This window comes from Ectothiorhodospira lacustris (assembly GCF_022227785.1).
Lineage (GTDB): Bacteria > Pseudomonadota > Gammaproteobacteria > Ectothiorhodospirales > Ectothiorhodospiraceae > Ectothiorhodospira > Ectothiorhodospira lacustris.
Genome location: NZ_JAJNQM010000019.1, coordinates 1 through 41613 on the forward strand (window position 1 = coordinate 1; position 41613 = coordinate 41613).

General features: G+C 64.0%; 39 protein-coding genes, 1 tRNA gene and 1 pseudogene. 16 read left to right on the forward strand and 25 right to left on the reverse strand.

Annotation, left to right across the window (positions count from 1 at the left end; translation table 11 throughout):
• From LQ952_RS05510 to LQ952_RS05550, 9 genes are all read right to left on the reverse strand, one after another.
• A partial coding sequence (locus tag LQ952_RS05510) for an aminotransferase class V-fold PLP-dependent enzyme (RefSeq protein WP_238621659.1) occupies window positions 1–943 on the reverse strand: 943 nt, incomplete at its 3' end.
• Window positions 918–1847, reverse strand: a complete 930-nt coding sequence (locus tag LQ952_RS05515) for a family 2A encapsulin nanocompartment shell protein (protein WP_238621660.1) — start codon at window positions 1845–1847, stop codon at window positions 918–920. The genes LQ952_RS05515 and LQ952_RS05510, both read right to left, overlap by 26 nt.
• A gap of 30 nt (window positions 1848–1877) precedes the next feature.
• A complete protein-coding gene (epsC, locus tag LQ952_RS05520) occupies window positions 1878–2822 on the reverse strand; it encodes a serine O-acetyltransferase EpsC (RefSeq protein WP_238621661.1) in 945 nt (314 codons plus the stop codon).
• Window positions 2819–3796 (reverse strand): cysteine synthase A, encoded by a 978-nt coding sequence (gene cysK / locus LQ952_RS05525; RefSeq protein WP_238621662.1) that lies wholly within the window; start codon window positions 3794–3796, stop codon window positions 2819–2821. Before cysK ends, epsC begins: the two co-directional genes overlap by 4 nt.
• Before the next feature lie 161 nt (window positions 3797–3957).
• The gene (locus LQ952_RS05530) at window positions 3958–4941 is read right to left on the reverse strand and encodes a CysB family HTH-type transcriptional regulator (RefSeq protein WP_238621663.1); all 984 of its coding nucleotides are present in this window, start codon (window positions 4939–4941) and stop codon (window positions 3958–3960) included.
• A 59-nt stretch (window positions 4942–5000) separates the two neighbouring features.
• The gene (locus LQ952_RS05535; protein WP_238621664.1) at window positions 5001–5897 is read right to left on the reverse strand and encodes a hypothetical protein; all 897 of its coding nucleotides are present in this window, start codon (window positions 5895–5897) and stop codon (window positions 5001–5003) included.
• 270 nt (window positions 5898–6167) lie between these two features.
• The gene (locus LQ952_RS05540) at window positions 6168–6974 is read right to left on the reverse strand and encodes an ABC transporter permease (RefSeq protein WP_238621665.1); all 807 of its coding nucleotides are present in this window, start codon (window positions 6972–6974) and stop codon (window positions 6168–6170) included.
• Complete coding sequence (locus LQ952_RS05545; RefSeq protein ID WP_238621666.1) at window positions 6971–8143, reverse strand: ABC transporter substrate-binding protein; 1173 nt, start codon at window positions 8141–8143, stop codon at window positions 6971–6973. The genes LQ952_RS05540 and LQ952_RS05545 overlap by 4 nt, the downstream gene beginning before the upstream one ends.
• Window positions 8140–9000, reverse strand: a complete 861-nt coding sequence (locus LQ952_RS05550; RefSeq protein WP_238621667.1) for an ABC transporter ATP-binding protein — start codon at window positions 8998–9000, stop codon at window positions 8140–8142. Before LQ952_RS05550 ends, LQ952_RS05545 begins: the two co-directional genes overlap by 4 nt.
• 189 nt (window positions 9001–9189) lie before the next feature.
• On the opposite strand from LQ952_RS05550, the gene LQ952_RS05555 reads away from it, so the two are divergent.
• The 3 genes from LQ952_RS05555 (at window position 9190) to LQ952_RS05565 (ending at window position 13035) form a co-directional block, all read left to right on the forward strand.
• On the forward strand, window positions 9190–10101 hold the full coding sequence (locus LQ952_RS05555) for a nucleotide-binding protein (protein WP_274521961.1): 912 nt from the start codon (window positions 9190–9192) through the stop codon (window positions 10099–10101).
• Entirely contained in the window at window positions 10098–12044 is a 1947-nt protein-coding gene (cooS, locus tag LQ952_RS05560) for an anaerobic carbon-monoxide dehydrogenase catalytic subunit (protein WP_238621668.1), read from the forward strand. The genes LQ952_RS05555 and cooS overlap by 4 nt, the downstream gene beginning before the upstream one ends.
• A 142-nt stretch (window positions 12045–12186) precedes the next feature.
• Window positions 12187–13035, forward strand: coding sequence for a tRNA threonylcarbamoyladenosine dehydratase (locus LQ952_RS05565; RefSeq protein ID WP_238621669.1), 849 nt, complete (start codon window positions 12187–12189; stop codon window positions 13033–13035).
• Here the strand turns inward: LQ952_RS05565 and LQ952_RS05570 are convergent.
• The 4 genes from LQ952_RS05570 to cysP all read right to left on the reverse strand — a co-directional run bounded on the left by LQ952_RS05570 (window position 12985) and on the right by cysP (window position 16652).
• Complete coding sequence (locus LQ952_RS05570) at window positions 12985–13818, reverse strand: sulfite exporter TauE/SafE family protein (RefSeq protein ID WP_238621670.1); 834 nt, start codon at window positions 13816–13818, stop codon at window positions 12985–12987. The two genes, LQ952_RS05565 and LQ952_RS05570, sit on opposite strands and share 51 nt — an antisense overlap.
• Window positions 13809–14696 carry a sulfate ABC transporter permease subunit CysW gene (gene cysW, locus LQ952_RS05575; protein ID WP_238621671.1) on the reverse strand — a complete coding sequence of 296 codons (888 nt, stop codon included), beginning with the start codon at window positions 14694–14696 and terminating at the stop codon, window positions 13809–13811. The genes LQ952_RS05570 and cysW overlap by 10 nt, the downstream gene beginning before the upstream one ends.
• Window positions 14693–15547, reverse strand: a complete 855-nt coding sequence (gene cysT, locus LQ952_RS05580; RefSeq protein ID WP_274521962.1) for a sulfate ABC transporter permease subunit CysT — start codon at window positions 15545–15547, stop codon at window positions 14693–14695. The genes cysW and cysT overlap by 4 nt, the downstream gene beginning before the upstream one ends.
• A 91-nt stretch (window positions 15548–15638) precedes the next feature.
• Window positions 15639–16652 (reverse strand): thiosulfate ABC transporter substrate-binding protein CysP, encoded by a 1014-nt coding sequence (cysP, locus tag LQ952_RS05585; RefSeq protein ID WP_238621673.1) that lies wholly within the window; start codon window positions 16650–16652, stop codon window positions 15639–15641.
• Window positions 16653–16971: 319 nt separating this feature from the next.
• On the opposite strand from cysP, the gene LQ952_RS05590 reads away from it, so the two are divergent.
• The 3 genes from LQ952_RS05590 to LQ952_RS05600 are packed head-to-tail and all read left to right on the forward strand — an operon-like array spanning window position 16972 to window position 19231.
• Window positions 16972–18126, forward strand: coding sequence for a baeRF3 domain-containing protein (locus LQ952_RS05590; RefSeq protein ID WP_238621674.1), 1155 nt, complete (start codon window positions 16972–16974; stop codon window positions 18124–18126).
• 10 nt (window positions 18127–18136) lie between these two features.
• The gene (locus LQ952_RS05595; RefSeq protein WP_238621675.1) at window positions 18137–18454 is read left to right on the forward strand and encodes an HPF/RaiA family ribosome-associated protein; all 318 of its coding nucleotides are present in this window, start codon (window positions 18137–18139) and stop codon (window positions 18452–18454) included.
• A gap of 21 nt (window positions 18455–18475) precedes the next feature.
• A complete protein-coding gene (locus tag LQ952_RS05600; protein WP_238621676.1) occupies window positions 18476–19231 on the forward strand; it encodes an aminodeoxychorismate lyase in 756 nt (251 codons plus the stop codon).
• A gap of 219 nt (window positions 19232–19450) precedes the next feature.
• On the opposite strand, the gene pufA is transcribed toward LQ952_RS05600, so the two are convergent.
• From pufA to rsxA, 12 genes are all read right to left on the reverse strand, one after another.
• The gene (gene pufA / locus LQ952_RS05605) at window positions 19451–19624 is read right to left on the reverse strand and encodes a light-harvesting antenna LH1, alpha subunit (protein ID WP_238621677.1); all 174 of its coding nucleotides are present in this window, start codon (window positions 19622–19624) and stop codon (window positions 19451–19453) included.
• An 81-nt stretch (window positions 19625–19705) separates the two neighbouring features.
• The gene (gene pufB / locus LQ952_RS05610; RefSeq protein WP_008933205.1) at window positions 19706–19864 is read right to left on the reverse strand and encodes a light-harvesting antenna LH1, beta subunit; all 159 of its coding nucleotides are present in this window, start codon (window positions 19862–19864) and stop codon (window positions 19706–19708) included.
• A 308-nt stretch (window positions 19865–20172) separates the two neighbouring features.
• A tRNA-Arg gene (locus tag LQ952_RS05615) sits at window positions 20173–20249 on the reverse strand.
• Window positions 20250–20292: 43 nt separating this feature from the next.
• Window positions 20293–23472 (reverse strand): efflux RND transporter permease subunit, encoded by a 3180-nt coding sequence (locus tag LQ952_RS05620; RefSeq protein WP_238621678.1) that lies wholly within the window; start codon window positions 23470–23472, stop codon window positions 20293–20295.
• Window positions 23460–24539 carry an efflux RND transporter periplasmic adaptor subunit gene (locus LQ952_RS05625; RefSeq protein WP_238621679.1) on the reverse strand — a complete coding sequence of 360 codons (1080 nt, stop codon included), beginning with the start codon at window positions 24537–24539 and terminating at the stop codon, window positions 23460–23462. Before LQ952_RS05625 ends, LQ952_RS05620 begins: the two co-directional genes overlap by 13 nt.
• 312 nt (window positions 24540–24851) lie before the next feature.
• Window positions 24852–25118: an RnfH family protein gene (locus LQ952_RS05630; RefSeq protein WP_238621680.1), complete on the reverse strand. Its 267-nt coding sequence runs from the start codon at window positions 25116–25118 to the stop codon at window positions 24852–24854.
• Window positions 25119–25148: 30 nt separating this feature from the next.
• Window positions 25149–25844, reverse strand: a complete 696-nt coding sequence (locus tag LQ952_RS05635; RefSeq protein ID WP_238621681.1) for an electron transport complex subunit E — start codon at window positions 25842–25844, stop codon at window positions 25149–25151.
• Window positions 25841–26509 carry an electron transport complex subunit RsxG gene (gene rsxG, locus LQ952_RS05640; protein WP_238621682.1) on the reverse strand — a complete coding sequence of 223 codons (669 nt, stop codon included), beginning with the start codon at window positions 26507–26509 and terminating at the stop codon, window positions 25841–25843. Before rsxG ends, LQ952_RS05635 begins: the two co-directional genes overlap by 4 nt.
• Window positions 26506–27612, reverse strand: a complete 1107-nt coding sequence (locus LQ952_RS05645) for an RnfABCDGE type electron transport complex subunit D (RefSeq protein ID WP_238621683.1) — start codon at window positions 27610–27612, stop codon at window positions 26506–26508. The genes rsxG and LQ952_RS05645 overlap by 4 nt, the downstream gene beginning before the upstream one ends.
• A gap of 3 nt (window positions 27613–27615) precedes the next feature.
• Complete coding sequence (gene rsxC / locus LQ952_RS05650; protein WP_238621684.1) at window positions 27616–29166, reverse strand: electron transport complex subunit RsxC; 1551 nt, start codon at window positions 29164–29166, stop codon at window positions 27616–27618.
• An 11-nt stretch (window positions 29167–29177) separates the two neighbouring features.
• Window positions 29178–29717 carry an RnfABCDGE type electron transport complex subunit B gene (locus tag LQ952_RS05655; RefSeq protein ID WP_238621685.1) on the reverse strand — a complete coding sequence of 180 codons (540 nt, stop codon included), beginning with the start codon at window positions 29715–29717 and terminating at the stop codon, window positions 29178–29180.
• Between the two features lie 21 nt (window positions 29718–29738).
• Window positions 29739–30320: an electron transport complex subunit RsxA gene (gene rsxA / locus LQ952_RS05660; protein ID WP_090207743.1), complete on the reverse strand. Its 582-nt coding sequence runs from the start codon at window positions 30318–30320 to the stop codon at window positions 29739–29741.
• 290 nt (window positions 30321–30610) lie between these two features.
• Here rsxA and nifL point away from each other — a divergent pair, with 290 nt between their 5' ends.
• The 10 genes and pseudogenes from nifL to bchD form a co-directional block, all read left to right on the forward strand.
• Window positions 30611–32188 carry a nitrogen fixation negative regulator NifL gene (gene nifL, locus LQ952_RS05665; RefSeq protein WP_238621686.1) on the forward strand — a complete coding sequence of 526 codons (1578 nt, stop codon included), beginning with the start codon at window positions 30611–30613 and terminating at the stop codon, window positions 32186–32188.
• Window positions 32189–32208: 20 nt separating this feature from the next.
• Complete coding sequence (gene nifA, locus LQ952_RS05670; protein ID WP_238621687.1) at window positions 32209–33771, forward strand: nif-specific transcriptional activator NifA; 1563 nt, start codon at window positions 32209–32211, stop codon at window positions 33769–33771.
• 75 nt (window positions 33772–33846) lie between these two features.
• Window positions 33847–34479, forward strand: a complete 633-nt coding sequence (locus tag LQ952_RS05675) for a phosphoribosylanthranilate isomerase (protein WP_238621688.1) — start codon at window positions 33847–33849, stop codon at window positions 34477–34479.
• A complete protein-coding gene (trpB, locus tag LQ952_RS05680; RefSeq protein WP_238621695.1) occupies window positions 34466–35686 on the forward strand; it encodes a tryptophan synthase subunit beta in 1221 nt (406 codons plus the stop codon). Before LQ952_RS05675 ends, trpB begins: the two co-directional genes overlap by 14 nt.
• Window positions 35683–36507, forward strand: a complete 825-nt coding sequence (gene trpA, locus LQ952_RS05685) for a tryptophan synthase subunit alpha (RefSeq protein WP_238621689.1) — start codon at window positions 35683–35685, stop codon at window positions 36505–36507. The genes trpB and trpA overlap by 4 nt, the downstream gene beginning before the upstream one ends.
• A gap of 42 nt (window positions 36508–36549) precedes the next feature.
• Window positions 36550–37533 (forward strand): acetyl-CoA carboxylase, carboxyltransferase subunit beta, encoded by a 984-nt coding sequence (accD, locus tag LQ952_RS05690; RefSeq protein WP_238621690.1) that lies wholly within the window; start codon window positions 36550–36552, stop codon window positions 37531–37533.
• The gene (folC, locus tag LQ952_RS05695) at window positions 37533–38837 is read left to right on the forward strand and encodes a bifunctional tetrahydrofolate synthase/dihydrofolate synthase (protein WP_238621691.1); all 1305 of its coding nucleotides are present in this window, start codon (window positions 37533–37535) and stop codon (window positions 38835–38837) included. The genes accD and folC overlap by 1 nt, the downstream gene beginning before the upstream one ends.
• Before the next feature lie 112 nt (window positions 38838–38949).
• On the forward strand, window positions 38950–39420 hold the full coding sequence (locus LQ952_RS05700; protein WP_238621692.1) for a Dps family protein: 471 nt from the start codon (window positions 38950–38952) through the stop codon (window positions 39418–39420).
• Window positions 39421–39754: 334 nt separating this feature from the next.
• On the forward strand, window positions 39755–40780 hold the full coding sequence (gene bchI / locus LQ952_RS05705) for a magnesium chelatase ATPase subunit I (protein ID WP_238621693.1): 1026 nt from the start codon (window positions 39755–39757) through the stop codon (window positions 40778–40780).
• Window positions 40777–41613, forward strand: a pseudogene (gene bchD / locus LQ952_RS05710) (magnesium chelatase subunit D); the annotation flags it as partial. The gene bchI and the pseudogene bchD, both read left to right, overlap by 4 nt.

The following is a 41613-nucleotide window of genomic DNA, read 5'->3' on the forward strand; positions in this document are numbered from 1 at the left end:
GCTTCTGGTACTCGTCCAGCCGCAACTGGCCATGATCGTCCACCGGGATGACCCGGATGCGTGCGCCTGTCTCGGCAGCCAACTGTTGCCAGGGCACGATGTTGGCGTGATGCTCCAGATGGGATACCAGGATTTCGTCCCCGGCGCCAATCTCTTGCTTGCCCCAGCTCTGGGCAACCAGATTGATGGCCTCGGTGGTACCCCGAAGGAAGACGATTTCCTCGGCCGAGGAGGCCCCCAGAAAACGGGCCACGGTCTTGCGCGCGTCTTCATAGGCGTCGGTCGCACGGCCCGCCAGCGCATGGGCGGCACGGTGGATGTTGGAGTTTTCGCGCCGGTAGAAGTCGGCCAGGCGCTGGATCACCACCTCGGGCTTCTGGGTGGTGGCGGCGTTGTCCAGCCAGATGAGGGGGCGTCCGTGAACCCGCTCCGCGAGGATCGGGAAATCACGGCGCACCGCCTGGACGTCAAAGGCCTCATGGGTGAATGCCGGATCTGAAAGGGGGTTTCCAGCAGGGGCCACGGCGGCCTTGTCCGGGATGAAATAGTATCGGGACGGTGCCTGTGTCAGCGGATCGCAAGCCTCGGAAAAACGCAGATCCAGCCCCAGCCCTCCCAGCAGCAGCTTGAGTTCACCTTCGCCCGGCAGGCCGTAGGATTCGGGCCGCAGGCCCTCCAGCGAACTGCTTGAAGGTGGGTACTCCAGGTTCTGAGGAAGAAATTCTTCCAGCTCGGGCGGGGGGAGTTCCGGCGTTGGTGTCGCCGCAGGAGTGGTCTGGGTCGTGGGCTTCACGGCAGAGTGATTCCCCCGGGGGGGCTGCAAGCCCCCCCGCAGGTTGGCCAGTATCTCTCCGGCCAGCCGCTCGATCAGATCTTCGTCCGGCAGGACGGAAGCGTGCCCCGCAGTGGTGCTGAGCTCATTCCGGCTTGGGTGCGTAGTCATGGTATTTGTCCACTTCAACGTCGTCGAGTACCGCCAGCGCGTCTTCGGTGAGCACCGCCAGGGATGAGTACTGGGAGATCAGGTAGGAGGCGATCGCATTGCGGTTGATGCCCATGAACCGTACCGACAATCCGGTGCCTTGTTCACCCACCAGTCCGGGTTGGTAGAGTCCCACCACGCCGCGACGCTTTTCACCGATGCGCAGCAGCAGGACGCTGGTCTTGCCGTCCACCAGGGGGACTTTGTTGGAAGGGATCAGGGGCAGGCCTCGCCAGGTAAGGAACTGGGCACCGAACAGGCTGACCGTCGGCGGGGGGACGCCACGCCGGGTGCACTCCCGACCGAAGGCCGCGATGGCCGCCGGGTGAGTGAGGAAAAAGGCCGGCTCCTTCCAGACCCTGGTAATCAGTTCATCCAGATCGTCCGGGGTGGGCGGGCCGCCACGGGTGGCGATCCGTTGCACCGGATCGACATTCGCCAGGAGACCGTAGTCGGCGTTGTTGATCAGTTCATCTTCCTGCCGCTCCCGGACGGTTTCTATGGTCAGCCGAAGCTGGTCCTTGATCTGATCGTGCGGACTGCTATAGAGGTCGGATACCCGGGTATGCACATCAACGATGGTGGTGACTGCGTTGAGAAAGTATTCCTTTGGATTTTCCTCAAGGTCCACATAGGTTTCTGGTAATTCCGACTCATCCCGCTTGGAGACCGTCACCCTCACATCCTGGGGGTTCTTGACTCGGTTCAGGCGATAGATACCGGCTTCCACCGGGACCCATTGCAGAAGGTGAATCAGCCAGCGAGGGGTGATGATGGAAAGCTGCGGAACGGTCTTGGTCGCGTTGGCCAGTTGCCGGGCGGCACTGTCGCCAAGGGCGCGGTGGACCTGCTGGTTGACGGTCATGAAATGCTCCTTTGGGTAGGTTGGTCAGCGTTATTGTTGATCATGTCGTGAACTGGCCTGTGAAACATGGCTGCCTGGGGGGACGTCGTGGGTCAACCAGACATTGCCGCCGATGGTGGAACCTCGACCGATGACCACCCGGCCGAGGATAGTCGCACCGGCGTAGATGACGACGTCGTCTTCCACGATCGGGTGTCGCGGCTGTCCCTTCTCCAGTTGTCCGCTGTCATCGGTATTGAAGCGCTTCGCCCCCAGCGTGACGGCCTGATAGAGGCGCACGTTGGTGCCGATGACGGTGGTCTCGCCGATGACCACGCCACTGCCGTGGTCGACGAAGAAACTGGGGCCGATATGGGCGCCCGGGTGGATATCGATGCCGGTTGCGGAATGGGCGATCTCAGAAATGATCCTTGCCACCAGCGGGGCGCCGAGATTGAACAGGCTGTGGGCCAGGCGGTGGTGAATCATCGCCAGCACACCGGGGTAACACAGCACGACTTCATCAACGCTGCGGGCAGCGGGATCGCCCCGGTAGGCGGCATCCACATCCGTGTCCAGCAGGCTGCGGACTTCCGGCAGTGCGCTGGAGAAATCCCTGACAATGCGCAGGGCTCTTGCCTCGATGTCTTCGGTCCCACCGTCGTGCCGGCGGGCATAGTCCAGTTCCAGCCGGATCTGTTGCAGCAGTGTGTTGAGGGCCATGTCCAGGGCATGCCCCACGTAATAGTCCTCGCTTTCCTGATGCAGGTCGGGTGGTCCGAGGCGCATGGGAAACAGGGCCCCGCACAGGTGCGTGACGATGTCCTGTATCGCCTCCCTGGAGGGGAATTCCCGTCCACCGAACTCCCGTTCCCGCTGATGGCTCATCCGCCATCGTTCCCGGGCCGCCCTAAGGCCGGCGACTACGGGCGCCAGATGCCAGAGGGGGGTCTTGTCCTCGATACGAGTGATGCTGCCGCGGTCCGGAAAACTCATAGCGGCGCTCCCGAGGCGTCGAATACCCCGTCAAACAGGATGCTGCTCAGATAGCGTTCCCCGGAATCCGGCAACACGACCACAATGGTCTTGCCGACGTTTTCCTCCTGCTGCGCCAGTCGTACCGCTACTGCGGCGGCGGCACCACTGGAGATACCCGAGAGGATGCCTTCTTCCTGGGCAAGCCGCCGCGCGAATTGGATGGCCTCATTGCTGTCGACGGTTTCCACCGCGTCCACCAGCGATAGGTCCAGCACCTTCGGAACGAAGCCGGCACCAATGCCCTGGATCTTGTGTGGTGCGGGTTGCGGTGCCTGCCCTGCCAGGGTCTGCGACAGAACCGGACTTTCCGCCGGTTCCACGGCAATGGAGCGGATGGGCGTGCCCCGGCCATGCTTGAGGTATCGGGATACACCGGTGATGGTGCCGCCGGTGCCGACCCCCGATACCAGGATATCCACATTGCCGTCTGTGTCCTGCCAGATTTCCGGCCCGGTGGTGGTTTCGTGGATGGCGGGATTGGCCGGATTTTCGAACTGTTGCAGGAGCACATAACGATGGGGTTCGCTGTCGGCGATCTCCTGCGCCTTGGCAATGGCCCCCGGCATCCCCTTGGCACCTTCCGTGAGCACCAGCTTGGCACCGTAGGCCAGCAGCAATTTACGGCGCTCCAGGCTCATGGTTTCCGGCATGGTCAGGGTCAGTGGAATGCCCCTTGCGGCGGCCACGAAGGCCAGCGCAATGCCGGTGTTACCGCTGGTGGGCTCGATGATCTCCTTGCCCGGGCCTAGCAGACCCCGTTGCTCCGCATCTTGGATGAGGGCGGCGCCGATACGGCATTTCACCGAGTAGGCGGGGTTGCGTCCCTCGATCTTGGCCAGCACGGTGGCCTTGGCACCATTCACCAGCCGGTTGAGCCGCACCAGTGGCGTGCGCCCTATCGATGCGGCGTTGTCGGTATACCAGTCGGGCATATAATGCTCCTGGGTTATTAGTTTTCGCTGTGGGCTATGATTTTGTAATTAACCCCACTCTAAACCGGGGTTCCGTGCCGCAAAACCAAGAATTCCTCAGATGCTTTGCAGGATTATTCATAAGGCTTTGGCCCCGGTACGGACTCACCTGAGGTGGGTATTCAGGCCGGTTCCGAGAGGCCGGGCTGGTGCTGGATGGAGTTCGCCTGGATATCCGCCGCACTGGGAGGTGGGCTGTGCAGCTCTACGCTGCGGGTATCCAGGTGGGCAAAGCACAGCTCAATGAACCGATAGGCGTAGGCGCGCAGATAGCGGCCCCGGCGCACGGCGATGCGGGTGGTGTTGGTCTCGAAGAGACGGGAGCCACTGAGCAGCTTGAGTCCGGCATCCCGTGCCGGGTCGAAGGCCATCGGGGCGACTATGCCGATGCCCAGGCCCAGGCCCACGTAGGTCTTGATCACGTCGGCGTCCAGCGAGGACATCACGATATTGGGCGTCAGTCCGCCGCCGGCAAAGGTCCTGTCGATGCGCGCCCGTCCGGTGATGCCTTCGTGGTAGGTCAGGATCGGGTAGCGCGCGATATCACCGAGGCTCAGGGCCGGTCGGGATTCCAGTTCGTGCCCTGCCGGAATGACGATGGCGTGTTGCCAGTTGTAATAGGGGAACGAGTAAAGCTCGGTCACATCCGCCAGGGCCTCGGTGGCGATGCCGATGTCGGCACGGCCTTCCAGCAGCATGCGCTTGATTTCTCCCGGGCCGCACTGGTTCAGGGTCAGGTGGACTTCCGGGTAGACTTCCTTGAACGCAAGGACCACCCTCGGCAGGGCGTAGCAGGCCTGGGTGTGGGTGGTGACCACGGTGAGCTGGCCTTGTTCGCAGTTGCTGAAACGCTCGGCAAGGCTTTTGATGTTGCGGGTGTCCAGCAGCATACGCTCCACGATCTGCAGCAGCTCCCGGCCGGGCTGGGTCAATCCCAGCAGGCGCTTGCCCTTGCGTTCAAAGATCTGTACACCCAGTTCCTCTTCCAGGTCCTTGATGTGCTTGGACACCCCGGATTGGGAGGTGTACAGGGCGGCGGCCACTTCCGTGAGATTGAAGTCGCGTTTGGCGGTCTCGCTGATGATGCGCAGTTGTTGAAAATTCATCGGGATGACTCTGTGCGGTGACAGTCCGGAGTGCGGTGGTGAACCTGTGCGATGCCGGGCTAACGGTAGGTGCTTAGGGAACGAGCGGCGTTGCCGGGCATGTCACGATCGGAATGCCCGGGATCCAGGCGTTGACCGTTCGCAGCGACCAGGAACCGGTCCCCTTCAAGGATATCCTCGGCCGCCAGGGCGGAACGGGGCGGGGTAGCGGCCGAATCGATGCCGGTCAGCCATAGGCCGATGCCGTGTACCTTGGCCGCATCTCGCCACAGGTCGAAGCCGTCTTGCTCCTGCCAGTGCTGCAGCAGCGCCTGATCCGGCGAGATCCAGCTTATGCCGCTGTTGCGCAGCACGGGCCATCGAATGGTCGCCGGGTCGTTGTGCGGCCCACTGTTCAGCACCGCCGCCAGGCGGTAGCCGCAGGTGATAAAGCTTTGGGCGGCCTGCTGCACATGGGGATCATCCTGAAGCGCCCGTCCCTGAAGCCGCAGCACCACCTGTCTGGGACTCAGTCCCAACTGGCTCAGCAGGCCTTCAAAAACCTGCCCGTGCCGTTCGCTGAGTGCGCTCACGTGGCGCAGATGGACGGGGAGTACCAACAGTTCTTCAGGGCTGTGCTCCTGGCTGATATGGAACAGGGCGTGCATGGTGCGCAGGAAACGGTCCAGGAAGACCACGTCGTGGCTGTCCCAGGCATGGACGTAGATGGACTCCGGGCGGGCGTGGCGGCCGTTCACACCGGTCAGACGAAACTGGCCGCTGCGCCCGATGATCCTTTCCGGCGGTTCGACGAGGGTTGCTACAGGGACTTGATAAGGCTGTAGCTGGAAGCCGGCGATCTGGGCGCTCAGTCGCCCGTGGTCAAAGCTGAGCTGGCTCAAATCACGCAGTCTTGCCTGGGGGTGCAACTGCTGGAGACTGCTGTTGAGATAATCGACGACACTGGTAAGAGGCATGGCGGCTTCCTTTCTCTCGGACGGGTGTGACAGGCGCTGGTTCTGGCGATCATTTTCATTGGGTCGCGCACTGGCAACACATTCGATGTTTGGGCCGCACGGGTCTCGTACTCCTGGATCAGCTATGGGTTTTCAGTGGCGCAATGGCCGTGTTTCGTAAATGTACCTCGCGCTGATAAAGAAAATAAAAGAATAACTTTTCTATTCTTTATCTGTTTTTTTGATAAACAGCGTTCGCCACCGGCATCAGCCGGTTGCGATCCATGGTGTTCAGCCGCGACGGTTCCAGGCCTGCTGGGCCAGCCGAGCCGCCAGATCCAGCAGATATCCCAGCAGGCCGATGAAGAGGATCACCGCCATCAGTTCTCCATATGCCATCCGGTCACGGGTATCCAGAATGAAATACCCCAGGCCCGCCTGTACCCCCAGCATCTCCGCCGGGACCAGCACCACCCAGATCAGGCCGATGGCCAGACGGACACCGGTGAGAAGGTGGGTAATGATGGCGGGAATAATGACCCCCACCAGTATCTCCAGGCGATTGGCGGCGAGACTGGAGGCCAGTCTGAGCCAGCTGGGATCAATGGCATGGACTCCGGCCGCCACGCTGAGGGCAATCGGCCACAGGGCCGCAAAGGCCAGCAGGAAGTAAACCGGCGCATCGCCGATGCCCAGCACCATGACCACCAGCGGCATCCAGGAGAGGGGAGACACCATCCGCAGGAACTGAAAGGTGACCGTGGTGCCTAGCTCGAAGGTGCGCGACAGGCCCACCAGCAGGCCGATGGGGATGCCCGTCAACAGGGCCAGACCCAGGCCGACACCGACCCGCCGCAGGCTGTCGATGGCATGGGGCCACAGTTCATTGCCGCCAAACAGTACCCAGCCAGCCTCCCAGGTGGCCCCCGGGGAGAATCGGGCCGCCATGGGGGAGGCATTGAACCGTGGGTCGGTTGCCAGCCACCACAACAGCAGGGTAAAGAGCACTCCAGCCAGGGGCAGCAGACCGTGAGCCATCACCCTGGCATGTCCGGTCGAAGATTTGGCGGGAGTGCCGGAGGTGACGACGCTGCTCATACCGAAATCCTTTCGGTCCGGGTCCAGCCCCCCTCAATCCCGAAGACTTCCAGGCCACCCAGGTCCTCAATGGCCCGACGAACAAAGCGATCGTCCACCAGATCCCGGGCGACAAAGGCCGGGTCCAATTGGTGAAGAAAGCGGTTGTCGCCTTCCACCACGGTATCCTTGAGTGCGGCAACCAGGGCCTCGGTGTAGGAGGGGAACGGCCAGGGCTGGAAATCAATCCTTTCCCGGTTCCAGTCCGGGTGCCTGTTGGCGCCGCTGGCCAGATACTCGCGATCACGTTGCGCGCTGGGGACCAGTACGCGTTCCAGCACCGGCTGGGGAAAGGGGGTGTAGCGTCCAGGCGCCTCACGGGCCAGCAGGGCTGCGCTTTCCTCCCTGTGGGTGCGCATCCAGTGCTGGGCCTTGACGATGGCGTTGACCACCTTCTGTGACCACTCGGGGCGCTGTTGCAGATCCTGTTCGTGTTGAAATACCACGCAGCAGGCGTGGTTATTCCAGACGTCCCCGGTGAAGCGCAGGATCTTGCCCAGACCCTGAGTCTCAGCGGCGGCATTGAAGGGTTCGGCGACGATGAAACCGGCAATGGCGCCATTGGCCAGGGCGGGTCCCATGTCCGCCGGTGCCATCACGTTCAAGGACACCTGGCTGGGCGAGAGGGGGCCGCGTTCCCGGGTGACCACCTCCAGACCGGCGTCCCGCAGCAGTTTTTGCAAAACCACGTTGTGGATGGAGTACCAGAAGGGCACGGCAATCCGTTTGCCTCCGAGGTCATGGACGGTATCGATCTCGTGGGCCACCGTGAGGGCGGAACCGGCCATGTGGTTCCAGGCGGTCACCTTGGCGGGGAACGACGATCCGTACCGGGCCCAGACCGTGATGGGGGAGAGCAGGTGGACCACATTGACCTGCCCGGCCATGAAGGCCTCGACGATCTGGGACCAGGATCGGAACAGGCGCGGCTGTTCCACCGCCAGGCCTTCGGCTTCAAACAGCTGTCGGGCATGAGCGATCAGGAGGGGAGAGCTGTCGGTGATCGGCAGATAGCCGATGCGCACGGCGTCATCCTTGGGGGCCGCCCAGGCGGGCAGAGCGGCGGCAGCGGTGAGCAGGGCGGACAGGCGCAGGAAATCACGCCGGGAAAGATCAATCTGCGGTTTCATGCGGTGCTCTCCTGAATGTTGACGGTCAATCGGGTATCCGTCGTGGTGTTGATACGCGGGGCTGGGTGCCGGACAAGCCCGGTGCCTCCCCGGCAGCGGTGATGTCCCAGGGCCTGCAGGATGGTTTCCCGCAGTTGCAGGGCGGCGGCACCGTGGCGCCTGCGGGGTGGGGGGCCCAGGCTGTCGAGCAAGTGCCACTCCCCCATGATCTGTGCTGGACTGCCGCCCATGAGCAGAATGCGATCCGCGACACGGAGGGCCTCGTCGATGTCATGGGTGACCAGAAAGGCGGCGCTGGCATGCTGGTGGACCAGGCGGGTCAACAGATCCTGCATCGCTTCCCGGGTCAGGGCGTCCAGGGCGGAAAAGGGCTCGTCCAGCAGGATCAGCGACGGATGCCTTCCCAGAGCCCGGGCCAGGGCCAGTCGTTGTGCCATGCCGCCGGAAAGCTGATGCGGATAGGCCTTTTCCCATCCGTCCAGGCCCACATCCGCCAGCACTCGAGAGACCCGCGTGCGGCGTTCGCTGCGGGGCAGTCGCAGATTGCGAAATCCCAGCCCGAAGCGGGCATTGGCACTCACCGAGAGCCATGGCAGCAGACAGGGATCCTGAAACACCACCGCCACCTGGCTGGGGGTGCGGCGAACCGGCCTGCCGCGAAACAGCACCTCGCCCCCATCGGCATGACCAAGCCCTGCCAGCACGGAAAGCAGTGAAGACTTCCCGCAACCGGATTCACCCAGTAGGGCCACGATCTCGCGGGGCTGGATGCTGATATCCACACCTGAGAAGACCGGCGGACCATGCGCGCCATAGCGCAGCATCAGGCCAGTGGCGGATAACAGCGGTGTTGACATGTTCGTGCTCCAATTCGTGCATTGGGGGTGGCGCGGACCGGCTCGTGCCCTTTGTCTGCAGACACTAAAACCGGTGGCCGGGGTGGATGAACCAAGAAATCCTGCAATGCATTTCAGGATTTCTTGTTTGTGGGCAGTCATTGCCCTGCCTATGCTCGGGACAGTTAAACGCTCAGGAGGGATATAGCCATGTGTACACGACACCCGGCCCCAGACAGTGGACATGCTCATGCTCATCCCCATCCCCATCATCACCTCCACCATCTCGCCGACATTCATCGCTCCGGTCTGCGTGCGCGTAGAAAAACTCCGATCCGCATTGCCGTCGTCGGCAAGGGGGGCGTTGGCAAGACTACCGTGGCCGGAGCTTTGGCGCGGGTTCTGGCCGGGCATGGCTTGCATGTGCTGGCCGTGGATGCGGATCCGGACGCAAATCTTGCCTCTGTGCTACCTCTGGACTCCGAGTACAGGCCGGTTCCTTTGGCGCAGCGGCGAGACCTGATTCAGGAGGCCTCAGGACGAAGCACCTTGCCCGAAGGCTTGTTTCTGATTAATCCGGACACTGGAGACCTGCTGCCCAAGGGAACGGTGACCTGGGGAGACGGCAACCCCCTGGTGGCCCTGGGGTGGGGCAAGGGCGGTGGTGAGGGGTGCTATTGTGCGGAACACGCGGTTCTGCGGCGCCTGTTGTACGAAGCCGGTTCACTGGCCGCCGACGTCACCGTGATTGACAGCGAGGCGGGGCTTGAGCATCTCAGCCGCGGGACCATTGCCGCAGTGGATCTGGTGCTGGTGGTGGTTGAACCCGGGCAGCGCAGCGTGGAGACGGCGGTCACCGTGCGCAAACTGGCGAATGATCTGGGGATCGACCGGGTGTATCCGATTGTCAGTGGCTACAAAGATGCTGCCGAACTGGAGACGGTACGCTCTTGGTTGGGGCCGTGGGTTCCAGTGGCGGCATTCCCCTACGATGAACGGATTCGCACCGCGGATCTGCGCGGGGTGCCACCTTTGCTGGGCGGGGATTTCCTGGCCGCGGCGATCGGCCTGGCTGCCTACATACAGGGCCTGCCGTCCTCGTCTGCCACGGTGTCGACGTGAGCCAGGATCGTCATCGGTCTTACCGCAAGACCTTCCCTTCCAAGTCCGATGTGATCGCCCTGACCCCGGATCCCGGTGTCGGGCAGATGCTGCACCGCATGGAGGCGTTGGGGATCGAGACCACCTTCGATCGTTTCGACGCCCAGAAGGCGCATTGTGGATTCGGTCTGGATGGAACCTGCTGCCGTATCTGCAACATGGGGCCGTGCAAGGTGACGCCCCGCAGTCCACGGGGTGTCTGCGGGGCAGATGTCGATCTCATCGTGGCGCGCAATATCCTGCGCTGGGTCGCAGCCGGCGTGGCCTCCCATGGGGCTCGTGGTCGTGAGGTCATGCTGGCTCTGAAGGCGACGGCCGAGGGAAGGATGCCGTTGCCGATCCGGGGCGAAGCCAAGGCCCGGGCGGTGGCCGCCGCCTTCGGTCTGGAAACCGAGGGCAAGGATATCGCCCAACTGGCCGGAGAGATCGCCGATATCCTTCTGGAGGACCTGTCCCGCACCGTCCCGGGCCCCCATCGCACGCTTCAGGCGCTGGCGCCACCGGAGCGGCAGGATTGCTGGGAAGACCTGGATATCCTGCCGATCGGTGCCTATCACGAGGTGTTCGAGGCCCTGCATCGCACCGGCACGGGGACTGACGGTGACTGGGAGAATGTGCTGCGGCAGTTGTTGCGGTGCGGTCTGGCCTTCGCTTGGAGTAGCGTACTGGGTTCCTCCATCGCCATGGATATCCTGTATGGACCGCCTAGACGCGATCGGGTGATGGCCAATCTTGGGGCACTGGACCCCGATTACGTGAACATCGCCATCCACGGTCACTCTCCGGTGTTGCCGATGGCGATCGTTCAGGCAGCGGACGCGCCGGAGATACAGGCCCTGGCGCGCGGGCATGGAGCCAAGGGGATCCGATTCTTCGGGATCTGCTGTTCCGGGTTATCCGCCCTGTATCGCCATGGGGGTGTCAGTCCCCTGGCCAACGCTATGGGGGCGGAACTGGTGCTGGGCACCGGTGCCATTGATCTGTGGGTGGCCGATGTCCAGGACATCTATCCCAGCCTGATGGATGTGGCCCGATGCTTTCATACCCGGGTGATCACCACCAACGATTCCTGTCGTCTGCCCGGTGCTGAACACATCGGATTTGATCACCACCATGCCAACCTGGGAGAGGTTCAGGAGCTCGCGAAGCGCATCGTGGGGATGGGGGTCGATCAGTTCCCACTGCGCAGCCGGGCGGGCACTTACGTGCCAAAAGTCAGCATGGAGGCGGAGATCGGCTTTGGCGTGGAGAACATCACCCAGACCTTCGGTGGCCTGGAAAACCTCCTGTTGTTGCTGCGCCGAGGCGAGATCCGCGGCATCGTCAATCTGGTGGGTTGCAACAATCCCAAGGTGCTTTACGAAAAAACCCTGTGTGACGTGGCGGACGGTTTGCTGGCCAAGGATGTCCTGATCCTCACCAACGGCTGCGCCTCCTTTCCGCTGTTGAAACTGGGGTATTGCACCCCGGGTGCGTTGAAAAAAGCGGGTTCCGGGCTGGCTCGAGCCCTTGAAGCCCTGGATCTGCCTCCGGTCTGGCACATGGGCGAATGTCTGGACAATGCACGTGCTTCGGCGCTGTTTCGGGCCTTGGCCGACATGGCGGGACAACCCATCAAGACCATGCCCTTTGCCTTTGCCAGCCCCGAGTGGAGCAATGAGAAAGGGGTGGGTGCGGCGCTGGGTTTTCGTCTGCTGGGCATTCCCTCCTATCACTGCGTGCCTGCGCCCATTGCCGGGTCGGAGGCCGTGGAAAGGTTCTTCTACGAAACCACGGGCCCGATGCTGGGGGCGGTGATGGTCTGGGAGCAGGACCCCGCGGTACTGGTCGGGCGCATGATCCAGGATATGGATGCCCGCCGCCATGCCTGGCAGGAGGACCAGGAAGTTGATGGCGAAAAATAAGGCTGTGATGGAGCCTTACGAGAGGAGATCCTGCTCCCCCTGTCAGTCCATTCAATGTCTCAGGCGATCAGCGGGGGCGCTCAGCTACCCCGTTCTGTAATATTGATCACCATTATTCTTGTGCATTGAAGTGGGAAGTCTGATGAATGAGACGGTGCAGGTTCCATCCTCTGAAGCCCAGGCTTCAGTTTGCGGGTCGACCGACGAACGTCGGTTTGGTGGTATTGCCCGGTTGTACGGACACCCGGCCTTGGATCGCCTGGCGCGCTCCCGGGTGTGCGTCGTCGGCATCGGTGGCGTGGGTTCCTGGGCGGTGGAGGCCTTGGCGCGCAGCGGGGTGGGTGAGCTGGTGCTGGTCGATCTGGACCATGTGGCGGAATCCAACATCAATCGACAGGTCCATGCCCTGGAGCACACCCTGGGTGCCTCCAAGGTCGCGGTCATGGCGCAGCGTGTCCGGGAGATCAATCCCCGGATCGTGGTGAGAGAAGTCGACGATTTCATCACCCCGGAAAATGCCTGGGAATTGATTGCCGGGACTGATGCCGTGGTGGATGCCATCGATCATGTGCGCGCCAAGGTCGGGGTTGTTCTGGCCTGTCGTGAGGCAGGGGTGCCGATGATCATGGTGGGTGGCGCCGGGGGCAAGAAGGATCCAGGGCGCATCTGTCTGGATGATCTTTCCCGTACCGAGCATGACGCCTTGCTGGCCAAGGTGCGCAAGCAACTCCGTACTCTGCACGGCTTTCCGCGGGATCCCAGACGTCGATTCGGGGTCCCGGCGATCTACTCCATGGAGTCGGGGAGATACCCATCGACAGGGGTGCGCGAGGATGATGCCGGCCTGCAAGGGCTGAGCTGTTCCGGCTATGGATCCAGCATGGTGGTTACCGCAACCATGGGTCTGCGGGCCGCTGCCTGGGTGCTGGATGTGCTGGTTTTAGCTGATGAGACCAAGGAACATGCGCAGGGAAGTCAGTATCAGAAATAGGGCGAAAAGTTGTCTGAGGCGGTCTGCATCGACTGCATGTGCCAGATTGACACCCCAGGGGGTGGCCAGCAGGGTGGCGGGTACGATGATGGCCAGACCCAGGAGGTTGACATAGCCCAGGGATAGGGGCAGCAGTTCGGGGGCTCCCCATCCATTGATGATGAAGCCGATGGCCCCAGGGATGCTGATTACGATGCCGATGGCGGCACCGGTGCCCACGGCCTGATGCATCGGGACCTTCAAAGCATGCAGCAAAGGGACGCTGAGGGTTCCGCCACCGATGCCCATCAAGGTTGAGAACCCGCCAATCATGCCGCCGAGAGCGGTAGTGCCTATCCTGCCCGGAAGCCCTGCACCCAGATTGAACCTGGGTTTGAAGGCCATGTTGATTGCCACCAGCAGGGCAACGAGCGCGAAGATACCCGTGAGCACACGGCCATGGAACATTCCGCTCAACAGTACGCCCAACACGACGCCCAGTAGCACACCCGGCAGTAGGGCACGGAAGAGTTCTGGCCTCAGACTACCTTTGTGGTAATGGGCGCGGGCTGATCGCAGTGAGGTGGGTATGATGGTGGCCAGGGAGGTTCCCACCGCCAGGTGCATTCGCACTGATTCGTCCACGTCCAGAAAGGTGAAGAGGTGAAACAGCACCGGCACGATCACTATGCCGCCGCCGACACCCAGCAGGCCCGCCAGTATGCCGGCGAACACGCCGGTTGCGAGCAGTGCGATGATCAGTCCGGCCAGTAGTGCCGGGCTCAGGCCATTGATCAATTCCATTCCCCGGAACCCCTCCGATCATTGACTGCCGCCAAGCGGTCCCGCCGCCATTCTACGGCGGTCTTCAATACCAGTGTGAAGAGGGCGAGGGTGGCCAGTAACGAGGCCGCGGCAAAAGCCCCGGCGATGTTGTAGTCGTCAAAGGTCTGCTGCACATAAAGGGGCAGGGTATTGGTTTCACCGCGGATGTTCCCGGATACCACGGCCACGGCACCGAATTCGCCCATGGCCCTGGCATTGCAGAGGATCACGCCGTAGATCAAAGCCCACTGGATGTTGGGCAGGGTGACGCGCCAGAAGGTCTGCCAGCCCGAGGCCCCCAGGACCATGGAGGATTCCTCTTCCTCCGTGCCCTGGGCCTGCATGAAGGGGATCAGTTCCCGGGCTACGAAGGGGCTGGTGACAAAGACGGTGACCAGCACGACGGCGGTGACCGAGAACATCACCTGGAGGTCATGGGCATACAGCCAAGCGCCCAGCCAGCCCCCGGTGCCGTACAGCAACAGGTACATGACGCCGGCCACCACGGGGGAAATGGCAAAGGGGATGTCGATCAGGGTCTGCAGCAGGCGCCGACCCGGAAAGCGGAACCGGGTGATGGCCCATGCGGCACAGACGCCGAAAATGGTATTGACCGGCACCGCGATGGCGGCGGCCAGCAGGGTCAGCTTGATGGCATGGAGTGTTTCCGGGTGGGTGATGTTGGCGGCATAGGCCTCCCAGCCCCGGGACAGTGCCTGGGCGAAGACCGCCACCAGGGGCAGCACGATGACCAGCAGGGTCAGCAGAATGCCGATGGCAATCAGTGCGCGGCGACCCCAGCGGATGGCAGGGGATGGTTTGGCCTGCCCCTTGGCTCGGGTGACGGCGGGAGTCATGCGTCACTCCGGGAACGGTAGATCCGGCCTTGCAGCAGGTTGATGGTCAAAAGCATGACGAGGGCGGCCGCCAGGACCACCGAGGCGATGGCTGCGGCACCCGCGTAGTTGTACTCTTCCAGACGAATCATGATCAGCAGGGCGGTGATCTCGGTTTCATAGGGCATGTTGCCGGCAATGAAGATGATGGCGCCGAATTCACCCAGGCTGCGGGCCAGTGCGAGCGAAAACCCTGCGAGCAGGGCAGGCAGGATGGTGGGCAAAATGATGCCCTGAAAGATCTGCCATGGGGTTGCTCCGAGGGTGGCAGCGGCTTCTTCGAGCTCCGGTTCCATGTCCTCCAGTACCGGCTGTACGGAGCGGATGACGAACGGCGCGCTGGTGAAGGCCATGGCGGCAATGATCCCCAGTTGCGTATAGGCCACCTGGATGCCCATGGGCTCCAGATATCGCCCGAGCCATCCGTGACTGGTGAACAGGAAGGCCAGGGACAGACCGGCGACGGCGGTGGGCAGGGCAAAGGGCAGGTCGACGATGGCATCCAGCAGTGCCCTGCCCGGGAACTGGTAACGGGTGAGTATCCAGGCCAGCAACAGGCCGAAGAAGCAGTTGAATAGGGAGGCTATCAGCGCCGAACTGAGCGTGAGTTTGTAGGTTGCCACCGCCCGTTCGGAACTGATGATGCGCCAGAATTCACTGGGCTCCAGGCTGGCCGCCTGGATCAGCAGTGCCGATAGCGGCAACATCACCACCAGACTGATGAACAGCAGTGTGGTTCCCATGGTCAGGCCAAAGCCGGGCAGTACACCCTTGACTTGTAGCGCCCGGGGTCGAATCGCCCAGACCTGCATCGCTTGTCGTTCTCAGGAGTTGATCAAATGAAATGGCCGGAGTGATGCCACTCCGGCCATGCCTATCGGGCGATATCTTGGCGCCGGGAGATCAGCGCCTGCGACCCGCGGCCTGAGCCTGATCCAGTGTGCCGCCATCGCTGAAATGCCTCTGCTGGGCTTCGGCCCAGCTGCCGAAGATGTCTTCGGCGGTAAACAGCTCGACCTCGGGGAAGGCCTCTCCCTGGGAAGCCACAACCGATTCATCAATCACCCGGTAGTGGAATCCTGCCAGGATCTCCTGGGCACGGGAAGAGTAAAGGTATTGCAGATAGGCCTCGGCGAGGGGGCGGCTCTCCCGGCGGTCCACCACGCGATCCACCACGGCTACCGGGAATTCCGCCAGCAGACTGCGGGGCGGGATGATGACTTCGAAGCGATCCCCTCCATGTTCGCGGCGAATGAGATTGACCTCTGACTCGAAGGTGATCAGGACATCACCGATGCCACGTTCCGCAAACGTGGTGGTGGCGCCGCGTCCCCCGGTATCGAAGACGCGCACGTTGCCGACAAAGCGCTGGATGAAATCACGGATTTTCGCCTCATCACCTTCAAACCGTTGATGGGCATCTCCCCAGGCCGCCAGGTAGGTATAGCGACCGTTGCCGGAGGTCTTGGGATTGGGAAATACCAGAGAAACATCCTCGCGGGCAAGATCTTCCCAACTGCGTATGTTTTTCGGATTGCCCGCCCGAACCAGGAATGCCGGCAGGGAATAGAAGGGCGAGGCGCGGTTTTGCAGGCGCTCCTGCCAATCCTCGCTGACAAGCCCGCCCTCTACCAGTACCTGAATGTCCGTGGTCTGATTGAACGTCACCACATCTGCCGAGAGGCCCTGCAGGATGGATCGGGCCTGACTGGATGAGCCGCCATGAGACTGGCGGACTTCGGCGGTGTTTCCGGTTTGCGCGGCGTGGTCCTCGATGAATGCCGGATTGATGGCTTGGAACAATTCCCGTGAGACGTCGTAGGAAGCGTTGAGGATACGATCTGCCGCTTGGGCAGGGAGTATTAGGGTCCCCGCTAGCACCAGCCCGGCGGACAGGATGGAAAATGATGCCTTCATTATTTGCCCCACATGAGATGGTTACCGAATAAAGGCGATTCTATGGGACCCTTAAATTCATTTAAAATATAAAAATAATATTTTTTAATATTTTTTTGTTATCGGTGGGGCGGGTTTGCCTGTGCCCCCTACGGATCGCCGGGTGGCCGCGGGTGAGCAATCACCCGCGGCCACCCGGCCTTCCAGCCCCAGCTCAGCATCACGCCCGAGTTGGTGGACGCCGTGTTCGACCTTGGCACTAAGCGCGATACCGCACATCAATGCTCGGGCTGACGTGCTATACCGATCATGCGCCATGTTGGAGGATTTCAGGATGCTAATGAACAGTGTCAACCAAGACGCCGCCGCGGGGCTATGGGATGAATGTGGTCCGCCTTGCCTTTCGCTTTTTCAACCGACGCACCGAAATCATCCGGACAATCAGCAGGATCCGATACGCTTCAAGAATCTGGTGAAAGTGCTGGAGGAATCCCTGCGGCAAAAGTTTGAGTGCGACGAGATCCAGCCCTTGCTCGAACCCATGCTGGCCCTCGCTGAAGATCACGACTTCTGGAACTGCACTTTCGACGGACTGGCAGTGTTGCGTGACAAAAATATGTTGCGGGTCTACAAGCTCCAGCGCCCCGTCGCCGAACTGGCGGTGGTGGCGGACAGCTTCCACACCAAGCCCTTGCTGCGCATCCTGCAATCAGCAGATCGGTACCAGGTACTGGCTTTGAACCGGCACGAGATGAGATTGTTCGAGGGGAACCGCGATGCCCTGGACGAGATCGCGCCCGCCGATGGCGTGCCGCGGACGATCACCGAGGCGCTCGGTGAAGAACTCTCTGATCCCCGCCAGACGGTCTCGGCCTACGGCGGCACCGGCGGCGGCCAGGCCCCCATGCACCATGGTCATGGCGGCAGAAAAGACGAACTGGATCATGACGCGGAGCGATTCTTTCGTGTTGTCGATCGGGCGGTCCTCGAACACCATTCCAAGCCCTCCGGCCTGCCATTGATTCTCGCCGCCCTGCCGGAGCACCATCACATGTTCCACAAGCTCAGCCACAACCCTTGTCTGATTTCCGAGAGCCTGGACGTGCATCCGGATGCGCTCGCATCGACCGACGAGTTTCGCGAGCGGGTCTGGCAAACCATTGAGCCCCGCTACCTCGCGCGTCTGGCGGGGCTGGTGGAGACTTTCGGCAGTCACAAGTCCAAGGGCCTCGCCGCCGACGACCTGGCAGAAGTGGCCCGGGCCGCCGTGGGCGGGCGCGTGGCTACCCTGCTGATTGAAGCGCGCCGGGAAATCCCCGGTCGGGTCGATGGGTCGACCGGGGAGCTTGAATTCGATGACCTCTCCCACCCGGAACTTGACGATGTGCTCGACGACTTGGGCTCAGTAGTGCTCAAGATGGGTGGAGAGGTGGTCGTCGTGCCGCCGGAACGGATGTCGACTGAAACGGGAATCGCCGCAATCTATCGCTACTGAGGCACGTGACATGCTCATTCAAATCAATACCGATGACAACGTCAGTCATTCCAATACGCTGATGGAGTGGATCGAAACCACGCTCACAGAGGTGCTGGAGCGCTTTGCGGATCAGGTGACGCGTCTGGAAGTTCACCTCAGCGACGAGAACAGCGACAAGAAATCCGGCGGCTCCGACATGCGCTGCCTGTTGGAAGCCAGGCTCAAAGGCCGCCAGCCCGTCGCCGTGACCGATGCAGCGCCGACCGTGGAGCAGGCTGTCGACGGTGCAGTACACAAGATGAGGCGTTCCCTGGACAGCACCTTCGGACGGCTGAATAAGCGCTGAACACCCACGGCGCCCCCCCACATGTCGACCGATCGCGTCATCTTCAGCTTTTTCCGTTATCCGCTCGGCTACAGTCCGGTCGCCTTCCTCTTTATGGGTTTTCGCCGCCTGTTCATCGGCCCGGATGTGCCCGTTGGCGATATCCGACTCATGGGCTGCGGCGGCGGCGATGGCTTTTCGATCCTGCCCGATCCGCGCACCTACTGCCTGTTAAGCGGGCTACCCGATCCTGCCGATGATCAGCGTCTACGGCAAAGTCGTTTCTATCAGCGCATCGCCGCACCCAGTCAAGCACAACTGCATATCGAACTGCAGCCGATCTCGGGTCACGGCACTTGGGATGGGCGCGAGCCGTTCGAGTACAGCGGCGAGCGTGCAACGGGTGGGCCAGTCGCGGTCCTTACCCACGCACGCGTGCGTAACAACCGGCTGCGGTCCTTCTGGCGCGCCGTGCCGGCGATCCGCCGGCACCTGCGCCAAACCCCTGGTTGCCGGTTCCATATCGGTTTTGGTGAGGGGCCGGTGCGCACGCTGGCCACCTTCAGCCTGTGGCAGGATGCCGAGCAGATGCGCGCCTTCGCCTACCACGAGAGCCCGCACCATCGCACCCTGCGTGCAGCACGTCAGGAGGATTGGTTCTCGGAGTCAATCTTCGTGCGTTTTCGGGTGCTGAATGTTACCGGCGATCTCAGTGCCTGGTCGCCGCGCTCAGCGCGAGAGGCGTTGCCTGCTCAAGGAATCGATCCACACGTTGTGAGAACGACAGCCGATGACTAGGTGGGTTGTGACAGGGTCGGGTCGGGGGGCATTGCACATGGTCAGCTCAGCCGCTGGCTAAGTGGCTTATAGCTGGATGACTGGGGGCAGGCTGTGAATATTCATGCTTCGAAATCACTGACGCACTAGCGCAGCTACCAAGCGGGATGCAAATTGCACAGCCATCCCGCTCGGAAGCGTAGGCATCAGACGATTTCAGGCCAGGCTGAAATTATTTGTCTAAGCCTGTACTGCGACTTGCTCAGTCGTATCGATCAGGGAGGCGCTGTGCATCCAGTTGAAGCGCTCGGTGCTCAACAGGATGAAGTGGATCAGAAGAGCCAGTACGGCCAGGAACGTAAACAGGGCAACCAGCGCTCTGCGTGGATCGAACAGCAGCCAAGTACGCCACATATTGAAATCTCCTATATCGGAAAGAAACTGCTTTGCCTAAAGTACAACTTGAGACTTGATTCGCCGTTCAGGCGAAAAGTCTTACCAAGCCACACCCCAGGGACGCCACATCCAGGCCAGAACGTGGGCGACGGCGGCAACCGCCAGAAAACCCATCATGCTGGTCATGAAGACACCATGAAACTCCATGGCCTCATCTTCGCTGAGCCCCGAGAGTGAACCTTTCGTTTCATCAACCATTTAAATTCCCTCCAAATGAGGACGTATTGGCAAACACCGCGTTGATTGGACGCGATCATGTAGGTCGCAACGAACAGTACACTACGACAAGTTCCACGATCGTGATCTAGCACAAGTAAAATCCAAAATCGGGTCAAAGCCATCCGGGAGCGGTGGCTTTGCTGTTCCAGCGTCGGGGGGGGGCGGGCGGTCAACCGGCCGTGGGCGGGTGATGCGGGGATGGGGGTAAGCGTGAGGGCAGTTTTCGGCTTTTGGCCGAAAACGAAAAAAGGCTTAGCACCTGAATGATGCTAAGCCTTTGATCTATATGGCGCGCCCGGAAGGATTCGAACCTCCGACCACCTGGTTCGTAGCCAGGTACTCTATCCAACTGAGCTACGGGCGCTGAACAACTGAAGCGCGCATTCTATGGACGAGGTTGGGGGGTGTCAAGGGGTTTTTTGCGGGGCCGTGAAACTTTTTATGGTTGACGGGTTTTGCCCGGTCAGGGCCTGTTTCAGGCGCAGGGCGTTGCCCGCCAGGATCAGGTACAGGCAGGGGACCACCAGCAGGGTGAGCAGCATGGAGACCAGCAGGCCGCCGATCACGGTCAGGGCCAGGGGTTGCATGATCTCCGTGCCCTGGCCGATGCCGACGGCCAGCGGGGTCATACCCAGGACGGTGGTGGAGGTGGTCATGAGGATGGGCCGCAGCCGCACACCGCCGGCACGGACCACCGCCCGGGCCATGCCCAGGTCCTGTTCCCGTTGCCCGATCTCGATGTATTCCACCAGCAGGATGGCGTTGTTCACCACGATGCCGATGAGCAGGACCACGCCGATCAGCACCGGTGCGGAAAGCGAGGTCTGGGTCAGCCACAGCATGCCCACCACACCCATCAGGGACAGGGGCGCGGCGGCCAGGATCACCAGGGGGTTGCTCAGGCGCTCATACTGGACCGCCAGCACTACGAAGACCAGGAACACCGCCAGCAGGACCACCGTGAGCAGTTCCCGCCGGGTCTCTTGGATGGTCTCCCACTGGCCGGAGAAGATCAGGCTGTAGTCGTCAGGCAGGTCCAGATCCGACAGGCGGGATTCCACCGCGGTCATGACCGTGCCGATATCGGCGACGGCGGTATTGATGTCGCCGTTGACCCGGGCGATGCGAGTCTGGTTTTCCCGTTCGATGTGGGCCGGTCCTTCTCCCAGTTCGAAGCGGGCGATGTCCCGCAGCAGGATGGGTTCGCCGCCGGCCCGGAACAGCAGCAGGCCGCCCAGGGCCTCGGTGTCCGCCACCTGTTCTCGGGGCAGGCGCACGCGGACGTCGTATTCCTGGTTCCGGGTCAGGAAACGGGTGGGCACGGCCCCGTCCACCGCGTCGCGGATGGCCCGGCCCACGTCCGCGACCCGCAGGCCCAGGTCCGCGGCCCGTTCCCGGTCCACCCGGATCCGCAGCAGGGGGCTGCGGTCCTCCCGGCCCACCTCCACCCCTTCCAGGCCAGGGATCCCCTCCAGGCGGGCGCTGATCTCCTGGGCCAGGCGCTGGAGCTGGTCCAGGTCCTCCCCGACGATGCCGATGGACAGGTCCGCATCCCCGGCGGTCAACCGCAGGCCCTGGATGGCGGGCGGTCTCACGCTGATGCGCGCACCGGGCAGGTCCAGCCGGTTGAGGGCATCCTGGGCCATGGCCACCCATTGGCCGGCGGGCAGGTCGGGTCGGCCGCGGGCCGGCGTGAGCTGCACCCGCAGATTGGCGGTGCCCGGGCGCTCGTTGATGATGCCGCCGCTCAGGTGGCCGCCCACCATGCTGAACACGGTCTCCACGTGGGGCAGTTCCTGGAGCAGGGCCTCGATGCGGCGCACGGCGGCATCGGTCTCCAGGGGCGGGGTGCCGGGAGGCAAAACCATGCGGACCCCCACGTTGCCGTCATCCACCTGGGGCAGGAACTCATTGCCCAGCTGACCGGCAATGTGGATGCTGCCCGCCAGTCCCAGGGCGGCCAGGGCCAGCACCGCCCAGCGCAGCCTGAGCAGCCGGGGGAGTCGGCGGCGGTAGCCGTGTCGTAGCCGATCGATCCCCCGGTTGAAGTATCGCAGGGGCGGGCTCTGTTCCAGGCCGCTGTGGAATTCGATGCGGCTCAGCAGGGCCGCCAGCATGGGCACCAGGGTGAGTGCCGCCGCCAGGGTGGCGATGATGGCAAACGATAGGGTGAGGATCAGTTCCCGGAATACCAGGGCTGCCAGGCCGGTGATGAGCAGGAAGGGCAACACGGCGGCCAGGCTGGTGAAGGTGGAGGCGGTGATGGCCGAGACCACCTCGCGGGCGCCGTCGTGGGCGGCATCCAGGGGGGATTTGCCGAACTGTTCCCGGTGGCGGTAGATGTTCTCCAGCATGACGATGGCATTGTCCACCAGCAGACCCACCCCCAGGGCCAGCCCGCCCAGGCTGATGATGTTCAGGGTCAGACCGCTGGCCCCCATAAGGGCGAAGGCGGCCATGATGGCAATCGGGATGGACAGACCGATGATAAAGCCCTTGCGCAGGCTGCCCAGGAACAGCAGCACCACAAGCATGGCCAACACGCCGCCGAGGATGGCCGCCGTGGCCACGCTGGTGATGGCGCCGCGGATGAAGAAGGCGGGATTGCCCACGACCTGGTAGCGAATATCCTCGGGGATGAAGCCGGATCGCTCCAGCCGTGCCAGGGTGGCCTGGATGTGGTCCACCACCTCCACGGTGTTGGCCTGGGGCAGCTTGAATACGGTGATCTGGGCGGCGGGGGTGCCGTTCAGGCGCACGAACAGCCGCTGTTCCCGGTGACCGTCCCGCACCATGGCCACCTCGGACAGGCGGATGTGCCGCCCCTGGCCGCCGGGCAGATCGATGAGGACGTTCTCGATGTCCTCCACGTCGCGGAACAGGCCGTCGGTCTTGGCCATGACGTCGAAGCTGCTACCGGTGATCCAGCCTGAAGCGATGTCCACGTTCTCGGCCGCCAGGGTGGTGGTCAGGTCGGTTAGGGTAAGACCGTAGGAACGCAGTCGGGCCTGGTCCACGATGATCTCCATCTCCCTGACCATGCCGCCGGCGGCGGTGACGCCGGAGACCCCGTGGATGGCCAGGAGCTGGGGAGCCAGACGATGTTCCACCCAGTCCCGCACCTCCACTTCGGAGCGTAGGGTGGAGCTGAAGCCGGCGATCCAGACCGGGTCCTGGGAGGGATCGAACTTGTACAGACGCGGGGGTTCGATGTCCGGCGGCAACTGGGTGCGAGCCAGTTCCAGATAACGGGAGGCATCCTGCAGAGCCAGGTCCAGGTTGGTGCCGTACTCGAACGTCAGATTGACGTTGGTGCGTCCTTCCGAGGCCCGGCTGTCGATGCGGGTGAGGTTTTCCGTGGCCGCCAGGTTGCGTTCCAGCACTCGGGTGACCTGCTGCTCCATCACCTCCGGGGCCACGCCGGGGTAGTTCACGGTGACGCGGATGTGGGGGTATTCGATGCCGGGCAGCAGGTCGATGGGGAGACGGTCGACGAAGAACAGCCCCAGCACGAAGACCACCGAGGCGATAGCCAGGGTGCCCACCGGCCGTCGGATGGCCAGGTTGGACAGGCTCAGCCGCGCCATCCGACGATCCGTACCCGCTGGCCCTCGCGCATGTCGATGGGGTTGGTGGCCAGGATGATGTCACCGGGGGTCAGGCCCTTCAGGATCTCGGTCCAGGGTCCTCGGGTCACGCCAATGTCCACGGTGCGCCGTACCAGGTGCTCTTCCTCAATCACATAGAGATAACGTCCCTCGCTGTCTTCGCCGATGGCGGCGGCGGGCACCGCCAGGGCCTCGGGGCGGGGATCGATGGGGGTCTGGATGCGGCCCAGAAAGCCCGGACGCACGCCGCCGGTCGAGGCCGATGCCGGCAGGGCCACTTCCACGGTGACCAGGCGGCTGGCGGCATCGGCCATGGGGAAGATGCGCCGGATACGGCCTTCAAGGACCCGTTCCGGCAGGGCATCCAAGCGGATGGGCAGTGTCTGGCCGACGCTCAGGTGGATCACGTCCATTTCGGAAACCCCGGGCCGCATCACCAGTTCGTCCAGGGCGGCCAGCTCGAACAGGGTGTCCTGGGCCTCCACCGCCTCGCCGGGTTCCACATGGCGGGCGGTGACCACGGCATCCAGGGGGGCGGTGACCCGTCCGTAGGCCACCCGGGTCTCCCACAGCTCCCGCTGGCTGCGGCTGATGTGCAGGGCCACCCGGGCGCGCTGGTAATCGGCGTCACTCACCACGCCGCTGCTCCGCAGCTCCCGGGCGCGGCGATAGTCCAGGGTGGCCTCTTCCTCCTCGGCCCCGGCCCGGGCCAGTTCGGCCTGGTGTTCCGACAGATCCAGTGCCAGCAGCAGGTCTCCCTGCCGCACCCGGTCGCCGGCCTCCACGGTGATGCGGTCGATGGTGCCGCTGGTGCGGCTGGCCAGCCGGATCACCACCCTGGGTTCTACGGTGGCCGACAGGGACAGGCTGCGGGACAGATCCCGAGGCTGGACTTCCATGGCGGCGATGGGCGCCCCGCGTTCGACCCGTGGGGCATCGTTCGATGCCGGGGTATCGCCTCCGCAGCCGATTGCCGACAGGGTGGCGGCCAGCAGCAGGAGGGAAAGGCAGCGGTATTTCGAGGCTGTGAATGGGCGTAAGGGCATGACGGGTCAATATTGAGAACCGTTTTCGTCCCGGATGCAAGCCCGTCGGTCATGACCACGGCGTTCATTGCCCCGGCGCTGGTGCCGGTGACGCTGCTGATATGTATGCGGGGATCCGCACCGGAAGAATGCCCAGTCCTTGGGGGTGCTCTCCCGGCCACCGTCACTCCCACTCCCGAGAAAGCGGGAGCCCAGTTTTACACTGGATTCCCGCCTGCGCGGGAATGACGATTCACTTTCCCCGGTGCCTCAGGGTGGTGGTCCGGATGCCTGCTTTCGCGGGGATGACGATTAAGATGGGTGCTGGCCAGCTCAATCATCATCATCATCGTCGTCACCATCGGACAGATCCACGGTGATGGGACGGTAGATCTCCACCCGGTCTCCTTCCTGCACCAGGTTGTCCAGCTTGCAGAATTTGCCGTAGATGCCCACCTTCTGGGTGTCCAGGTCGATGTCCGGGAACCGCTTGAGGATGCCGGACTGCTCAATGGCCTGCTGCACGGTGGCCCCTTCCGGCAACTCCACCTGCAGCCAGGCCTGGCCGTCGGGTTTACTGTAGGCTACGCCGACTTTCATGAATCTATTCCTCTCAAGCCCGTCATGTCATCAGGATGTGGCCGGAGCTGCTGCCGCCGGGGCGGTCCGTGCCGCCAACCGAGCATCCAGCACCCGCTTGCCCGCCAGGATGAAACCCAGGGCCAGGAAGGCGCCGGGGGGCAGGATCATGAGCAAAAAGCCCCGGTAATCGGGAATCAGGGTCAGTTCCATCCAGGCAAAGCCTTCTCCCAGCAGCAGCTGTGCATCGGCGAACAGGGTGCCGCTGCCGGGGATCTCGCGCACGGCCCCAAGGACCACCAGGATCACGGTAAACCCCACCCCCATGGCCAGGCCGTCCACCATGGCCCGGTGCACCGGCTGCCGGGAGGCGAAGGACTCGGCCCGCCCCAGGATGGCGCAGTTGGTGACGATGAGGGGGATGAACAGGCCCAGGGCCTTGTGCATCTCGTAAAGATAGGCGTTCATCACCAGGTCCACCAGGGTCACCAGACTGGCGATCAACAGGATGAATACCGGAATCCGCACCTCGGGTGTGATGATGGTGCGAAACATCGAAACCAGTAGCCCCGAGGCCACCATGACGAAGGTGGTGGCCAGGCCCATGCCCAGCCCGTTGGTGGCGGTCCCCGTGACCGCCAGCAGCGGGCAGAGGGCCAGCATCTGGGCCATGACCACGTTGTTGTCCCAGATACCGTCCCGGAACAGACGGCGATAGTCTTCAAGTAATGCCTTGGCCTGACTCATGACTCGGTCTCCGGCAGGTTCTGTGCGGGCTGCGCCTCATCTGGTGCCCGTTGCAACAGTTCCGACTGATGGGCATGGAACAGGGTCAGCCCGTCCCGCACCGCGTTCACCACCGCCCGGGGGGTGATGGTGGCCCCGGTGAACTGGTCGAAGGGGCCGCCATCCTTTTTCACCGCCCAGCGGGGGGCGGGCAGGGCATCGAAGCTCAGGCCGTCGAAGGACAGGATCCACGGATCACGGTTCACCTCGATCTTGTCGCCCAACCCTGGGGTTTCCTTGTGCTGCAGGACCCGCACGCCCAGAACCTCGCCGGCGGCATCCACGCCCATGAGGACATGGATGGGGCCGGCATAGCCCCGGCCCTGGACCCGGAAGGCCACGCCGGATACCCGACCCTCCTGCCTGGCCCGGTAGACCTCCAGGGAACGTCCGTCTTCGATGCGCAGGGTATGGGTATCCTCCTGGGGGCGGTTGTCATGCATCTGTGCGGGCAGGACCTGTTCCAGGGTACGGCGAAAGTCCTCGGCGCGGCGCTCGGCGATGGTGTCCCGGGTCTGCAGGTCGGCAATCACCAGCACGGCGCTGGCCAGCAGGGCGATGCCCCCCAGCAGGGTGGCCTGGTAGCCGACCCGCTTGCGATAGGTGGGTTGTGCCAGGGTGGTCATGGGCGTTTCTCCTGGGCCGGTGCCGTCGCTTCCGGACTTTTCATCGGCAGGGGCTTCCCGCGCCGGGTGCGGCCATAGGTACGGGGGCGCAGGTAGTGATCGATCAGGGGCGTGAGGGCGTTCATGAGAATCACGGCAAAGGCCGCGCCTTCCGGATAGCCGCCCCAGGTGCGGATGACATAGATGAGCAAGCCGCATCCGGCGCCGAACAACAGCCGCCCCCCCACGGTACTGGGCGAGGTGACCGGGTCGGTGACGATGAAGAAGGCCACCAGCATGGCGGCGCCGGAGAATAGGTGCAGACCGGGTCCGGCATAGCGTTCCGGGTCGATGAGCATGAATACGGTGGACAGGATCACGAGGGTGCCCAGCATGGCCACGGGGATGTCCCAGGTGATGATGCGCCTGGCCATGAGCAGAAGCCCCCCCGCCAGTAGCAGCAGGGCGGAGCCTTCACCCAGGCTGCTGGGTACGAAGCCCAGGGCCTGCTGAAGCGGGGCGTAGACCCCGGGCAGGGTCTCGGACAGCCCCAGATCCCGGCTGAAGCCGGTCTGGGTCTCGCCCAGCACGGTGGCGCCGGTGACGGCGTCGGGAACGGCGGTCAGGCCGAAGGTGATGGCCAGCCCTTCCAGAAAGCCGGGGGCGCCCGCTGAAAACAGAGGGGAAGGCGTGATCCAGGTGGTCATCTCCAGGGGAAATGACACCAGCAGGGCCACCCGCGCCAGCATGGCCGGATTGAACAGGTTCTGTCCCAGGCCGCCGAAGACATGCTTGCCGACGATGATGGCAAAGGCCGCCCCCAGCACGCCGATCCACCAGGGCGCCCACGGCGGCAGGGTCAGGGCCAGCAGCAGGCCGGTGACGATGGCCGAACCGTCCATCAGGAACGGCGACACCGGGCGCCTGGCAATGCGCAGGGACAGGGCCTCGAACAGGACGGCGGCCAGGATGGTGATGAGCAGCAGGTTCAGGGCGGGCCAGCCGAACAGGTAGACGCCGAAGGCGGTGGCCGGGAGCAGGGCGAGGGTGACCCAGCCCATGTTCCAGGCCACGCTGCCGGGGGCATGGGTGTGGGGTCCGCTGACGGGGGTGGTCTGAGTCATGGGTTAGGCCTTTGCCTCATCGGCGGCGAGGGTCTTGGGGGTCTCCTTGGCGGCGGCGGCCTTGGCGGCGCGGGCCGCCTTGGCTTCGTCGGCCTTGCGCTTGGCCGCCTCACGCTCGGCCTTGCGCCGTTCCGCCGCCTCGGCCTTGGCCCGGGCCTCCGCCTCCTGGCGTTCCCGACGTTGCTGGGCCAGGCGCTTGATCTCTTCCTGGCGGCGCTGCTGTTCCCGCCTGGCCCCCAGCACGCCCTTGGCGTGGTGAAAGTACTGCACCAGTGGGATATGGGAGGGACAGACATAGGAACAGGAGCCACAGGCCACGCAGTCCATCAGGCCGTAATCGACGGCGCCGTCCATGTCCTCCTTGCGAATCCTTGCCGCCATCTCCAGGGGCATGAGCCCGCAGGGGCAGGCGGCCACACAGCGTCCGCAGCGGATGCAGGGCATGGTTTCCCCGATGTTGATCTCTTCCGCGGTGAGGGCGATGATCCCGTTGCTGCCCTTGATGATGGGGACCTGGGCGTGGGGCATCACCTGGCCCATCATGGGGCCGCCCATCAGCAGGCGGGCCGGCGGTTGCCGGGTGCCGCCGCAATGGGCGAGCAGGTCCTCCACCCGGGTTCCCAGCAGGACCTCCAGGTTGGCGGGGCGCTGGACTGCGCCGCCGCCGACGGTGACGATGCGGGAAATCAGTGGACGGCGCATGCGCACCGCCCGATGCACCGCATAGGCGGTGCCCACATTGTGGACGATCACGCCGATGTCGGCCCCCAGCTTGCCGGCCGGGATCTCGCGGCCGGTGACCGCCTTGATCATGTGTTTTTCCGAACCCATGGGATAACGGGTGGGCACCGCCATGGCTTCGATGGTGTCCATCTCGTAGAGGCGTGCCTGCAGGGCGGCCAGGGCCTCGGGCTTGTTGTCCTCCACCACCACCAGGGCCCGTCTGGCCCCCAGGGCGTGACGTATGATGCGAATGCCGTCCACCACCTCATCGGTACGTTCCCGCATCAGGCGGTCATCGCAGGTGAGGTAGGGCTCGCATTCGGAGCCGTTGATGATGAGGGTGTCGATGTGATGTCGGGACCCCAGGTTCAGCTTGATGGCGGCGGGAAAGGTGGCCCCGCCCATGCCCACCACCCCGGCCTCGGCCACCCGCTGGGCGATGATTTCCGGTTCCAGATTCAGGGCATGTTCCGGGTCCGGCTCTTCCTGCCGGCGATCCTCGCCGTCCGGCTCGATGACGATGGTCTCCACCGGCAGGCCGCTGGGGTGGGGCGCGGGATGGGGTTCCACCGCCAGGATCCGTCCGGAGGTGGGGGCATGCACGGCCGCCGATACGGCGCCGTCGCCGCGGGCGATCATCTGGCCCTTAAGGACGGTGTCGCCGGCGGTGACCACCGGGCGCGCGGCGGCACCGATATGTTGCTGCACCGGCAGATAGAGCCGTGCCGGCAGGGGCAGGGGCTCGATCGGCAATCCGCTGGTGGCCTGTTTGCGGTCATCGGGATGGACGCCGCCCTTGAACGCGGGCCGCTTGCGCATAAAAAAGAACATGGGGAGCACCTTCAGGCCGATTTGGGTTTGGGCCAGTGCCAGCGGCGCAGGCTGGGGGCTTCCGGCACCAGGGTCAGGCCCTGGGTAGGACAGACCTCCACGCATTTGCCGCAGCCGTTGCAGGCCTCGGTGAAGACCGTATGAATCTGCCGATTGGCACCCATGATGGCGTCGGTGGCGCAGACCTTGTAGCAGCGGGTGCAGCCGTTGCAGTGGTCGGGATCGATCACCGCAAAGGCGGGGACTTCCTCGCCCATGGCAGACAGGTCCACGGTGATGTCCAACTTGTCGGCCAGTTGCTGGGCCAGGAGCTTGCCGCCCGGCGGACACAGGGTCACCGGAGCCGTGCGGCTTGCCAGGGCCTGGGCGGCACTGGGGCAACCGGGCAGGCCGCACTGACCACAGTTGGTCCCAGGCAGCATGGCCTCGATCTCGTCAACCAGCGGGTCCTTTTCCACCCTCAGGTATTTGGCGGCCATGCCCAGGCCGTAGCCCAGGAGCAACCCCATGGTGGTGAGGATGAAAATGGCGGAAAGCAGGGAAGGTTCCATCGGAAGTACCTCCTGTCGCGGTCAGGCGAAGTTGAGTCCGGCGAATCCCATGAAGGCCAGGGACAACAGGCCGGCGACGATGAAGCCAATGGGGGCGCCGGCAAAGGCCGCCGGCACGTTGCTGATGGCCAGACGTTCCCGCAGGGCGGCAAAAATCACCATCACAAGAGTGAAGCCCAGGGCCGCGCCCAGACCGAAGGTCACGCTCTGCAAAAAGCCGTGGCCCTCCTGCACGTTGAGCAGGGCCACGCCCAGCACGGCGCAGTTGGTGGTGATGAGCGGCAGGAAGATCCCCAGCACCTGATGAAGGGCGGCGCTGGTCTTGCGGATGACCATCTCGGTGAACTGCACCACGGCGGCGATCACCAGGATGAAGGACAGGATGCGCAAAAAGCCCAGGTCCAGCGGTGCCAGCACGAAATACTCCAGCAGCCACCCCGCCACGGAAGCCAGGGTGAGCACGAAGGTGGTGGCCAGCCCCATGCTCAGGGCGGTGTCCAGCTTGTTGGAGACACCCATGAAGGGGCACAGCCCCAGAAATTGCACCAGCACCACGTTGTTGACCAGGGCGGTGCCCACGAGTAGCAGCATGAACTCTGTCACGGTCGGATCCTTCGGTTCGGTTGTCGAAGAATCTGCATCTTGTGTGCCACTTGGTGAATGCGCGTTTCAGGTGCGCAAATCAACGGGTTTTGCGGGAGATTGCACCGTGCTGGTGCGGATTTTCCTGTGGGGATCGTGACAGTGAGCGTGGGGCAGGGCGGGTTCTGTGGGGAATCCGACAAAGACATACCCCTCCCAATCCCGGGGAAAGCTCCGACATTGTTGCTGGCCCGGATTTTGCTGGATATTCGTCAGGAACCCAGCCCAACTCACCCGGGAGATACACCCCCATGAGCCAACCCGATCAACCCGCCGTCGCGGGCCTGGCCGATACCATCCGCACCCCGGAGGGGATGCTGCCGGCGCGCCTGTTCTTTGAAGCGGTGGAGCAGTCCTCGGTGGCCATCTCCATCACCGACACCAAGGCGAGCATCCTCTACGCCAATCCGGCTTTCGAGCGGGTGACCGGTTACGGGGTGGGCGAGGTGATCGGGCGTAATGAATCCATCCTTTCGGACCGTCACACCCCCGGGTTGGTCTACGAGACCCTCTGGGGTCGGTTGCGTCAGCTCAAGCCCTGGTCCGGGGTGCTGGTCAACCGGCGTAAGGACGGCAGCCGCTATCTGGCGGAACTGAGCATCGCCCCGGTGCTGGATGCCCGGGGCCAGCTCAGCCATTACCTGGGCATGCATCGGGATGTGACCGAGATGCATCAGCTGGAACAGCAGGTACGCAATCAAAAGGCCCTGATCGAGTCGGTGGTGGATGCGGAGCCGGTGGCCATTGCCCTGCTGGATGAGGCCGGTCAGGTCGTGCTGGACAACCAGGAATACAAGAAACTGACCGGCGACATGGGCGGGCGCGAGCCGGCCCGGGAATTTCTCACCGCCCTGGCCGAGAGCATGGGCGATGCGTTCGAGACCGCCCGCAGCACCGGGGAAGGCTTCGTCGACCGGGAGGTGCAGTTCGATCCGGGCGGCGGCGCAGCCCCCCGCTGGTTTTCCTGTTCCGGTACCTGGTTCAAGGAACGGGACACCAGCGCGGATTCCTTTTTCGAGGCACGTAAGGCCAATTATCTGGTGCTGGTGGCCAAGGAGGTCACCGAGATCCGCCGGCGGCAGGAAGAGATGCGCATGAATGCCCTGCGCGCCCTGACCGCCGAGGGCGAGCTGGTGGAGAGCATGCGCGAGACCCTGGCAGGCGCCATCTACCAGATGCAGGGCCCGGTCAACATGATTGCCGCCGCCGCCCAGCTGCTGGAGCGTCGCCGTCAGGGGGAGGGCGGTACCGATCCCTTGCTGAATGTGCTCCAGGATGCCCTGGCCGCCGGGCGCCGGGCCTTGCAGACCCTGGAAGACTCTATGCCGGAGGAGCGGGATGAGCCCTTGGCCCCGGTCAACATCAATGCCCTGTTGCGGGAGGTGCTGGGGTTGTCCACCCGGCGCCTGCTGGCCGCCGGGGTGGTGGTGGACTGGCAGCCGGCGCCGGTACTGCCCAGTGTGCTGGGCCGGGAGGGGCGGCTCCGGGGCATGTTCAAGCAACTGGTGGACAATGCCCTGGACGCCATGGACAGCGCCACCGGCGGGCGCCGGGAGATCCGCATCCTCACCGAGTCCCGGGGCGATGCGGTACATGTGAGCATCCAGGATTCCGGCCCGGGCATCCCCGAGCATCTGCGCTTGCGGGTATTCGAGCCCTTTGTCAGCACCAAGGGCCGTTCCGGCGGTCGCGCCGGGATGGGCCTGCCCATGGTCCAGGAAGTGGTCAACCAGCATGCCGGTCTGATCGAGATTGATCCCGGCTGTCATGAAGGCTGCCGTATCCGCCTGCAGTTCCCCACCGCCGCACGACGACAAGACCCGAACTGACCCAGGGAAGCCTCATGGTAATGTCTTCTTCAGCCTTAAGAGAGAATGGCGGGCAGCGCGCCGATTTGGTGGAGATGCAGCTGGACGCCCTCTACCAGGTGAGTCAGGTGCTCAGCCGTTCGGCGGATCTTCACGAGATCCTGTCCGACGTACTCCACGTACTGCACGAAGCCGCCGACATGCAGCGGGGAATGGTGTCGCTGCTGGACCCTTCCAGCGGTGAACTGATGGTGGGTGCCGCTCACACCGGCCATCGTGAGCAACTGGAAAAGGTGCGTTACCGTCCCGGTGAGGGCGTGGTCGGGGCGATCCTCAAGGAGGGCGATACCCTGGTGATCCGACGTATCGCCGATGAGCCCCGGTTTCTGGATCGCTTGCGTCTGTATGTGCCGGAGTTGCCCTTCATCGGCGTGCCCATCCAGGTGGGGGACGAAGCTCCCATCGGGGTGCTGGCCGCTCAGCCGGCTGCCGATGATGGGCTGCTCACCGAGCGGGCCCGTTTCCTGGAGATGGTGGCCAACCTGTTGGCGCAGACCGTGCGCCGTGCCTGGGACCTGGAAAAGGAGCGCCAGGCGCTGACCGATGAGCGGGACCGTCTGCGCCGGGAGGTGCGCAGCGGGTATCACCTGGATAACGTGGTGGGACATTCCCGGGAGATGCGCCGGGTGTTCGAACAGGTGCGTCAGGTGGCCAAGTGGCATACCACGGTGTTGATCCGGGGGGAGACCGGCACCGGCAAGGAATTGATCGCCAATGCCATCCACTACAATTCTTCCCGGGCCAATGGTCCCTTCATCAAGCTCAACTGCGCCGCCCTGCCGGATAACCTGCTGGAAAGCGAGTTGTTCGGCCACGAAAAGGGGGCCTTTACCGGTGCCGTGGCCCAGCGCAAGGGGCGCTTCGAGCAGGCCGACGGCGGTACCATCTTCCTGGACGAGATCGGCGAGATCTCCCAGGCCTTTCAGGCCAAATTGCTTCGGGTGTTGCAGGAAGGTGAGTTTGAGCGGGTAGGAGGTACCCGTACCCTCAAGGTGGATGTGCGGGTGGTGGCGGCCACCAACCGCAATCTGGAAGACGAAGTGGAGCAGGGGGAGTTTCGCGAGGATCTGTATTACCGCCTCAACGTGATGCCCATCTTCCTGCCCGCCCTGCGCAAGCGCACTGAGGACATCCCGGATCTGGCCCGTTTCCTGGTGGGCAAGCTGGCCAGGGCGCAGGGGCGCCCCCTGGATATCACCGATGGTGCCATCCGCACCCTGATGCGCCATGACTGGCCGGGCAACGTGCGTGAGCTGGAAAATTGCCTGGAACGGGCGGCCATCATGAGTGAGACGGGAAGTATCGATCTGGATGCGATCCAGCTCACGGGGCTGGAAGAGAAGCTGCCGTCGGCGCGCAAGGCCGTCGCCCCGCCTCCGGAAACGGATCTGGATGATCCGGAGCTGGACGAGCGGGAGCGGGTGATCGCCGCCCTGGAACAGGCGGGCTGGGTGCAGGCCAAGGCGGCCCGTCTGCTGGGGATGACCCCGCGCCAGATCGCCTATCGGATCCAGACCCTGAAGATCCGCGTCAAGCAGTTCTGAGACCGGCCGGCAACCTGCTGATGCCCGTTCCCTTTTCTGGTACGCTTGGCGACTCGGTTCACCAGGCTGGCCTTCATGCGCACCCGTATCAAGATCTGCGGCATCACCCGACCTGAGGACGCCCGGGCCGCCGTGCAGGCGGGCGCGGACGCCCTCGGGCTGGTGTTCTACGCGCGCAGCCCGCGCGCTGTCACCCCGGACCAGGCCCGCGCCATTGCCGCCGTGGAAGCCCCGTTCGTCACCCGGGTCGGCCTGTTCGTGAATGCCGATGCCCAATGGGTGCGCCAGGTGCTGGCTCAGGTCAGCCTGGACCTGCTGCAGTTCCATGGGGACGAACCCCCCGATTACTGCGAGTCCTTCGGCCACGACTACCTCAAGGCCATCCCCATGGCCGAGCCTGTGGCCGTCGGCGAGTACATGGATCGTCATCCCAGGGCTCTGGGCTTTCTGCTGGACAGCCATGGCGCCGGCCAGGTGGGCGGGACCGGCAAGACCTTCGACTGGTCCAACTGGCCTACCCGGGCAACGCGCCCCCTGGTCCTGGCCGGTGGACTCCATCCGGACAACGTGGCCGCAGCCGTGCAACAGACCTGCCCCTGGGCGGTGGACGTGAGCAGCGGCGTGGAGTCGGCCCCGGGCCTGAAGGACCCGGAACGCATGACCCGATTCATCAGCGAGGTAGTACGTGTCGACCGTGATCAAGCCTGAACAGACGCCGGACTGGCGCGCCTTCCCGGATGCCCGCGGGCACTTCGGACCCTATGGCGGCCGTTTCGTTTCCGAGACCTTGATGGAACCCCTGCTGGAGTTGCAGGAGGCCTATCAGCGTTATCTCCAGGATCCCCAGTTCCTGGATGAGCTTGACCGGGATCTGGCCCATTACGTGGGGCGTCCCAGCCCCCTCTATTTGGCCGAGCGCCTGACTCGGGAGCTGGGTGGGGCCAGGGTCTATCTCAAGCGGGAAGACCTCAATCACACCGGTGCCCACAAGGTGAACAACACCATCGGCCAGGCCCTGCTGGCCAAGCGAATGGGTAAGACCCGCATCATCGCCGAGACCGGCGCCGGTCAGCACGGCGTGGCTACCGCCACCGTGGCGGCCCGCCTGGGGCTGGAATGCGTGGTCTACATGGGCGCCGAGGACATCCAGCGCCAGGCCCCCAACGTCTATCGCATGCGCCTTTTGGGTGCCCGGGTGGTGCCGGTCACCTCCGGTTCCCGCACCCTCAAGGATGCCCTCAACGAGGCCATGCGGGACTGGGTCACCCACGTGGACAACACCTTCTACATTATCGGCACCGTGGCCGGCCCCCATCCCTATCCCGCCATGGTGCGGGATTTCCAGGCCATCATCGGCCGCGAGGCCCGCGAACAGTACCAGGCGGCCGAAGGCCGGCTGCCCGATGCCCTGGTGGCCTGTGTGGGCGGCGGTTCCAACGCCATCGGTCTGTTCCATCCGTTCCTCGCCGACGAGGGGGTGGCCATGTACGGTGTGGAGGCCGCCGGTGACGGCATCGACACCGGGCGCCATTCCGCACCCCTGTGCGCCGGCAAGCCCGGTGTGCTGCACGGCAACCGCACCTATCTGATGGAGGACGAGGACGGTCAGATCATCGAGACCCACTCCGTCTCCGCCGGTCTGGATTACCCGGGGGTGGGTCCCGAGCATGCCTGGCTCAAGGATGTGGGTCGGGTGCAGTACGTGCCCATCACCGACCGCGAGGCCATGGAGGCCTTCCACCGCCTGACCCGCACCGAGGGCATCATCCCGGCCCTGGAATCCAGTCACGCCATTGCCTATGGCCTCAAGCTGGCGCCTACCCTGGACCCGGCGCAGGGCATCATCATCAATCTGTCCGGTCGGGGCGACAAGGACATCAATACCGTAGCCCGTCTGGAGGGGATCGAACTGTGAGCCGCATCGCCGCCCGTTTTGAAGCCCTTAAGGCCCGGGGTCGAAAGGCCCTGATCCCCTATATCACCGCCGGTGACCCGGAGCCGGGCAACACCGTGCCCCTGATGCACGAGATGGTGACCGCCGGTGCCGACATCATCGAACTGGGGGTGCCCTTTTCCGACCCCATGGCCGACGGCCCGGTGATCCAGCAGGCCTGCGAGCGGGCCCTGAAACACCGTACCAGCCTGCGCAAGGTGCTGGAGATGGTGCGTGAGTTCCGTCGCGACAACATCGAGACCCCGGTGGTCCTCATGGGCTATCTCAATCCGGTGGAGATCATGGGCTATGAGACCCTGGCCGAAGATGCCGCCCGGGCCGGCGTGGACGGTGTGCTGACCGTGGACCTGCCGCCGGAAGAGAGCGCGGAGTTGGCCGGCGCCTTGAAGCGCCACGGTATTGACCCCATCTTCCTGCTGGCGCCCACCAGCCATGAGGGGCGCATTCGCAGCGTGAGCGAAGTGGCTGCCGGGTTTGTCTATTATGTCTCCCTGAAGGGCGTCACCGGGGCGGCCACCCTGGATGTGGATGCCGTGGCGGAGAAGCTGGCCCTGATCCGTCGCCAGACCGCGCTGCCGGTGGGCGTGGGTTTTGGTATCGGCGATGCCGAAGCTGCCGCCAAGGTGTCCCGGATCGCCGATGCCGTGGTGGTGGGCAGTGTCCTGGTCAAGCGTATTGCGGCCAATGTCGATGATCCCGCCGCCGGGCGTCGCGAAGTGGCCCAGGTGCTGGCCGACATGCGCCGCGCCATGGATCAGGCCACCACCACGACCCCAGCCTGAGCCGGGATCCCGATTCATTCATCAAAACGTTGACGATCGCCCATGAGCTGGTTTGAAAAACTTGTTCCTTCCCGGATCCGCACCGACGCCACCAACAAGCGGGCGGTGCCCGAAGGCCTGTGGCTGCGCTGTGACGGCTGTTCCGCCACCCTGTATCGCCCCGAGGTGGAGCGTAATCTGGAGGTCTGCCCAAAGTGCGGTTTCCACATGCGCATCAATGCCCGGCGGCGCCTGGAGGCCTTTCTGGACGAAGGCGAGCGCCGGGAGATCGGTGCTCAGATCGAACCGGTGGACATGCTGAAATTTCGTGACAGCAAGCGCTACAAGGATCGCTTGGTAGCGGCCCAGAAGACCACGGGCGAGAAGGATGCCCTGCTGGTTCTGCAGGGCCAACTGTTCGGCATGCCGGTGGTGGCGGCGGCCTTCAACTTCAATTTCATGGGTGGCTCCATGGGCTCGGTGGTGGGCGAGCGCTTCGTGCGTGGCGTCAATGCCGCCATTGAGGCCCGCTGCCCCATGGTCTGCTTTTCCGCCAGTGGCGGCGCCCGCATGCAGGAGGCCTTGTTCTCCCTGATGCAGATGGCCAAGACCAGCGCCGCCCTGGCGCGCCTGAAGGAAGAGGGGCTGCCCTTCATCTCCGTCATGACCGACCCCACCATGGGGGGCGTGTCCGCCAGTCTGGCCATGCTGGGTGATGTCAACGCCGCCGAACCCGGTGCCCTGATCGGGTTTGCCGGTCCCCGGGTGATCAAGCAGACCGTGCGCGAGACCTTGCCGGAAGGCTTCCAGCGGGCCGAGTTCCTGGTAGAACACGGGGCGGTGGATCTCATCATCGATCGCCGGCAGATGCGGCCCCGCCTGGGCAAGCTGCTGGCCATGCTGACCCATCAGCCCGCCCCGGACGTGCCTGTACCGGTGGAGGAAGAAGAGCAGGCGGAGGGCGGTGCGGCAGAGAGCGGCCATGGCGCGGCGGATGGCGGTAGTGAAACGGGTACCCAGCCTTCGCCCCAGGGGCAGGGTAGCTGATGACCGCCCCGGCCATGGCCCGGTCGCGTCACCCCACGTTGGCGGCTTGGCTGGCCTGGCAGGAACAGGCCCATGCCCGGCCCATTGACCTGGGCCTGGACCGGGTGGCCCAGGTGGCCGATCGGCTGCAACTCAGGCCTGCCGGCGTCCCCGTCATCACCGTCGGCGGGACCAATGGGAAGGGCTCCACGGTGGCCATGCTGGAGGCTATTTACCAGGCGGCGGGATATCGGGTGGGCTGCTATACCTCGCCCCACCTGATCCATTACAACGAGCGCATCCGCATCGACGGCCTGCCCGTGCCGGACAGTCCCATCTGTGAGGCCTTCGAGGCCATTGATCGGGCCCGGGGCGAGATCAGTCTCAGCTATTTCGAATTCGGCACCCTGGCCGCCCTGTGGCTGTTCCACCGCGAACGGGTGGACGTGATGGTGCTGGAAGTGGGGCTGGGCGGGCGCCTGGACGCGGTCAATATCCTGGATGCGGACGTGGCTGTGGTCACCGCCGTGGGGATCGATCATCAGGCCTTTCTGGGGGATGATCGGGAGTCCATCGGGTTTGAAAAGGCCGGCATCTTCCGGCCGGGCCGGGTCGCCGTCTGCGGTGACGCCGATCCCCCCGGCCGCTTGCTGGCCCATGGCGCCCGGATCGGGTCCCGTCTGTTGCTGGCCGGGCGGGACTTTGCCCCGCTGACCGGATTGCGCATGGACACATGGCAATATCGGGGTGCGGGCCTGGTCCTGGAGGGTTTGCCTGCGCCCGCACTGTCCGGCGGTGTGCAGTATCGCAACGCCGCATCGGCGATCACGGCGGTGCTGTCCTTGCGTGAACGCCTGCCCGTGACGCAGGAGGCGGTCGGTCAGGGATTGACCGCAGCACGCCTGCCCGGCCGTTTTCAGTTGCTCCAGGAAGCCCCGGCGCTGTGGGTGGATGTGGCCCATAATCCCCAGGGCGCGGAAAGCCTGGCTATGAATTTGCTTGGCGTGCCCTGCCGGGGCCGTACCCTGGCGGTCATGGGCGTGATGGCCGACAAGGATGTCCACGGCATCGTGCAGCCCTTGCTGGATGTCATGCGCGGATGGCATGTGGCGGCCCCCCGCACGGAACGCGCCCTGGGGGCTTCGCAACTGGCAACCTGCCTGGCGACACTGACGCAGCAACCGGTGCAATCCCATGGGTCGGTGATCCAGGCCTGTCAGGCGGCGCTGGCGGAGGCGGGACCCGAAGACCGGGTAATCGTTTTTGGCTCCTTCTATACGGTGGCCGAAGTGCTTCAAGGGGATTTTTCCGGTCCGCCACGCTGACCCATCATGGGTTATGATTGGGTATATGCCCATATCGGCCGGAATTTTCAGGCACCTTCAAGGTCTTTTCCATGTCTGGCCAATCCACCAACACCAACCAGGAGTACAATCCGTGACCCAGATCGATATCGGTATCAAAGAACAGGACAGAGTCGAGATTGCCGAAGGCCTCAAGCGCCTGCTGGCCGATTCCTACACCCTCTATCTGCAGACCCACAATTTCCACTGGAACGTGGTGGGTCCCCAGTTCCGTGACCTGCACCTGATGTTCGAGGAGCACTACACCGAACTGGCCACCGCCGTGGATGACATCGCCGAGCGCATCCGCGCCTTGGACGTGCCCGCGCCGGGAACCTACAAGGAATTCGCCCGCCTGAGCAGCCTCAAGGAAGTGGAAGGCGTGCCTCCCGCCAAGGAGATGGTGGATCTGCTGACCGTAGGCCATGAGCAAGTGGTGAAGACCTGCCGCGACGTGCTCAAGCTCTCCCAGGAAGCCGGTGACGAATCCACCTCTGCGCTGGCCTCCGATCGCATGCGCACCCACGAAAAGACCGCCTGGATGTTGCGTGCACTGAACAAGTAAGACCGCACCCGGGTCCCTCGGGCGTGCCGAGGGACCCGGTGCTTGTGCGGTCGGCATGAATTTTCCCTTCTTTTTCCTTCAAAGTTCCGCATCACCCCTCCCGCGTCATTTCCATGGCAATCGCCCTTTGTCTTTTTGTGCCAATTAGGGGAACATTACGCCCTTGATCTGGGAATGGGTCCCCGGGGCCGGCTGGGCCGGGATCCATATGGGGTATCTCTCAACGCTCGGCGTTGACCCGGTGCATGACCGGGCCAGGGCGGAGCCTCATCCCGGCATGGGCGCCGCTTGCGGCGGTTGCCCGGCCGCTACCTTAAGGCAGAACAGACAGACTATGGCTTTGACGTTTCCGTTTTCAGCGATTGTCGCGCAGGACGAGATGAAACTCGCCCTCCTCATCTCTGCCATCGACTCCAGTATCGGCGGTGTGCTGGTATTCGGGGATCGAGGCACGGGTAAATCCACCACGGTACGTGCACTGGCTGCGTTGTTGCCCCCCATGGAGGCGGTCGTCAATTGCCCCTATGGCTGCGCTCCGGAAAAGCGGGCCGGCCTGTGCGGCGTCTGTGAAGGCCCCGGTGCCAAGGACAAGCCCAAGAGCCGCAAGGTGCCGGTGCCCGTGGTGGACATGCCCCTGGGTGTGACCGAGGACCGGGTGGTGGGTGCCCTGGATCTGGAGCGGGCCCTCACCCAGGGTGAGAAGGCCTTCGAGCCGGGCCTGCTGGCCCGCGCCCACCGCGGCTTCTTGTACATCGACGAGGTCAACCTGCTGGAAGACCACTTGGTGGACCTGCTGCTGGACGTGGCCGCCTCCGGCGAGAACGTGGTGGAGCGTGAAGGCCTGAGTATCCGTCACCCCGCCAAGTTCGTGCTCATCGGCAGTGGTAACCCGGAAGAGGGTGAACTGCGTCCCCAGTTGCTGGACCGCTTTGGTCTGTCCGTCGAGATCACCACCCCCACCGACCTGCCCACCCGTATCGAAGTGGTGCGTCGCCGTGATGCCTTCGAGAAGGACCCGGAAGGGTTTACCCAAAAGTGGAAGCGCCATGACGCCAAGCTGCGCAAGCAGATCGTTGACGGTCGTGCCCTGCTGCCTGAAGTGGTGGTCCCCGATGCCGCCCTGGAGCGGGCCGCTCAGCTGTGCCTGAAACTGGGTACCGATGGTCTGCGCGGCGAGCTGACCCTGATCCGCGCCGCCCGCGGCCTGGCCGCCTTTCTGGGTGACAGGGAAGTGACCGACGCGCATCTACGGCGTATCGCGCCGCCGGCCCTGCGTCATCGTCTGCGCCGTAATCCGTTGGACGATGCGGGTTCCACGGTGCGTGTGGAGCGGGCCATCGCGGAAATGTTCGACGCATGACCGATCTGCGCGCACCCGAACTGACACCGTGGGCGGCGGCCGCCATTGCGGCCGGTCTGTTTGCCGTCGATCCGGCCGGTTGCGGTGGTCTGGTGCTGCGTGCTCACGCCGGCCCGGTCCGTGAACGCTGGCTGGAACAGCTGCGTCAGCTGCTGCCGTCGACCTCTCCTATGCGCCGTCTGCCGCTGCACATCGCCGATGGCCGTCTGCTGGGCGGGCTGGATCTGGCCGCGACCCTCAAGGCCGGCAAGCCCATCGCCGAGCGTGGGCTGCTGGCGGAATGTGACGGTGGTGTCGCGGTGGCGGCCATGGCTGAGCGCCTGACCGTGGCCACCGCCGGTCGTATCGCCGCGGTGATGGATTCCCATGAGGTCCTGCTGGAGCGGGACGGCCTGGGTCTGCGGGTGCCCACCCGATTCGGGGTAGTGGCCCTGGACGAAGGTGTCACCGATGACGAGGTGGTGCCGGTGGTGCTTACCGACCGGCTGGCCTTCCAGGTGGATATCGTGCCCGTGGGTATCCGGGATGTGGACGAGCCCTTCTGGACCGTGGACGACATCGTTGCCGCCCGCAATCTGCTGCCTCAGGTGGAAGCGGGAGACTCGGTGCTGGAGGCCCTGTGCGGGGCCGCCATGGCGCTGGGGATCGCTTCCCTGCGCATCCCGTTCCTGGCCCTGAGGGTGGCCCGTGCGGCCGCCGCCCTGGATGGCCGCACCCAGGTCTCCGACGAAGACGCCACCCTGGCCGGGCGGTTGGTGCTGGCGCCGCGAGCCACTCGACTACCGCCCATGGAGCCGCCGGAGGATCAGCAGGAGGAGGCGCCACCGCCGGAG

Excerpts from the sequence above, each read along its gene's own strand:
- LQ952_RS05515 (WP_238621660.1), bottom strand. The coding sequence starts at position 1,847 with ATGACCGTCAACCAGCAGGTCCACCGCGCCCTTGGCGACAGTGCCGCC.
- epsC (WP_238621661.1), bottom strand. The coding sequence starts at position 2,822 with ATGAGTTTTCCGGACCGCGGCAGCATCACTCGTATCGAGGACAAGACC.
- cysK (WP_238621662.1), bottom strand. The coding sequence starts at position 3,796 with ATGCCCGACTGGTATACCGACAACGCCGCATCGATAGGGCGCACGCCA.
- LQ952_RS05530 (WP_238621663.1), bottom strand. The coding sequence starts at position 4,941 with ATGAATTTTCAACAACTGCGCATCATCAGCGAGACCGCCAAACGCGAC.
- LQ952_RS05535 (WP_238621664.1), bottom strand. The coding sequence starts at position 5,897 with ATGCCTCTTACCAGTGTCGTCGATTATCTCAACAGCAGTCTCCAGCAG.
- LQ952_RS05540 (WP_238621665.1), bottom strand. The coding sequence starts at position 6,974 with ATGAGCAGCGTCGTCACCTCCGGCACTCCCGCCAAATCTTCGACCGGA.
- LQ952_RS05545 (WP_238621666.1), bottom strand. The coding sequence starts at position 8,143 with ATGAAACCGCAGATTGATCTTTCCCGGCGTGATTTCCTGCGCCTGTCC.
- LQ952_RS05550 (WP_238621667.1), bottom strand. The coding sequence starts at position 9,000 with ATGTCAACACCGCTGTTATCCGCCACTGGCCTGATGCTGCGCTATGGC.
- LQ952_RS05555 (WP_274521961.1), top strand. The coding sequence starts at position 9,190 with ATGTGTACACGACACCCGGCCCCAGACAGTGGACATGCTCATGCTCAT.
- LQ952_RS05565 (WP_238621669.1), top strand. The coding sequence starts at position 12,187 with ATGAATGAGACGGTGCAGGTTCCATCCTCTGAAGCCCAGGCTTCAGTT.
- LQ952_RS05570 (WP_238621670.1), bottom strand. The coding sequence starts at position 13,818 with ATGGAATTGATCAATGGCCTGAGCCCGGCACTACTGGCCGGACTGATC.
- cysW (WP_238621671.1), bottom strand. The coding sequence starts at position 14,696 with ATGACTCCCGCCGTCACCCGAGCCAAGGGGCAGGCCAAACCATCCCCT.
- cysT (WP_274521962.1), bottom strand. The coding sequence starts at position 15,547 with ATGCAGGTCTGGGCGATTCGACCCCGGGCGCTACAAGTCAAGGGTGTA.
- cysP (WP_238621673.1), bottom strand. The coding sequence starts at position 16,652 with ATGAAGGCATCATTTTCCATCCTGTCCGCCGGGCTGGTGCTAGCGGGG.
- LQ952_RS05590 (WP_238621674.1), top strand. The coding sequence starts at position 16,972 with ATGAACAGTGTCAACCAAGACGCCGCCGCGGGGCTATGGGATGAATGT.
- LQ952_RS05595 (WP_238621675.1), top strand. The coding sequence starts at position 18,137 with ATGCTCATTCAAATCAATACCGATGACAACGTCAGTCATTCCAATACG.
- LQ952_RS05600 (WP_238621676.1), top strand. The coding sequence starts at position 18,476 with ATGTCGACCGATCGCGTCATCTTCAGCTTTTTCCGTTATCCGCTCGGC.
- pufA (WP_238621677.1), bottom strand. The coding sequence starts at position 19,624 with ATGTGGCGTACTTGGCTGCTGTTCGATCCACGCAGAGCGCTGGTTGCC.
- pufB (WP_008933205.1), bottom strand. The coding sequence starts at position 19,864 with ATGGTTGATGAAACGAAAGGTTCACTCTCGGGGCTCAGCGAAGATGAG.
- LQ952_RS05620 (WP_238621678.1), bottom strand. The coding sequence starts at position 23,472 with ATGGCGCGGCTGAGCCTGTCCAACCTGGCCATCCGACGGCCGGTGGGC.
- LQ952_RS05625 (WP_238621679.1), bottom strand. The coding sequence starts at position 24,539 with ATGCCCTTACGCCCATTCACAGCCTCGAAATACCGCTGCCTTTCCCTC.
- LQ952_RS05630 (WP_238621680.1), bottom strand. The coding sequence starts at position 25,118 with ATGAAAGTCGGCGTAGCCTACAGTAAACCCGACGGCCAGGCCTGGCTG.
- LQ952_RS05635 (WP_238621681.1), bottom strand. The coding sequence starts at position 25,844 with ATGAGTCAGGCCAAGGCATTACTTGAAGACTATCGCCGTCTGTTCCGG.
- rsxG (WP_238621682.1), bottom strand. The coding sequence starts at position 26,509 with ATGACCACCCTGGCACAACCCACCTATCGCAAGCGGGTCGGCTACCAG.
- LQ952_RS05645 (WP_238621683.1), bottom strand. The coding sequence starts at position 27,612 with ATGACTCAGACCACCCCCGTCAGCGGACCCCACACCCATGCCCCCGGC.
- rsxC (WP_238621684.1), bottom strand. The coding sequence starts at position 29,166 with ATGTTCTTTTTTATGCGCAAGCGGCCCGCGTTCAAGGGCGGCGTCCAT.
- LQ952_RS05655 (WP_238621685.1), bottom strand. The coding sequence starts at position 29,717 with ATGGAACCTTCCCTGCTTTCCGCCATTTTCATCCTCACCACCATGGGG.
- nifL (WP_238621686.1), top strand. The coding sequence starts at position 30,611 with ATGAGCCAACCCGATCAACCCGCCGTCGCGGGCCTGGCCGATACCATC.
- nifA (WP_238621687.1), top strand. The coding sequence starts at position 32,209 with ATGTCTTCTTCAGCCTTAAGAGAGAATGGCGGGCAGCGCGCCGATTTG.
- LQ952_RS05675 (WP_238621688.1), top strand. The coding sequence starts at position 33,847 with ATGCGCACCCGTATCAAGATCTGCGGCATCACCCGACCTGAGGACGCC.
- accD (WP_238621690.1), top strand. The coding sequence starts at position 36,550 with ATGAGCTGGTTTGAAAAACTTGTTCCTTCCCGGATCCGCACCGACGCC.
- folC (WP_238621691.1), top strand. The coding sequence starts at position 37,533 with ATGACCGCCCCGGCCATGGCCCGGTCGCGTCACCCCACGTTGGCGGCT.
- bchI (WP_238621693.1), top strand. The coding sequence starts at position 39,755 with ATGGCTTTGACGTTTCCGTTTTCAGCGATTGTCGCGCAGGACGAGATG.